Here is a 57,671-nt window from a genome sequence, read left to right as displayed (position 1 = left end):
AGGGTTAATCGCTAACGGGGCAGTTGCACTCAATACCAAGGTGTACCCATCTGGCGCTGCTTTGGCAACAAATGCAGAACCCATACTCCCACCTTGGCCCGCTTTGTTGTCAACAATAAAAGTCTTGCCAAATTTATTGGTAAATCTTTCTGCCAAAACACGAGCAACAGTATCGGTAGCAGTACCCGGGGGAAATCCAACTATGATAGTAACCGTTCTATCAGGATAATTTGCAATCGACTGCGCGGCAACATTACCACCAAACAAAAGAATGCAGCTGATTACTACAAAAGATTTTATTAGCCTCATATACGCCCCTTTTTTTAGGATTTTATTTACTTTCTACTATCGCCACAATTTGTCCTTCTGCAACCGTATCTTCCTCGGAAACCTTTAATTCAATTAATGTCCCTGGCTCTTCAGCAATCACTGGAATCTCCATTTTCATGGACTCAAGAATCATAATAATGTCACCCTCCAGAATTTCTTCTCCAACTTGTTTTTTTATTTTCCATACTGAACCAGTTACCTCAGAGCATAATTCATTTTTTTTCATCATATCCTCTTAATTGTTATTTTTAGCCATAATTTCAGATAGCGAGTTCGTGTGAATCTTTCCACACTTAAATTCACTAGAATTTAAGGCCTGCAATAAAGCAGGGATATTATTTTTAACACCCTCGATTTCAAATTCCTTTAAAGCCTCTTTTAGACTTAATATTGCTTGCTCTCTTGTATTTTCGTACGCAATGACCTTAGCAATCATCGGATCATAAAAAGGCGTTACATCTCGGCCTTGTGCATATCCAGTCTCTACACGGATATTTTTGCTTGTCGGGGGACGAAAAATAGTCAATTTACCAGGTGATGGGAAAAAACGTTTGGGGTCTTCCGCATAGACTCTTGCCTGTATTGCATGACCTTCAATAGAAATATCTTTTGGCAAAACTACGTCCAATCTTGCACCTGCAGCTAATAGGATTTGTGATTGCACTAAATCCACACCCGTGACCTCCTCTGTAACGCCATGCTCCACCTGAAGGCGAGTATTCATTTCCAGAAAGGCGAAAGATTTATCTTCGCCCATTAGCATTTCCACAGTACCAATGTTGTCATACTGCATCTCGCTCATCACTCGAGTCACATTATCAGCAACCGAATCAATTACTTCCCTATTTATTCCTGGGGCACCAGCCTCTTCTATTACCTTTTGATGCCTTCTCTGAATAGAGCAATCACGTTCATATAAGTGACGTACCGAACCGTATTGATCGCCTAATATTTGTATTTCTATATGCCTTGGGCGCTCCAGGAGCTTTTCTAAATACACTGCGGGGTTGGAAAAGCCTCTTTCAGCCATAGATCTCGCTCGCTCAACTGCCTCAAATAATTGAGCTTCATCATAAGCTGGAAGCATACCTATGCCGCCGCCGCCAGCAGCTGGCTTAACTAAAACGGGATATCCAATCTTGCGCGCTGCTGCTGCAACTTTCGCCTGGTCAGGGGGTAGAACCTCTGAACCTTGCCCTACTGGTAATCCATATTGTCGAGCCAATTCTCTTGCTTTTGTCTTATGCCCCATCGCCTCAATCCATTTTGGACTAGGCCCTATAAATACTTTATCTAAGGCGACTACACCTGAGGCAAACCCAAAATTCTCAGATAAGAATCCATAACCAGGATGAATCGCATCAGCATTTGATTCTTGTAAAACTTTTAATATCCGGTCCTGATTAAGATAACTCTCTTTTGCGGGTGAGGCTCCAATATAATAGCTTTCTGAAGCATAAGCCAAATAGGGCGCTCCAGCATCAGCTTCAGAATAGACGGCAACTGAGGGAATCGACATTTCATTCAATGCACGTAATACCCTAGCGGCAACCGCACCTCTATTAGCAACCAAGACCTTATTTAATATCATAAATTTAATATGCTGTAGGCCATGTGCGCATTAAATGCTCACCTACGCCATTACTCAAACGCATACGATGCACTTCAAGCATGCGAATAAGGTAATCGCGGGTTTCGCTCGGTAAGACTACGGATTGAACTGCATACATTGAGGCAATATCCCAAACATTACTCCCCTTAGCCATCTCAGTAACAGCTTCTTCATAGCCATCATCCCCTGGATTTAAGCCATGGACAATGCTAGTCGCAAAATTTGGATCCATAAAACTAATCTCAGCAGTTGGCCAGGCTGCAAATTCATCAGAATTTCTCCCGCCACCCATATTCAGATAAGCCTGTCCATAACTCTTACGCATAACTACTGTGATTTTTGGGACTGTTGTGAGTGATACTGCGCTCATAAAATTAATAATTTTTCCTGGCGCGCGTTTACGCTCCGCATCTAATCCAATAATGAATCCAGGTGTATCAACCAGCATAACAATTGGGATATTGAAGGAATCGCACATCACGATAAAATTTGTTGCCTTCTCGCAAGCTTCGGTATCCATCGCACCACCCTTCACCAAAGGATTATTAGCAATAATCCCAACTGAATACCCATTTAAGCGCGTTAGCGCTGTTACTAAGACCTTACCAAAACGAGGTTTCAATTCAAAATAACTGCCAGTATCAACAATTGTCAGGATTACTTTGCGAACGTCATATACCTGAGTTCTTTTTTCTGGCAACAAATCCAAAATATTAGTCATTTGACTACCAGAATCTTTCGGCACAGGATAAACAGGTGGAGCTTGTTTATGATGGGCTGGCATATAAGATAAGAATTCCTTGATTGCATCCAAAGCTTCCTCATCTGTTTCTGCAACTCTATCAATGAGTCCAGTCGTTTCGCTATGAAGCTTCCATCCACCAATTTCCTCTGGATCAACTTGCTCTTTAATTGCCAAAGAGACCAGCTGAGGACTAGATACGGCCATAATGGCGCCTTTGCGCATCACACTAAAGTCGGAATACCCCGTATACCAAGTAGAAGATCCGTAGCAATATCCCAACACAGCACTTGCCCAAGGTGTTTCGCGCATTCTTCGGTATTGTGTAGGGTCATTACCCAACATAGAGCCCATACCTTTTGAACCCATCGTATCTGGCATCCTTGCACCCGAGGATTCGCCGAGAAAAACAATTGGCAAACCTCTTTGGGTTGCCACTCGCTTCATTTGCCCAATCTTTTTGCCGTTTGTAGCACTACTTGAAGCACCCTTTACTGTAAAGTCATTTGAGACAACTGCAACATCTCGACCGTCAATTTTTGCGTATCCAGTGATCTTCCCATCTGCTGGGGTCTTTTCTCTATCGGACTCAACAGCTGATGATGTCCCAAAGAGTCCAGACTCTATAAAACTATCCTGATCTACCAAATAAGAGATTCTCTCTCTTGCATTTAGGATGCCATCGTTTTTTCTTTGCTCAAGCTTTGCAGCAGACCCCATGGCCAAGGCTTTTATTTTTTTCTCATTATATTCTTGCAAAATTTTTTCAAATGCCATTGCTTTAATCCTGTTCTACGTTAAATTTTCATGTGCATAAATAATATGGTTTGCTTGAAGGCGGCTTAATTCCTCTTTCGAAAAACCACCAACTCGAGCAAGCACGGAAAGAGTATCTTCACCAATACGCTTTCCTGTATGCCGTATTTCCCCAGGAGTTCTTGAAAGTCGCGGGACTGGTGCAGCCATAGCAACTGCCCCTAGCTCCTCATCACTCACTTTTGATATCGCGTCTCTATCCTTGTAGTGAGGATCCTGGAAGATATCCGCCATATCAAAAATACGAATTCCTGGGACACTTGTAGAGTTGAGTTTTTCTTCAACAGCGTCAACACTCAAACTACTGGTCCATTGATTGATTAGGCGATCCAATTCCAAATAATTTTTAGAGCGTTCTATTGCGCTATAAAAACGAGGGTCACTAACTAATTCTGGTTGCCTCATGCAATCTTCAGCTAATCTTTTAAATAAAGAATTTCCCATTGCCGTGATATGAACAAAGTGACCATCATTCGTTTCATATAAATTATTTGGAGTACTTCCTGGCAAACGAGAGCCTGTTCTATTAGCTATAACACCTAATTGGTCAAATGCTGAAATATGGGGCTCCATAAAACTAAAGGCGCACTCATATAACGCAGTATCTATAGTCTGCCCTTGCCCATCTTTAGCTCTTGCCAATAGTGACATCACTACGCCAAATGCTGCATAAAGCCCGGTGATGTAATCAGTCAAAGAGACTCCAACCCTTGTAGGAGGGCGATCAGGATCTCCTGTGATATGCCTTAATCCACTAAGCGCTTCACCAATCACACCGTATCCAGTCCGCTGGCTATATGGGCCCGTTTGACCAAATCCACTAATCCTTGCCATGATCAAGCTGGGATTAATAGTCTTTAGATCCTCATAGCCTAAACCCCACTTCTCTAGACCGCCAGGTCTAAAGTTTTCAACGATCACGTCGATCTTTGGAATCAGCTTTCGAATAACTTCTTGACCTTCAGATGTTCTAAGATCAACTGAGATAAGTGACTTATTTCTAAAAATACTAGATGCATATAGTGACTTATCTTTAACGTGATGTCCCATCGTACGAACTGCATCTCCTTCAAAGGGCTCAACCTTAATTACCTCAGCCCCAAAATCGGCCAATAATCTTCCACAAAAAGGGCCAGCAATAGTTGATCCCATTTCGAGAACTCTATATCCCGATAATGGTCCACAGGTTTGATCTAATTTATTCATATTTAGCCCTACAAGACGAAACTTTCGTATCGTCGTAATGCATCCTTAGCGCTGCGAATGTTTTGTCTTCTTAATTGTTCTGCAAGATCGGCATCACCACTTCGCATAGCTCCTAAAACAGCTTGGTGCTCCATTAGACCTATAGAAGCGCGTCCGGGTAAGATTAGAATTCTGCGGATAATTGCTTGGGTTTTTTCATAAACCATATCGAGCATATTGGTTAAAACCGGATTATTTGCAGCTAATAACATGCGTCTTCTAAATAGTCCATAGCCCGCTAAAAATGATTCGTAATCCTGATTCTCAATGTAGCGCATCATTTTGCCGTTAAAAAGATCCACGAGATCTTGCCATGAATCTGGAGAAGCATTTTGGGTTGCTAATCGAGCGCACAGTCCCTCTAAAACCTCTCGGGCGTCATAAATTTCGAATACTTGAGAAAGGTCTAGGCGAATTACAACTGCGCCACGGTTTGGAATACGCTCAATTAATCCGCGTTGCTCTAAGCCAATAAAAGCCTCGCGAATAATATTACGGGGCACTAGAAACTCTTCGGCTAACTCACTCTCTCCTAATTTAGCGCCAGGTGCAATCTCTTGCTTAGCGATGCGTTCACGCAAGATATTCTGAATATCCAAACTTCTTTTATTCGAAACAACAAGACCCAGAGCCGGCTTATCTTTACCCGCTCTGATATTGCTCTGCGTTCCTTTTTCTTTGGAAATGACCATTTGTTTACCTTTTAGCCACTTTAATATTTTGATAACAATATTGTCAACAATTTTGTTAATATTTTGAGAAAGATCAATTATCCACCATTATATTGATTTTTTACTTGCTAAGCTATTGTTTTTAATGAATTTATTATTTAGAGAAACATCTAGGTTCAGTTGATAATTTGTCGGTTTACCCGACAAAATAGTATCGATGCCACCTGACTCCAATATTCCGCTTTCTGATCCCAAAAGACCCGCTGTCTATGCCTCACCCAAGACCAGGCAGAAATAGGCCAATATCTTGCGTACTTTTTTAAAACAATTAGACATCTTTTAATCCGTTGGTCGTGGGATCGACTTTGAGCAAAGCGAAAAGCGGTGGACACTAACTTTGTGTAGCAAAATTATGTGAAAGCCAATCCCGCCCGACCCACCAGCATTACCGAAGCCTCACTTCTGCAGGGCTTTTATTGCTTACATCATCCCTCCAAATAGCTCTTTAAAGCCTGTTTTAGAGCTATTTTTTGGCTAGGAAATCAACCCCAAATCCATTAAAAAAATAGACATGCCGATCTGGAAGAAACTAAACAACGTTATGTCACGTTACGACGCGGATGACACTTACTACTACCTTGGTGCAGAAGTAATTCGAAATAATGCAGATTCTCTTTAACCATTACTTAAGTAACCTCAAGAATGAGGTTGCCCTCTGTGCTGCCTCGTCGTAACTTGGCCTGTAATTCAGTACATCAATTTCAGAAAACTGGGCTTTTAGCACTGCCGCCCTGCTAGCAATTTGGTTAATAAATTGCTCAGCATTCTTTCGCAAGAACTTAGCCGCTTTTACTAAGGCTTCAGGCTCGCGCTCAATAACTAAAGACAGATCAAATAAATCACGGGCAGTAGTCCTGTCACCTCGATGCCATAATTTCTTTGCCACAATCTCTGTAGCAGTTTCTACTCGAATAGGCTGCCCACTAATATTCCATATTTCAAATGGCGCTTCAGTTAAGTTTGGGGATACCACAAAGTCGATCTCCCCTTCTGGACGAATTAACTTAACGAAAGTGCTTTGATCTTCAACATAGTCCGTACTTACCGCTGCAGCGACATCGCTTAAGCGCGGAGTAACAAACCCTAGATACTGAGGGTCTGGCATAAAGATATCAATATCTTTGCTAAGGCGATGCTGATAGCGAATCATCAACACTGTGCCTCCGCCAAAAGTCCAGTATGGATCAGGAGTTCCGTGATTCTTGATATCTTCAATAATCGAAAGCGCATGGGGTAATAAATCTTTCCACACACCTTCAGGAAGCTCGCTCTCTATAAAATTACTCATAGATTAAGCCCAAGCCGATCTTGGTGAATGCATCTCATGCGCCCACCGATTAATATTTTTCCAGATGAACTTAGGCGCCACATGATTCATCGCTGCCGCCTCTTCAACTGCAGCCACAATAATTTCTAATGGCGCTTCATCCAATAAAGTTGCTACATGGGGGTAGATGCTCTCGGGTAACTCTCCACATGCCAACGAATGAGATAAGTTCCTGCTTTGCAACTTAGTCTTATAACTAACACTAGCCGTCTTACTGGCCATATCTAAGCCACGATGTTTTTTACTGTGCTCTTGAGTAATCACATCCAAACCCAGCAACGATAGCAAAGATAGCAACTTAGCTGCGCCCAAATCATTCAAACTACCCTTCTCCAGATGATGGATAGTCGATCTTGAAAGACCGCAAAGCTTTGCCAACCGGTCTTGGGATAAACCCAGATCAGTACGACGCTGCCCGACTTTGAGACCGATTTCGCGTAAGTTCATAAATGTACTATAGCATAAATTGTGTAATATATTACACATTATTTTAATGAGGTTGATCCAGCAATCACCAAGACTTTGAACTTTGCACCAATTTACAATCGCACACTCAATCGCACACTCATTTTTTGTCGTATAGAACATTGATTTATATAGGGTGTTGAATTGCACGCAAACTAATCCAATTAGCGCCCTAATTTGCTACCAATTTCAGCCCAGTATCCGCTCAATATAGGCTGCCACTCACAGATAACCTGATCATTTAGATGGATTAAAGTTAAATACAAATGCTAGATCAGCTTTGGACGCAAATTAACATATCGATGGGCACCGATTTAATAAAAACCATAGAATAGCGTTAATTTCTATTTTTTGAGAGTTTATTCATGAATCATTATCTAGATAGCTGCTTAATTACTTCACCTATTTTTAGCCGAGCAAAAGTATGGTTAAAGCTACGTGAAAGCGCCTTCCAATGAAAGCACCTGATAAGCGCTGCTGCGGATCGGGTGTTTGCATTATTAATGATCTGGGCGAGTGCTGGTGCGGCCAGGTATGGAATGGAGAGAAGATGGTCGCCCCTAGTTTAGGCATAGATACGATCAGCAAACAAACACAAGAATCAGATCCCAAGAAATTGACGTCCAAGTCTTAAATAACTGCACCCTATATTCAAATAAATTACGATTATGTATGTTAAAAAAGGAATGTCACTATCCTGAACTTGCTTTTGTTGATATTGAAACTACGGGATCTCATTTTGAGCGTGATCGGATTACAGAAATAGGGATCAAAACCTTAGCTAACGAAGAAATCAGCACGTGGGAGGCATTAGTCAACCCACAAATTTTTATTCCTCAGCATATTCAACGTCTTACCGGTATATCACCATTAATGGTGGCAGATCAACCTATTTTTGAGGAACTTGCTACAAAAATAAAAGAGGGGTTACAGGGTAAAGTCTTTGTGGCACATAACGCCCGTTTTGACTATGGATTTATCAAAGCCTCTTTCAAGCGAATAGGTATTGAATTTAAGCCTAAAGTTTTATGCACTGTAAAGCTTTCAAGGCTACTATTTCCTGATCAGCCTCGCCATAATTTGGATACCATCATCAACGTACATCAATTGAGCGTGAGCGCTAGACATCGTGCATTGGGAGATGCGGACTTACTTTTACAGTTTTGGCGAGTATGTGAGCAAGCAGTTGGAAAAGAGCGCCTTCTTGAGGCCTTAAATCAATTAATAGGTAACGCTAGTTTGCCATCAAATATAGATCAAGTATTAATTGACTCAATTCCAGATGGCCCAGGCTGCTATATCTTTTATGGCGAAAATAAGAATCCACTTTATATTGGGAAAAGCATTGCTATGCGAAGTAGGGTAATGGGACATTTTCAAAGCGCCTTAACACAACGTAAGGAAATGAAGCTTTCACTCCAAGTTAGAGACATAGATTGGATTGAAACTAGCGGAGAATTAAGCGCTCTAATTTTAGAGTCAAGATTAATCAAAGAACGTATGCCTAGCATGAATATAAAGTTACGTCGCTCTAAGGACCTATGCGCTTGGAGTTTAGAGAGGGATGCAATTGGAGTACTCAGGCCATCACTAATAACTCACCATAATTTATCTCCAGGACTGCAAGAAAACTTATATGGTTTGTTTTATAGCAAGAGGGATGCAAATGCTTATTTAAAGGCAATTTCGAAAAAGTATCGACTTTGCGAGGCATTACTTTGCCTAGAGAAGCAGATTGAAGGCAAGTCTTGTTTTGGATATCAAGTAAAACAATGTAGCGGAGCTTGTGTAGGTGTCGTACCAATCGAAATACATAACCTACAGTTAAAAACAGCTATGGATTTATATAAGGTTCAAATCTGGCCTTATTCTGGAGCGATAGCAATTCAAGAGGGCAATGAAATGATCGTAATTGATAAATGGTGCTACCTAGGTGTCGCTATTAATCAAGATGAGCTATACGAATTAGCCGCTTTTGGGGATGCCGAATTTGATCTTGATATTTATAAAATTATTAAGAAAGCTTTATCTGGGCGATATAAAAAACAAGTAATACTCTTAGATTTAAAGCAAAATAGCGACAACTAATACAAAGTAGTTAGTTTATTTTGAGACGAGCGCTTTTACGGGTTTTTTCATAAAAGTAATTAGGTTTAGATTTGACCCAACTAATAAATTTTTTAATTTCAGCTTGGTTCCTAAGGCTTGAGGCGTTATTTAATTCTTTTGCTAATTCAGTTTCTGTAAAGTGAGCATGAATTTGTTGGTGGCAAATACGGTGCAGGTATTCAGTCGTTTTGCCACCTTTAGATTTTGGAACCAAATGATGGGCATCTTTTTGTGAATCGGGAATAGGACGCTCACAAATTGGACAAATTAATTCGTATATCTGCTTATTAATGGGTGATGAATGCAAAATCATTTTCTGACGAATTTTCCCGATCATTTAGAATTTTTTTAATTAGGAATTGAAGGGTTTAGCAGTTTATGGGGGTTTTAGGCCATTTTTCTATACCGTACTAGTTTAGTAAATAAGTCTTAAACTTGCACGATGCCAAAATTTTGCGTTAATTGATGTATTTCTGGAAAAAATGAAAAATTTAAATAGGCTGATCTTAATTCTGGGCGATCAATTAGATCTTCAGGGGTCGGCGCTCAAAGACTTCAACGCAAAAAATGATGAAATCATCATGATTGAATCGATAAACGAGGCCCAGTATGTTTGGTCACATAAGGCTAAAATTGCATTATTTTTATCTGCCATGCGGCATTTTGCGCAGGCCCTAGAAGAGCGGCAATATCCCCTTACCTACATAAAGGAATCTACGCTACCCATTGTGGAGGTCTTGCGGCAGCAGCTTATTCATAAAAAAATTTCACGCCTAGTTTGCGTTCTGCCAGGGGAGTGGCGCTTAAAGGTTGCTATAACAGAGCTAGCACAGGACTTAAGCTTAGAACTTGAGATGCGGGAGGATGAACATTTCTTTTGTTCACGCCAAGATTTCGTCAACTGGACTGCTGGTAAAAAAGAATTAAGGCTCGAATACTTCTACCGTTTGATGCGTAAAACTCACGGCATCTTGGTCGATGCTGACGGCAATCCCGAGGGCGGGCAATGGAATTTTGACCAAGATAATCGTAAACCCTATCCTAAAAAGGGCCCTGGAATAATTGATCCTCCACCTACATTTGAGCCAGATCCACTCACTCGGAAGGTCTTGGCTTATGTAAATAAGAAATATAAAGATCATCCTGGAAATTTAGATCAATTTTATTGGCCCGTAACAAGAGATCAGGCCCTAAAGGCCTTAAATTATTTTGTTAAATATCGCTTGCAGAATTTTGGAACTTTTCAAGATGCCATGTGGACTGACACCCCGTTTGGTTGGCATTCACTGCTGTCTAGCGCACTGAATCTTAAGTTACTGAATCCGCGCGAGGTTATTGCGACCGTATTAATTGCTTGGAAAAAATATGGCTTAGATTTATCTACTGTTGAAGGTTTTATAAGGCAGATTTTGGGTTGGAGAGAATTTGTACGAGGCATGTATTACCTTGACATGCCACAAATGAGCCAAGCTAATTATTACAACCATCAGCGTCCTTTACCGAAGTGGTATTGGTCGGGTAAAACTAGTATGGCCTGCATGAAAGATACGATTAAACAAACACTTGAGTATGGCTATGCACACCATATTCAGCGTTTAATGGTTACTGGTAACTTTGCTTTGCTAGCCGAAATACTCCCAAGTGAAGTTAGTAATTGGTATTTAGCTATTTATGTTGATGCCATTGAGTGGGTTGAGCTTCCTAATACAGTTGGCATGGCTTTATTTGCTAATGGGGGAAGATTTACAAGTAAACCCTATATTGCGAGCGGTGCATATATTAAGCGAATGAGTAATTATTGTGGTTCATGCAAATATAAACCAGAGGTTCGTTTTGGTGAAACTGCTTGTCCAATAACAACGCTCTATTGGAATTTTCTGATCAAGCATCGCGCACAGTTTGATGCAAACCCTCGGACTAGATTAATGACGGCGAATTTAAAAAAGATTAGTGATCCCGATCAAAAGGCTATAAAAAAGCATGCCCAAGAATTATTAAGTCAGTTGGATGGGCTTTAATATAGCTACCAGCCAATTTAGTAAATAAGTTTTACACTTACTAATTAATGTCCTTAGTTATTAATTTATAGGAGTTATGGTGAGAATAGAAGATACCGATCCAGCCAGACATGCTGGTATTGAATACCCAATGGAAGTTGGTGCCCCAGTTTTTGCACCGATTAAAGTGGTTGAAGAGAAAGATAAAGCGGTTAATGTTGCACGACAAAATGCAAAGTTAGAGTATGACCGCATTATGGAGCAGGCTGAAGTTTTGATGAAGCAGGCCAGAGCTTTACAGGCAAGACTATATGCAACTGAAATGGTGCATTGTGCAAAGTTTAGCTTTAACCCAATTCATGGAAAAACTTATCATCTTTATTATGATGAACGTAATTCTGTGAATCTATTAATTCAGAATGGGCCTAAAGATTGGAGCTGTGGAATCCCTAATAAGTGGATTTATTCAATGGCTGTAAAAAAATTAGGCGATAGTACTTGGGCAATCGTTGAAGACGAGTAAATCCTATCTACTATTTTTTTAGGACGGCGTCAGCCACACACCGAAAGCCAATATAAACCACTGCTATATCACTTGGCTTTGATTCGACATCAGATTCTTGTTGCCGCTCAGGCCCGTACCACCAAGATGCACCGCGGGTAATATATCCACCATTATGCTCAGTAGCGGTCCACTCCCAGACGTTACCGCCCATGTCATATAAACCATTAACACCGGGTTTAGTTGTACCAACCTGAACATGACCTGTGCCACGATTGAGTGCGCCCGCTGGAGCTAAGCCCCTATAATCACCGCAGCCACTTAAGCAATGAGAAGTAGTCGGATTCACCCCTCCTGGATATGAATAGCGCTGCCCTTTGATATATCCAGTTGGCGGGTTAGCTCGCTGCTCTAAAAATGCCGCTGAAGTCCACTCTGCATCTGTTGGCAAGCGCTTGCCATAGAAACGGCAAATAGAGTCAGCCTCCTTTTGATTGAGATGTACTGCGGGCTCAGTTTCTTTTGCCGGTACCCCATAAGGCGTTTTCCAGATCCAGCCAGGTTTTTTTACAAATCCTCCTTCATAAGAAAGGCCACCTCCATTTTTCTCGGCAGCACTGACAAAATTAAAGCTAGATGCAAAACCTTTGACATCCCCAATAGTCATCTCGGTCTGATCCCAAATCAAATTACCAATTTGTACTGTAGGGATCAAAGAAATAGGCGCGCTTTGGCTAGGAGAAGAGCCAAGGAGGAAATACAAGGCACTGGCCATAAGAACAAAGCTAAAAAGAATATGGGTGTGATCGACTTTTTTCATAAAGAAATCATAGTGTTAAATTGCACGCTACATTGCAGCGAATTTCAGCTCACCATCTTTTTAATATAGGCGGCTTGCGAAAAAAAATCTCATCATGAGGGTGAATCATAATTTGCTGCAAATGATGGATTAATTTTGATTGCAAACCAACATTACGGCATCCTTGAGAGGATAAACCATTACTTTAGAAGCGCTTTAAAAGACAAACCCCACCAATTCTAGTGAGGGTTTGCTTTGCTGATGGGGCACTAGGTCTTGAACTTGGGACTAAATGGGATCTCTAGGGCTAACACCCCCTACAATGAGGAGATGTTGATACAAATCATAAACCTACTACTTCAAGTATTTGTAAGCATTGTCGCCGGAGCCTGTCTTTTGCGATGCTATATCCAATGGCTTGGATCTAATCTTGGGGCTGGTCAAATTAAATCCATTGGGTCTTATTTGTTCCCTCTCACCAATTGGATCATTCTGCCAATTCGCCGAATTATCCCTAGCCCAGGCCGATTCGACACTGCTAGTTTTCTTGCTGCCTATGTTCTAGTTTTAGGCAAAACAATTATCCTATCTTGGATATCTGGGCTAATACCTTTGACTGCATCTTCGCTGATTATTACCTCGATTGAGCTTTTAGACTTAACCATTTCAGGTCTCATTTGGCTAGTTTTTGCAAGCGTCATTCTCTCTTGGATCAGTGCTGGCTCTCCAATCCAATACCTTATATCTCTTTTAGTTGAACCACTTCTTAGGCCTATTCGACGAGCAATACCCAATCTAGGTTCACTTGATTTATCACCTCTCGTCTTATTATTAATTTTGCAAGTATTGCAGATTATTTTAAGTAATCTAAAGTAGAAAAAATAAATTGGCGTCACGCATAATGCATAAACTAGTTCGCCTTGGGTTTTTAATTCCCCCTGGCAACCCTAATGCTGAAGGTGAAGTGATTAAGATGGCGCGCCCAGCTAATTGAAACGCTAATTTGCCCCTAAGGAACATTTTTTATTCATTTGGGCACAAATTTTTAGTATCGATGCGGCTGCGGTTGAGGTACTTGATGCATCTCCATCAGCGGGGGCACTCGCTGAAATCATGATTTCAGCAGATTGGTCACTTAATGGAACAACTTTTAAGGTAATGCTTTTATTATTTTCTGACACTTTCAGTTTTAAAGTTGAAGCATCTTGAGAAACGATAGTGATTGCTTGGTTTTGCTTAGCTAGATTAATTGCTGTTGCATAAACTTTACTTGCTGGGGCATTTAAAACAACCGTAGCCATTTGAGCTGCAGGCTTTCCATTTTGATCATCTTGAGTTAGTTGGTTAATCCGACCTTCTATATGCTTAGCAGCAAAAATCCATTGGGCTGATACTGGTTCACTAACTAAAAATAATGAGCTAACAACTAACCCCACTGTTGCAATTCTTAACGCCGGATCTTTGATGGCCATGGCTTCCCCTAATTAGAGCTCCATTATGACACCTACTTGAATCGATACCAATTTCCTAGATAAGCCCAAATTTGAATTTGTTGTACATCTGCTCTCCTTAGGTTAAAAGATGAACCCCTATTTGTCTCATAGTTGCTGACGTTGGACACCAAACCCGTCGCCAAGTAGCCCCAAAATCTGTTGCACACTTGGTGATTTTTGCTTATTTTTTTAGAAAATTTTCTACAGATTTACGGTGCTCGACAGAAGAAAAACAGATGCCTAGAGCCATGTTACTTAGGGAAAATATTTCATCAAGTGTCGACTCAAAACTTTGATTTACGATACGCTTACCCAGTACAAAGGCGGGCTTAGCAGTGTCTTTGAATGAATTCGCCCATTTTTCAGCATTCAATAGTAAATCACTAGATGCTGAGTAACGATCTGCAATACCGATTTTCATTGCCTCTTCAGATTTGATTCTTCTCCCTGAAAAAATTAGATCTTTAGCCAAACTCATTCCTACCCGTCGAGGCAAAAAATACATTCCACCTCCATCTGGAATAACAGCTCTCTCAATATAAGACCAGCAAAATACTGCATTTTCACTAGCGATGATGAAATCGCATGCCAATGCTAAATCGGCCCCCAATCCAAAAGCTGGCCCATTTACTGCTGCAATCATTGGCTTTGGCATATTGTGAATTAGGGTAATTAATCTCTGAATTTCTTGATGCCGCTTCCAGCCTTTCATGGCTATTTCCCCGGGCGGTAACTCTAGTCTTTTAGCCATCACCTCAATATCACCGCCCGCACAAAAACTAGTCCCATTACCACTCAAAATAACGGCATGAATTTTTTCATCGATTGTTATTGACTCAAGGGCAATAAGAAGCTCATGCCTAATCTGGTCATTCAATGCATTATGCTTATTTGGTCGGTTCAGAAAAATAAGCGCTACACCATCCTTCATTTTTAAATCGATACATTCATCATTCATAGCTATGTCCTTATTTAGATAAATATTTAGTAATCAACTTAATATTTCCTACTGATAAAAATTCTTCCGCTATCTTTCTCAATATTATGTTTTGCTTCTAACAAGTGAGGAATGATAGTTTTATGTATCTTTAGTTCGGTCAACTTTGAGCCACTTAATGTGCAATTTAAAGCGACAGCCGGATCATCGCTACTTCCAACCCTCAGCGGCACAGCTACAGCATAAACTTTTGACTCCCAATCCCCAAGACTAAGGCAATAGGAATTATTTGCATAAAATATTTTATCTCGATGAAAGTGATGTAAATCTTTACGGTACTGTATTGGGTAAGTAATTTTTAATCTATTCAGAATAGCGAGTTGATCTTTTTCAGAAGATGAGAGCAATAGCGCACGTCCTATCGAAGTTGTTAAAAGGGGTCTACTACTACCAATGTCAGGCTTTAAAAAATTCCGTCGATCAAGACGCATTGCATCTATATACACAACCTCAAGACGCCCAAGCATCCCTAAATTAACCGTCCACTTAGTTTTAGATGCTAATTTCTCCATATGAGGGCGCGCCAAATGACGAATTTCCATTCCAGCTAACATGGGATAGCCCAGCATCAAAACCCCCGGACCAAGCCGATACTTTTGCAAGCGATCTACTTTTAGTAAGTATCCTAATTTTTCAAGCGTATAAGTTAAGCGTGAAACAGTTGCCTTGGGGAGCGAAGTTTTTTCACATAACTCTCGATTCCCTAATAATTGATCGGCCGGATTAAATGCCCTTAACACCTCTAGGCCCCTACTAAGGTTAATTGCAAACTGACGATCGATCATTTCTTTACCCCTCTTCAAGAACTTAGATCCTCTTTATGGTCATTGGGGATCACAATATATTCTAACAACTGTTTCGCTAGGCGAAACACACGGATAGCCCTAATTTTCTCTGATTCAATAGAATTGCTTACTAAAACGCACTTAAATCAATATGAACACGCCACAAATACATAGTAGTAATAAAGGTCCTTTATCTGGTGTTCGCATTCTGGATATGGCCACCGTTATTGCCGGTCCATTTGCAGCGACGCTGTGTGCCGACCTAGGCGCTGAAGTCACTAAATTAGAGTTGCCTGCGAGCAATGATCCCTTAAGAACTTTTGCCCCAATGAAGGATCATCATTCTTTATATTGGAAAGTCACTAATAGAGGTAAACAAGGCATTACTTTGGATGTGCGCAAACCTAAGGGACGAGAAATTTTTCTAAGGATGCTGCCCCTTTTTGATGTTCTAGTAGAAAATTTTAGAACTGGCACCCTCGATCAGTGGGGGCTTGATATCAAAACCTTACATCAAGCTAATCCGCAACTTATTATTCTTCGTCTCACTGGGTTTGGCCAAACTGGACCCTATGCCAGACGGCCAGGTTTTGCTCGAATATTTGAGGCGATGAGCGGCTTTACAAACCTAACGGGAATGGCAGAAGGCCCCCCTCAGCACATGAATTACCCATTAGGAGATGTAGTTTCTGGCCTATTTGGAGCCTTTTCTATTGCGGCCGCTTTAGTTGAAAGCTCTCAGTCGAAAAATAGAGTCGGTCGAGAAATCGACCTGTCAGCAACCGAAGCAATGATGCGCCTACTTGACCCTCTCGCAGCTGAATATGAACAATTAAATTACATTCGAGCGCGCACTGGATCACGGGCGACATATACGGCGCCTTCTAATATTTACAAAACATCAGATGATGTTTGGATTAGCGTCGTAGGCTCATCCGAACCAATATTTAAGCGGTTCTGCTCTGCAATGGGAGTGGATGAATTAGCAAACAATTCTAAATTTTCTAATAATCAGTCGCGCCTAAAAAACTTGGATGAATTAGACCAAATTATTTCTAACTGGTGTTCTTCTCAGACTTTTGAACACTTAGCAGTAATTCTTAACAAGAATGAGGTGCCCTTTACCAAAGTTTATGGGATTGATGATGTATTAAATGATCCCCACTTTAAAGAACGTAAAGCCATCATCCGACTTCCCGATGAAGATCTGGGCAGTATTCCAGCGCCTTGCATAGTGCCGCGCTTTTCTGGCGTTGCCGAATATATTCCCCATAGCGGCTCAAAAACTGGTGCGCACAATATTTCTTTTTATTCTGAACTTGGTTTGAGCAACGAAGAAATTTCCCAACTAAAAGCTGACAAGGTTATCTAAAAGGAATATTGCATGCATAAAATTAAACTTAACTCTCTTAATGAATTAAAAAATTGGGTTGGTAAACAACTTCCTCCTTCCGATTGGCAGACGATTACTCAAGAGCGTATTAATTTATTTGCTGAGGCTGGCGGAGACGATCAATGGATACACGTAGACCCAGTAAGAGCAGCAAAAGATTCTCCCTATGGAGTCACTATTGCTCATGGTTTTTTAACCCTCTCATTATTAAGTCGTTTTTTTACAGATACTGTTCTCATCGATGGCGTTACCCTATCTATTAATTATGGAACTAACAAAGTTAGATTTACGGATCCAGTTTTAGTTAATGCAAGGGTTCGCGCTCATTTCACCTTAATGTCTTTAGAGGCATTTAAAGGGGGCGTACAAATTATTTGGAATGTTTCTATGGAACAAGAAGGTAAAGAGCGGCCTTGTTTAATCGCAGAATGGGTAAGTCGACGGTATGGGGAATTTAGTAATGAAGCTTCGTAGTGCATTTCACTATTTTGATTAAGGAGGCACTATGATTCGCAACCCAAACGAATTCTCTTCTTTTTTAGATTCACTAAAAAAATATTGCAAAAATAAGCTTATTCCTCGAGAAGCAGAGGTTGCCTTACGCGATGAAGTACCCACTGATATCGTGAGCGATATGGCTGAGTTTGGACTATTTGGATTTTCAATCCCAGAGGCCTATGGTGGATTTGGCATGACTACAGAAGAACTAGTCTTAGCTGCAATAGAACTATCTCAATGCTCTGTTGCCTTTCGTGCGCGGGTGGGGACCAATACAGGAATTGGGTCGGAAGCATTAGTTGCTGATGGATCAGAATCACAAAAAGCATTATATTTGCCTAGATTGGCTAGCGGAGAAATTACTGGCTGCTTCGCTATTACCGAGCCTGACGCGGGTTCAGATGCAGCCTCTTTAAAAACTTCGGCACGTAAAGATGGGGGTGATTTCATCCTAAATGGTATTAAATGCTTTATTACTAATGCACCTATTTCCGATCTTTTTACGGTCATGGCAAGAACAGATCAAAATAAGCCTAAAGCTGATGGTGTCTCTGCTTTTTTAGTAGAAAAAAATACACCAGGCCTTACTGTTGGCAGTCCATACAAAAAAATGGGGCAAGCAGGATCCCCAGTTTCAGAAGTATATTTTGAAAACTGCCGCATTCCTGCTAGCAACCTTATTGGGGTAGAAGGCGCAGGCTTTAAAACCGCAATGAAAGTATTGAATAAGCAACGCATCCATTTGGCAGCACTTTGTATTGGTCCTGCTATTCGAATGTTAGATGAAATTGTGAAATATACATCCCTTAGAACACAATTTGGTAAGTCCATCGGCGCCTTTCAGTTGGTGCAAGCCATGATTGCAGATTGTCAAACCGAAATTTATGCCGCTAAAGCACTTGTTTTAGAAACCGCTCGCAAACGAGATGCAGGAGAAGATGTCACGATGGAGGCCTCCATTTGCAAATATTTTGCCTCTGAGATGTGTGGAAGAGTTGCCGATCGATGTGTGCAGATGTTGGGGGGTTATGGCTATATTGCTGATAATCCGATTGAAAGATTTTACCGAGATGTTCGTCTATTCCGCCTTTACGAAGGAACAAGCCAAATACATCAACTGAATATCGCCAGAAATACGTTTAAACATGCTGGACTTTCCCTGAACTAACACTCTTATTTTGGAAAAATTATGAAAATCAAATTTTATTCAACTATCGTCTTTTTACTCGGCTTAGTTAGTCCCATTACAACTTGGGGACAAACAGCTAACTACCCCAATCGCCCTATTAAAATCATTGTTCCTTATGCTGCTGGTGGTGGCACTGATTCTGCAGCAAGAGCAATTAGCCAAAAATTAGGGCAATTACTTGGCCAACCTATCATTGTTGAAAATAAACCTGGAGCTTCTACGCAAACTGGTACCCTTTCAGTCGTCAAAGCTCCTGCAGATGGCTATACCCTATTGATGGGAACAGCCAACTTAGCAACGAATGTGGCCTTGTTTGATAAATTGCCATACGATGCTCAAAAGGATTTAATACCGGTTAACCTCATAACTAAGGTACCTGTTTATATCTTCGTACCTGGTAATTCTAGTATTAAAAATGTTCCTGATTTAATCGCTCAATCGAAATTAACTCCTAATGGCTTATCTTATTCATCACCAGGAAATGGCAGTAGCGCACATTTGGCGGGTGAGCTTTTTAAAAGCGACTCAAAAAGCAATCTTCAGCATATCCCCTACAAAGGAAGTTCAGAGGCAACGACGGCCCTCATTGGGGGTCAAGTTCAGCTAAGCTTTGATAATTACGGCCCAGTAATGGCTCAAGTCAAGGCTGGAAATGCAATGCCAATAGCAATTGCTATGCCGGCAAGGTCTAGTTTTACGCCCAATGTACCCACTTTGAAAGAATTTGGTTATCCAATGGAAGCATATGCTTGGTGGGGAATTTTGGCGCCTGCCGGAACCCCAAATCCCATTATTGAGCGGCTAAATAATGCTATACAAACTGCTCTAAAGGATCCTGAAGTACGTGATAACCTCCAAAAACAGGGGGTCGAGATTATCGGTAGCACCCCAACTGAATTTGCTGACCACATTAAAGCAGAGACTATTAAGTGGTCACAGGTTACCAAGCAAGCCAATATTAAAGCTCAATAATATGCAAGGCATTTTTAAAGCTTTTCGCCTTCACTCCATTGACGGTGTGGTCACTAGAAAAATTGAGTCCATCCAATTGGATTCTTTGAGTCCTGGCAATGTGATTATCAAGGTGGCATTTTCTAGTATTAACTACAAGGATGCACTCGCTTCAAAAGGTCTTAACAATGTCGTACGTGAATGGCCAAGAATTAGTGGCATTGACCTAACTGGAATCGTTGTCGAGTCACATGATTTACGCTTTAGCCCAGGAGATGAAGTATTAGTAAATGGCTGCGGAATTGGGGTTGATCATGATGGTGGTCATGCAGAATACGCGCGAGTGAACGCAGATTGGGTTATGAAGTTGCCGTCAGGCCTCACTCTACTTGATGCTGCCACTATTGGTGTTGCTGGATACACGGCAGGGCTATCTTTAGACTTAATGGAACTAAATGGTCTAAATACCCAAGGCGGTCCAATCCTAGTAACCGGCGCAACAGGAGGTGTCGCTACTATTGCCATCGATATGTTGTCTCAAAGAGGTTACCAAGTTACCGCCATGAGTGGAAAGCCGAACGAGACGGCATATCTTAAAAACCTTGGTGCCTCAGAAGTCATTGGCCGCATTTCGCCAGAGAGCTCATTTAAACCCCTTGAAAAAGCCCAATGGGCTGGGGCGATCGATTCTGTCGGTGGATATACCCTATCTTGGCTTACTCGTGTCATGCAAACAAGCGGAATAATTGCTGCCTTTGGAAATGCTGGTGGAGCAGAACTAGATACTACTGTTGTACCCTTTATTCTTAGAGGAATACGTTTAATAGGCATTAATGCTAATTCTCCCATGAATATAAGAGAAAAAATCTGGAAGAAGATTGCCAACGAATATCGCCCTACCCATTTAAAAGAAATCGCCAGCATAATTGGCATAGAAAAGTTAGCGCATCACCTAGATCTCACCTTGGCAGGAAAATCAAAGGGCAGAATAGTAATTGATATGACTAAATAAGATTTGCAAATTAGAAAAAAGAAAGCTAGGAGCCAATATGAAGCGTCGAGAATTTCTCATTACTATCCCCAGCATTGGTCTTTACCCTTTAACATCTTATGCTGAAGCAGGTTTTCCAAGTAATTCGATCAAAATAGTTTGCCCCTACGCAGCAGGTGGTGGTCCTGATATTCAGTTGAGACAAGCAGCGCCTTATCTAGGAGAAGCTTTCAAACAAACAATCATTGTTGAGAATAAAGTTGGGGCTGGCGGAGTGCTTGCGACTCAATATGCGGCCCAGTCAGCGCCTGATGGCTATACACTTATGCTTGGATCAAACATACAATTAATTCAAAAAATCATTAAGCCAGAAATTTCAATTAATCCATTGGCGGATTTTGCACCCATTAGTAATATGTACTCTTTCCCAACAGTGATGATGGTTGCTGCAGATTCGCCTTACAAGCGAGCTGAGGATGTGATCGCTGCTGCCAAAGCTAACCCAGGTTCCATGAACTATGGATCAGGCGGTATTGGAACTTCAGCGCATATTGCAGGCGCCACCTTCGTCACACTGAACAATTTAAAGGTAACACATATCCCATTAAAAGGATCAGTAGAAATTGCTACATCTCTAATTCGAGGTGATACACAGTTTGCATTTCCTATAGCGGGAACAGCTGTTCCGTTGGTAAAGGGTGGAAAAGTCCGTGCACTAGCTGTGACGAGTAAAAATCGACTAGCTCAATTACCGGAAGTTCCAACCCTCAATGAGATTATGAAAAATGAACTGACAATTCAAGAATCATGGTTTGGAATGTGGGCTCCAGTCAAAACACCTCGAGATAAGATCGACACATTATTTCAAGGAATCACCAAAGTCCTGAATATCAAAGCCCTTAAAAATACCTATGAAGATGCTGGCAATTTAGTCACACCAAGTCAAAGTCCGCAAAGCTTTGCCCTATATATGATTAACGAAAATAAAAAATGGGCTGAAATTATTCGCCTTACTGGCATAACCGCTGAGTAACAGATTGACTAAACTAGTCACCTTGACACTTATAACCCATTGAATTAATAAGGGTTTAAAGTGGAACAACATTCTTTTAATTCGTTGGGTGCGTGGACAAGTAAAGTATGTGGTGATGAGTCAGCAGCAATATCAATATCTTCGCGAATGCGAGCTTGAAGCTGCACTAGCTGAATCTAAAAGTGACTTGGTACAAGGTCGCTTTGTTAAAGAAACAGTGGCTCAGCATATTAAACGCCTAAAGCAAATCAATAAATCTGCATAATGATTTGGCAGTTAATCTTTACTGAGCAGTACAACAGGCGGGCGGCTAAGTTCTTAAAGCGTCGCCCCGATGTAGAAAGTCAATACGCCAAAACATTAGAGTTATTAGAACTCAACCCACATCATCCTTCACTACGCCTGTATGGCTTGACTGGAAGACTAGAAGGGTTACAAAGTATTTCCATCAACTTGAAATACCGCATCACCATTGAAATGATTATTACTGAAAATGAAATTGTTCTGATCAATGTTGGCGATCACGATGCAGTGTATTGAGAGAAGTGTAAGGCAACTAGAAAATAAATTAATTTTTTCTATCTTGAAACCAGATGCTTAGACTGCCCTCAGTTAATCTTATTACGACACTTAGCAACCATTACTGCAGCTAGGCCATCATCAAACCGAAGTACTAAATCCTCATAAATGACGAGTGCCTCAACATAAGAGCCATTCATATAGAGATCAAATGCTTTCTTGGTAAAGATGCAAAGCTCTTTTTCAATCTCTGTTGGGGCGGTTTCAGCATCGCCATCCTGAATCCCCATTAATTCATAAATAATTAACTCGCCCTTACGGCCTTTGACGGTAATTTGGTCAATTGGCCTAACCCATAATCTTTCACCGGCCTCCTTAAAGAGGGAGTGGCTAATACATATGTCAGTATTAAATTCTTTATTGATACCCTCTAGGCGTGCTGCTATATTGACTCCATCGCCCATGACGGTATAGCTTAAGCGCTCAGCTGAGCCAATATTACCCACCAAAACCGCATCAGAATGAATACCAATGCGCACGACTAAGGGAGGCTTTTCTTCTGCAACTAGTTTTTCATTTAAGAAAACCATGCGTCTTTTGGTCTTAAAAGCAGCTACGCAGGCATGGTAGGCGTGATTTTGATCCAATAAAGGGGCGCCCCAAAAGGCCATGACTGAATCGCCAATAAATTTATCAATTGTTCCGCCCTCTTCCTTAATGGCATACGTCATTAACTCTAAATACGAGGAAACTCGTAATAGTAGCTCTCTGGAAGGGGTGATTTCAGATAGCGTGGAGAAGTCTTTTAAATCTGAGAATAAAACAGTGAGATAACGACTCTCACCACCTAGCTCAATAGCTTTGCCTGAACTTAACAGGTCATTGACAAGGTCCTTAGGTACATAAGAAGTAAAGGCAGCTATTGTCGACTTTAACCTTTTGATAGCATTAGATAATGTACTAATTTCATAAATACTAGAGGTAACCTGTGGATAATCATCACTTTTAAAAGTGAATATATTTTGAATTTCAGTTGTGAGGGATTCTAAAGGTTTAGATATCAGTTTCGAAAAATAGAATGTCAGAAATGCAATTAAGATAAATGCAAAGATACCAAAGATAATTAACCTTTGATTGATTATATTAAGCTCAGCCATAAAATCATCTAGAGGAACAACTGTCATGACGATCCAAGGCTTTATATAATTGGCAGGAAAAGAATTAAAATTTGCAAGATAGGGAACTTTATTTTCCCCAAAAGTAAATTCAATCTGTTTCGATCCAATTTGGTCATATATTTTTTTAGCTACCGAAGCAGGAGATGAATCTAGATCTACAATCTTCCTAGGTACTAAAGTATCTTTTTCTTTAATAAAACCTAAATTTACTTCAGGGTGAACAATTACATCGCCCTGTTCGTTAAAAATAATAGTCTGACTATTTTTGCTAATTTTATTTTTGAGTAAAAAATCAGCAAATGATGCAACTTTAACTTGAGCAGTGACGCTTCCTAATAGTTGATTACTGACTGTAATAGGATGGCTAATGCTAATAACAGCTTGTTTAGTGCTATTAGTAAAATATGGGTCCTCTATTAGAGGTATATCAAACTTTCCTTCTGAGAAATTTTTAGTTATGCCTTTATAAAAAGGTCTTTCTCGAGGATCATATTTGTTTGGGGATGTGAACTTTGCTATCACATCACCCCAGGACTTAAAAAAGGTATAGGTAGACTCTCCATTCTGATTTTTACTACGATCAATCACCCAACTCACATATTGTGATCCCTCCGGAGGAACACGTCCTGCAATGGGAATGGCCTGATTAGTCCTTTGTACCTGTCTAAATGAGCCATCTTTTGAAGATAAAAAATAGCTTACTACATTTAAATTATTTTCTAAATTAACAATACTATGCTCAGTAATCTTTTCTTGATTTATCAACTCAGGATTGGAGGCAACCATCTTTGAAGTCACTCTTACCGCATCCACTATTGGATCAAGAAATTCAATTAAACTATGAATTGATTCTTCGTTTGCCCTCACAACTAAATTAATTGCATTTTGCTTATAGATTAAATAGTTAGTGCGATAAGAATAAAAAATAAAAGTAATAAATGCAGGAATAATTAGCATTAGAAATATAACGCTTATGCTAATCCTTAGATTTATATTTTGTTTTATAAAATTTGGTAAAAACTTTTTATCTTTGCTCATAAGAAGAATATTTAATAAAGCCTATTTTAAGATCAGATTTTTGTAACTGAAATAGTGGTTTGATCTTCCCTTTTTTCACCAGCAATCAACTTAGGCATCATGCTACCAGCTTTTCCGTTCCTAGCGGTTATATTGAGGAGCTTGGCTGATGTTTTATGTAAATTCATGCATAAATTAGATCAGTTTTAGAGACAAATTAATAGAGTGTGCTCCAGAGCTTTACACACGCATTTTCATCTGCTCTGCTAATTGCTCCGCCTGCTTAGTAATGGCGCTCGCGGCTACGACATCGCCCAAACTGCCCATTGTGGCTGGACCAATTAGCCACAAGTTCTCCCATGCTTTTTGATTCGAGTCGAGCACTCGGAGATTGGTGTCTACTGCAATTGATTGCTGTAGATCGTCAGGTATGGCAAGTTGGCTAGTGATCAAATTGCTCAATAAAGGATCGACCCCAACACCCGTGCAATTAATTATTCTCTCACCTACTGCCTCGTAACCATTATCTAGTAGCACTTTAATATTAGGTTCAGCACAGCTAATTAGCTGTGCTCGACCCAAGATGAAATGAATCTGATTTTTTGCTCTTAATTGCTCATAGCTAGCAATGGTTTGAGGTGAGGCCCGAAAGCGGTATAAAGACCAGATCCAACCTACCCGTTTCAATAAAATAAGACGCTGTTTAGAAGAAAATTGCTGCCAAATCGTATTTAAATTAACCCTTAATTCTTCCCAAGAACATTGCCATTCTGAAGTAGCTGCATCAACAGAGGGAAGATACTCACGCATAAACCGGATAAAGCGTCGTGGGCTTAACTGCTTAGGCCATTTAGGCTCCTGCTGTCTTTGCCACGGCGCTTGAACTGGAGGAAAGATTTTTCGTGGGCTAATTACATAAATCATGCCGCGGTGACCCTGTTCTACAAGCGCGTTTATCGCATCAAGCGCCGTTAATCCGCCGCCGAGCAAAATAATATCTTCATGAGATCCTACTTCTTGCAGATACTCGCCGGCCCATGGATTTTCTACCAGATGAGTATGAATCCAAGTTGGGGAAGCAAGCTTTGTATTTACATTACAAGGCCAGCTAGGTGGCGCATTACCTGTTGCAATAATGAGCTGTTTAGCGATGAGCTGATCCTGATTACTTAGACTAAGAGTCCAATCATCTCCTCTACGAAGAATTTGCGTAACCTTGGTGGGGATACGTTTCAGTTGCCGCAAACCTAATTCATGCGACACTAGTTCAGAAATATAACGGCCAAAATCATGCCGCCTATAAAAATATCCAGCTGTCGTTTTTGCTTCTGGGTCATGAATATGGCTCTGTGCCCACCTTGCAAAATGCAAAGGATCATCTGAAAAAGTAATGAGTAGATCCTCGCGAACATTAAGCCGATACGATTGGCTCGCACAGGAATAGGCATTTCCGCGTCCGATTTCTCCTGGCCCAATAAGAGTAATAGATGAAGCAGGGACTCCCTTGCGTAAAAGATGGATAACCATGATGGCGGCAGCAAATCCGTCTCCTACAATTACAATTTCATTCGATTTATGCAATAGCTCTTCTTTTTCAATTTAATGTTAATAATATATTTCGCTTTTAATGTGATCAATTCTTAAACTGGGATATTCGAGAAGCAGTAATCATGCAAAATAAATTTCTTACGATTCTTCTAATAAAAAACCCCCACCATTTCTAGCGGGGGATTACTGATTTAGCCCTTGATAATTCTAAGACTTCTGAAACACTTAAAACTTATATCCTACGCCAACCAGGAAATTTAAAGTACTCATCCCATTGGTGCCAGAGGCTGTTAAGGTATCGATAGCCCCCGTACCTGTAGCGCCAGTATTTACTCTTGCACTAGTAGAAACAGTTTGGTTGCCGTAATTTGCATAATTTACTTCGCCAAAACCATAGAGACCGCCTGAAATGATTTGCTTATATCCAAGACCCAATGAATAGCCAGTGTAATTAGACGATAAGGATGTAAATTGCTTGTACTGCGCACCGCTATAACCAACCTTCAAATACGCTAAGCCATTCGTGCCAACCACCATGGCAGGAGAGAGAAAAATATTATAAGAATAGTTTTTTTGGTAATAATAATTTCCCGAACTATAAGTTGTACCTCGTATGCTCCCTGACTCCGTATAATTTTGCGCGCTACCTCCTAAGGTATATTCGGCGCCGACGCCTAATAAATACCCTTTAGCAATATCGGCGTAATAACCCACCGAACCTGTGCCAATTAAATAACTTGAATTTCCCATGGATGAGTTAGCGGGAATGGCGTATCCATTAAATGCGGCTGAGCTACTAACTGAACTTGGCGATGATTGCTCATATCCAATACCAAGCTGCCCAAATGCGCCATTAAAGCTTGAAGCTTGTGCATGCACTGCACCAGCGCTAAGTATTAGAACTGATCCTAAGATAGATTTATAAAAATACATTGTGCTCTCCTCTTGTTATTTTTTTACTTATTTTTACCCATAAGATATGGGAATTCTTAGTCTAACTGATAAAGCAATTTTTAGCTTAAGCCGTAAAACTCCTTCGCCCCCTTCAGCAGCAAATCAAACTCTTTAAGATTGGGCGTATTTGGATTGCCTCCCTCAATAAATGTGCCGCCTATAACCCCAATATCTTTGGGTGTTGAGTTAGCTAAGCGTTTAGGAAAAATATAGAACGAGCGTTTTACCTTTTGATTCGCCTCAGTCTTGCCTTCGCCAAAGTAAACCAAAATCATATAATTCATGTTTTGTGGTATTTGATTTTTTAGCATAATTAAATGCCCTTGAACTGGCACTACTTCGGCATCGTTTGCTAATTGATTTGATCCTAGGCCGCTACAGTTAAAAATAAATTTTTGCTGAACCTCTGCAAAAGAATTAATTTTCTTTTTAACAATTTTAATCTTGTTAGCCTTAATATATTGGTGCAATTCTCCCATCAGGGTAGCTGTATCCATATATATACCATCGTCATAAACCACCATGGGTCTGGTGGTGCCGTTTCCAAAATCCAATATCACCTCTTTTGCTGGCTGCATAACAACTCCAACATAGGGCTCTAATCCTGAGTCTTGGCGATTATTAAAATAAGTTGGCACAATTAATGCGCCCCCTTTAAAGTCTTTATTCTTATTTTTAGCAATGCCATCATAAAAGCGATAAGCTTCTACCCCGATTCGGTCGATGGTGACCTGCATCTCAGGTGAATTATCCATCGATACTGGCGCGAGTAGGCCGCCAGCATTATGAGAAGTTAATGAATCGACTCGATCAGCATAGATAGTAATATTGCTAAAACCCCGCTTGTTTAAATCATATGCCGTGAAAAGGCCAATTACGCCGGCGCCAATGATGGCGATAGGCGTAGCTTTATTAGCAAGGTCCATCGCATACTGAGAATTGATCAGTAGCTCGTTTACATAGTTTGCAGAACCGGGGCCTAAAGTCCAACCACTGCCCCCATGGCCATAATTATGGGCAATGATTTTATTTCCCTCTTTTACTACACTTAAATTAGGTGAGCCATGTCTCATGGGGCGGTAGCATAGAATTCGCTGGCCTAAATAAGCGTCATTAAAATTCGGTGGGGTAATTTTGCGAATGTCAGGAGTGCTCCCGAGTGCCGAGTTGCCAATTAAGGCAGCAACTCCAACTGCGGACGATTGTAAAAAGTAACGGCGAGATGAATGACTCATGCAGCGACCTTGATATAATTTAAAAAATATAGAATAAACTATTTTTATCAAATTAATTCTTTAAATTCCAATGAAAAAAGTCATTTGCAGTATTTACTTTCTAATTTCTAGCTTGTTTTTTCTACAGCTATTTAGCCCCTCGGCCTTAGCCGTAAACGTATCTGAGTTGAACAATAGTTCTAAAACAGCCCTCACTAATTTACTGAAAGAAAATGTTGAAGCGAGAAAGTTAAATGCATCGGCAATAGCTGTTCTCGTCTTTCCAGTAATTACTAAAGCAGGCTTTATGATTGGTGGCCACTATGGTGAAGGTGTGTTGTGGAAAAAAAATAAGCCGACTGCTTACTACAATACTGCTGGCGGCTCATTTGGATTACAAGCTGGAGCTCAACAATATGGCTATGTGCTATTTTTTATGAAAGAAAGTGCGCTTGACGCGCTTGATTCGACTCAAGGCTTTGAAATTGGTACTGGTCCGAGCATTGTCGTCGTCGATCAAGGATTTGCGACATCAATGACTTCTATCAACACACAAGTTGATATTTACGCATTTATCTTTAGTCAAAAAGGATTGATGGCTGGCATAGGCATTCAAGGCAACAAAATTACCAAGCTTGACCAATAAAAGAACGGAACAAGACCCCAGTGGAGCTGGTTTTAACTCTGTAACAATAATGAATTTTGGGCATTGACTGACAGTACTTATCTCTGCAGCTTAGCCTGTGTTTACCAGTATTCCGCTGGAGGGGATTTCCCCCGATCTCACCAGTTTGTCTCTGGCGGTTAACTACGTATTACTTTTGAGAGGCCGGGCATCCTTGACAATAGCCTATTGGTTCTAGCTCCGACCTCTTGGTCAGAACGAGTCCTGACCAGAACCTACACTGTATCTGAATCATTGCTAATTGTCAAGTATTTGCAGAATTGAAGACATTCAGTAAGGCCTTAAACATGTCCATATTTTTTTAACGCTTCTGCAAGACTAAGTCCGCTGGCAATTTCAGTGCGAATATTTTTCTCGATCACAGTTAAACGCTCTGCCTCGATTAAGACACTTTCTACTATCTCGACCGGAATCACAATGCCTCCATCTTCATCTGCCAAAATGAAATCGCCAGGGCGTACGGTTACATTGCTACCATCATGGCCACGAAGATAAACTGGTATCTGCCAAGCATTCACCTTCCATCTTCCTATTGATTGGACTGAGGTTTTATAGCGTGCAAATACAGGAAATTGATGCTCTCCAAGCCAACGCACATCACGAATGCCCCCATCAAGTAATGCGCCTACACACCCTCTTTCCTTCATGCCGAGCGCAATTAACTCGCCAAAATAACAAATGCCTTCGCCATTGCCGCTCCACACGCTAATCTCGCCCGGAGACAAGCCTTGACATGCTGCCATCTTATCGTCATCACCACCTTGAGCATAAGGAGTCATTTGCCCTCGAATGGTATAGGCCCACCCTGCCAAGCGCTTGCAAGTTTCAGGGTAAGGTCTAAAGTCAGCCGCTAATCCTTGCTGCAATAAATTCAGATTATCTAAAACATCAGCAACATTTGATGTGTCCACCTCTAAATACCGTAAGCGAATCGATTCTTTTTGTTCCACAGTTAAATTCATTTGAAGCCTTTATGAAACCTATTAATAGGCATGATTTTAAAATCGCTTAAGTTCCCACCTGAAAGTGGGAGGTGAGCTTTCTTAGCATTGCAACTACACTCTGTGCCACGATACGTCCAGTGCGTGGATTTTCAGAGGGAATATTTTCCATCGTCATACTAAATTTTGCTGAATCTGAATCAACCGTAATGGTATGAGTATTGTGCGTCACCGTCGGATCAGCCCAAATTTCTAAAAATGTATTATCTGGTCCGATACCAGCTAATGCTAGTGCCACAACCACGTTCAGATTAGCTGGAAATCCCTTAGCTGCTTCTTTGGCATTCCCGGTAAATACTTTTAGAGGCTCTGTTAAGCCCTCTACAGAAATACGATTCTCAATTAAATAAGGTGCGCCCTCAAGACCCTTAGGTGGTTTACGGGTAATCATTCGCACAGAATGAATTTTGCCTTCGGCAGCGGCAACCATGGCATCTAAGCCAATTAAGGCGCCAGTAGGTACCATAATTACTCCACCAGTTTGCTTAGCCAATTCAACTAAATCAGGTCTAAACAAAATTGCGCCAACCGATAATACTATTGCTTTCTTTTGTTGCCTTAGAAATGGGCCAATAATATCGCCCAAGAATTCAGCTGGTGCGCACTCCACTATCACATCTGCGTGTGGTTCTAGTTCGTCGATACGCAATACCTTCACGGGGTGCGCCAAAGTCTTCACAAAGGCTTGCGCTTTATCGTGATTCTTAGCCGAAACTGCAGTGAGCTCAACTCCTGGAACGACTCCTGCTGCTAATTTAGTCGCCAGTGATTTTCCAATTGCCCCAAGCCCAGCAATAGCTACGCGGATTTTTTTAGGTGTACTAGTCATCTTGCTATTCATTCAAAAATAATTCATTAACAGAGCCGCGCAAATCCATCTCAAACTCCAAGCCCGCGACAGGTGGTCTTGCAAAATGCCAACAAAGTCCATTCGGTATTAAATCAGGCTTAGATAGTAACTCTCTCACTAAATCAGCAATATTATGAATCGAATAAGCTTGTACTTTAGTAACATCCTGCCATGTCAAATCCAGTGCCGTTAATCGAGAATTCATTTCTGCAATAACGAAAGCCATTTTTTGTCTGAGGCCAGCCTGCGAGATATCGCCATAAGCAATGATCCGATCCCTATAAGGTTCAGCGCCCTTTCTCGCGTCACCGCCGCCGGATAAAACAAAACTAGTTTTGGACAGAGGATCTGGCACGGTATAGGTAAAAGCCAACATGGAAACGACTTGTGGACCATGATGTTCTGGGCATACATTGGTTCGGGCAACAGGATTAATAGCGCTCTTCCCATCTACTGGGGCTTGATAAATTCCCCAGGCCGCCAATTGTTTAACATACTCCTGATTAAATGCAATAAAACCTTGATCATCGAATTGCTGAGGTGAGCGCAGTTCACAATGAGCAAAAGCAGTCATTGGGCGTCCTATCTGACGCAAATGTTTTTCGATTGCGCTAAAGCCATCCTGCAAGGGTATGGCGCGCTCAAAGCGAATTTGCTCAAGGCGATATGTAGGAAGCGCGGCTACTCCTGCAGAATATTGAAAAACACTAGGCAGGTAGCGATAATTGCCTGCTGTAAATTCGATTGCTGAGTTCATGTTCTGCGCTAATCAATCGTCATACTAGAAGCTTTAACAATTTGAGCATACTTAGCAATTTCAGCCTGAATATGCTCGCCAAATTTTGCCGGTGTACCGCCAATAATTTCTATACCGCGCTCGGAAAAACTCTTTTTAATAGCGGGATCTTGTAAAGCACGATTAATTGCACTATTGACTTTATCTACGGCATCCCTTGAAAGGCCTACGGGAGCAACAATACCGTACCAAGAATCGGTCTCAAATTTTGGAAAACCTTGCTCGGCAATAGTTGGAATCTCAGGGGCTAGTGGTGCAGGAGTTAAATAGGTAGTACCAATCGCCTTGAGCTTTCCTGATTTAATATGCGGCAAGAAATCGGGTAGATTGCCGAACATCATATCGATATTACCCGCCAACAAATCGGTTAGGGCTGGACCTTGGCCCCGATAAGGAATATGCACAACATAAATTCCGGCTTGGGACTTCAGCATCTCACCGGCGAAGTGTGCTGTAGTGCCATTACCAAAAGAACCATAAGATAGCTTTCCTGGATTCTTTTTGGCATAAGCAATAAGTTCTTTTAAATTATTCACCGGCAAACCTGGGCGCACAGCCAACACGTTTGCAGTTTTAGCCATCAAAATAACCGGCTGTAAATCCTTATTTAAGTTATAAGGTAAATTCTTCACCAAACTCTGATTTACCGTAAAGCTATTAGCAACGCCACCAACAGTATGGCCATCAGTTGCTTTGGCAGTAGCATCTACTCCAATTACCGTTCCCGCTCCAGGTTTGTTATCAACAATGATAGATACACCCAAAACCTTTCCCATATCTGGTGAAATGGCGCGAACCACCGAATCTAATGTACTCGCGCCACCTGGAAAAGGCACAATAATGCGAACGGCTTGCCCATTTGGCCAAGTGCTAGTCGTTTGCGCATGACTAAGACCAAAATAAAAAGTACAGAAAAAAGTTAATAAACTAGTAAGGCCGATACTAAAGTTTTTAATCTTCATGTTTTCTCCGCTTTGATTAGCCTATAGTTTAGCTTCTCAATTGAGACTATGCGCTGACTTGAATTGATTTAGGCTTTATCAGTATCTACAAAAGGGAAACGCGCTTTCGCTTTGGTTGCATGCTCGCCATGCTTCAGCCCCCCGCCCCGCACATAACGGATGTCATCATTTGCCTGCGCCTTCCAATTCCAGCGATAAGGGTCTGCCCATGCTTCATCCGCTGCACGAATGAATAGACGTCGTGCTTGACTTTGGCAAACTTGCTGGTGAATTTTTTCAGCATCATAATCCTTGGCCATCATCGCTAGCAATTCATTTAAGATTTTTTGTGAGCCAGTGTCGTTAGATAAATCATTTAATTCATCGGGATCAGCGAGCAAATCAAATAGCATCGGAGGATGACCGCCAGTATGAATTAGTTTCCAGCGTCCATACTTCAACATTCGTAAAGGCCCTGGAACGCCTCCAGCCGTGAAGTCAGCGACCGCAATATCTGGCCACTGAGGATCATGGCCTACTTCAAGTATCTTTCGTAAAGAATGCCCCGCAAGATTTTCAACAGGGGAAATATGTTCTTCTGCATATTCTCCACATATATCTAGTAAAGTTGGCAACAAATCTACTAGGGAAACATTCGAGTCGATGCGCCGTGGGATAAAGTGGTTTGGCCAGGAAATCATTAATGGGACTCTAACTGACCATTCATACATACACATTTTGAACCACATCCCGCGCTCACCTAACATCTCACCATGATCAGAAGTAAAAATAACAATCGTATTTTCATCCAGCCCTGCGCTTCTCAGCGTTTGCAATAGCTCGCCTATTTGCCGATCAATCCAACTTATCATGGCATAGTAAGCCCGCCTCGCTCTAATAACCTGCTCTTGCGAAACTGGCATTTGATTACGTCGGTGATTGTAATAAAGGCCTAAACTCGCCGGATCCAATTTTTCTGGAGGTAGCTCTGCCACTTGAGGCAAATTAATTTCAATGCCTTCATACAGATCCCAAAACTCTTGCTGCGCATCAAAAGGTGGATGAGGATGCGTATAAGAAACAGTTAAAAAAAAGGGTTTATCATCGCTCCGATTTCGAGCGTGATCCCAAAGCCATTGTTTAGCTTGATATTGCACCTCTTCGTCATAGTCAATTTGCAAATTTCTTAAACATGGGCCTGCCTCTAAAACTGGTCTCATACTCACTCCAGCCGGATTTGGATCTGTAGGGGGTCTACTCCAATTAGCAGTCCAACTAAAGTCCGCTGGATAAATGTCGGTAGTTAATCTAGCTTGATAGCCATGCAGTTGATCAGGGCCAATAAAGTGCATCTTTCCAGCTAGGGTCGCGCTGTACCCCAATTTTCTTAAATAGTGTGCAATTGTTGGTAGCTCAGAGTTTAATTCCGCACCGTTATCCCAGGCACCGATAGCAGTTGGTAAACGCCCAGTAAGTAAGGACGCTCGAGCAGGGGCACATAACGGCGAATTTGTATAAGCAGAATTAAATATCACGCTTTTCTCAGCTAATGCCGAAATATTAGGAGCCTTTACAACCTCATTGCCATAGCTTGGCAAGGCCTGAGGAGCTAACTCGTCAACCATAATGAGTAAAACATTAGGTGCTTCTTTTGATTTAGGCATCTAGATTTCTTTAAGAGAATGAATTTTAGTCGTCGGCTAATGCTGCGTAATACTCTTTTAAAAAGTCAATTTCCTGATCGTCCTCGACCTTAACAATAATCTTTTTTAAATTTCCATTGAAGGTATTGGGGCAGGAGTAACTCTCGCTAACGGGGCTGCCATCATCGCGTCCACAGTGTATTCCTGTGGCATTAGGCAATAAAGGCCACATTCTTTCCATTGCCAAACTAGCTACCTCAATACCATCGCATGACAATGTACCGCTGCCTGCTAAAGAACCGGTTTTTTTAAAGCCGAAGGAAACATGATGCTTACCTGCAGAAAGTTTTGATGGTGACTTTAAGATTAATCGTCGCTCATCACCGCAGTTATATTCATGAATTAATTGATTGTCCTTAATAAAAAGTACGTATCCGCCAAAGCGTCCGCCTGCGGCAAATAAAACTCCATTAGTCCCATGCTCATCAATCTCAATCTCAGCCTCAATTTGGTATGACCGATTGGCAACATTGGGAGCAGATAATCTATCTACGCGTGCCATACCTGGATAATAAGTATATATTTTTCTACTAGTAGCTTTTAAGCTTGCTGCAGTTCTTTCGCGGTCGCGATCATCGAGTGGAAGCACCGAATACTTCTCCGCTTCAGACCACCATAAATCTATTAACATCTTCAATTTTTCTGGAAACTGTGACGCTAAATTATTACTTTCAGAAAAATCATATTCAACGTGATAAAGCTCCCATATATCAGCCTCAAAATCGGTCCCTTTTTTATGCCGAGTTACCGCCTTCCATCCCTCGTGCCAAATGCCTCGATCGCCTAACATTTCAAAATACTGGGTTTTTTTCTGCGTGGGTGCTTGAGCATTATCAAACGCATAAACCATACTTTTCCCATGGATGGGAAGCTGCTCGATTCCCTGATGATTTTGAGGGGCATCAATATTTAATAACTCAAGTACGGTAGGGACAAAATCCACGCAATGGTGATATTGTCGTCTAATACCGCCTTGATCTTTGATTTTATTGGGCCAATGAATAATTAACGGATCTCTAATGCCTCCACCAAAGGTATCCATCTTGAACCATTTAAGTGGAGTATTGCCAGCAAAACCCCAACCTTTCGGGTAATGATTATAGGTATATTCACTGCCTAACTTATCAATATTGGCAATTAATTCTTCAATTGGCTCGTCAACAAATGCATAGTGTTTGCGAATATTAATATTTCCATGATCGCCACCTTCATCACTTGCTCCGTTATCTGAGAGGACAACAAATAAGGTGTTGTCTAATAAATTCATCGACTCTAAATAATCAACTAATCTACCCACCTGCTCATCGGTGTGCTCTAAAAAACCAGCAAATACCTCTTGCATGCGAGCGCAAACCCTTTGTTCATCGCTAGATAAGGAATCCCATGCTATGACCTCATTATTTCTTTCAGTTAAGACGGTATCTGGCGGAATAATGCCTAATTCAATCTGCCTCTTAAACCATTTTTTACGAATCTCATCCCATCCACAGTCATACTTCCCTTTGTAGCGCTCAATATATTTAGGTTCTACATGATGAGGGGAGTGGCAGGCGCCCAATGCAACATAACTAAAGAAAGGCTTTCCAGGTGCTGAGCATTGCTGGTCACGAATTAATTCAATCGACTTGTCAATTAAATCCTCGGTTAAATGATAACCAGGCTTAACCGGTCGAGAAATTGGATGATTGTCGCAAAACAGCTCTGGATTCCAATGGTCTGTCAATGAGCTTAAAAAACCATAATACCGATCAAAACCCCTAGCTAATGGCCAGTAGTCAAAAGGGCCTGCTGCTGTGGCATCCGTCATACGCATGAGATGCCACTTCCCCAACGCATGCGTGTTATATCCATGGGGCCTAAGCATATCTGCTAGTGTCGCGGCTCGCTTAGTAACTTGACCCTGATAACCTGGATACCCTGTACACCACTCAACAATTGTCCCCATGCCAGCAGCATGGTGCTGTCGCCCAGTGAGTAAAGCTGCTCTGGTGGGCGAACACATCGCAGTGGTATGAAAATTCGTAAACCTTAAACCCTTGGCTGCAAGCGCATCGATCCTGGGGGTATTAATATCCGAGCCATAGCAACCCAAATGCGAAAAACCTACGTCATCTAAAACTAATAAAACAATATTTGGATGATCTGGTGAAGCTTTTTTTGCTTCTGCCCAATGTGGCTTGGAATCACGGTATGTCTTACCAATCGATCCTGCGAATTTTTCAGCAGGCAAAATTTCTTCCATTGAACTATTCTCTTGAATTAAGGTGGGTCATTAATCCGCTTTTTTTATAGCAGCATTACGAATAACCGCTTCCCACTTTGTAGTCTCATTTCGGATCATGAGGTCCATTTCTTCTGGGCTTGAAGGAGTTACGGGCATCCCTCGATTACGCATTGTGGTTTGGTATGCAGGATCTGCAGAGCTCCGCTGAACCGACTCGTTAATTTTTTTAATAACTTCTTTAGGCGTGCCTGCAGGCGCCGACAGCGCCATCCATGTTAAAGCCTCAAATCCAGGAAGTCCTGATTCTTGAAAAGTGGGGACTGATGGAGTAATTTCAGAGCGTTTTTTCTGGGCAATAGCCAAGCCAATCACTTCGCCATTCGCTAACGTTTGCACGTGGCTTGGCAGAATATCCATTAACAATGGGACTCTTCCACCTCGTAAATCAATCATTGCCGGAGAAGATCCGTTATAAGGAATATGAATGACATCTATCTTAGCAGTCGTTTTTAGTAACTCAATTGCCAGATGCGAAGGTGTGCCATGGCCAAATGAGGCAATTGCTAATTCACCGGGCTTGGCCTTGGCTTTAGCAATTAAATCACTAAGACTGGTGATACCAGAAGATTTAGATGCTACTAAGATCAAAGGATTGGTACTCACCGTTGAAATGGGGATAAAATCTTTGCTGGGATTAAAAGGTGGATTTTGCATTAATAAAGGGCTAGTCACCATATTAGCTACTACAGAGGCTAGAAGTGTGTAGCCGTCTGGTTTAGCACGCGAAACATATTGCGCCCCCAGCATGGCCCCGCCGCCCGGTTTATTTTCTATAACTACGGACTGACCCAAATCCTGAGACATGCCTCTAGCCAAATCTCTAAATGTCGCATCAGTTGGGCCTCCAGCAATATAAGGCATCACAATGGTAATTGTTCGAGAAGGATAATTTTGCGCAAATGCCACAGAAACACAAATACAGGTAAAAAAAATAATGGAAAAGGTCTTTACCCGCTGATGCCATAGCGCTGTGAAGATAGCTGATGTATTAGTCATATAAACCTTTTTTGGGTTAATTATTAAAATTGCCCCTCTAAACAATCTAGCTCGATATTTGCCTATGAACAATCCTTTGTCCAAATTTATCTATCTTAGCAATTATTGTCAATCAAAACTTCATATGACCATACTTTTAACACCCTAGTAAAAACACTTAGATCAAATAAATTGACTTATAAATTAAATTTAGTTAGATTTAGAACAATCGTTTGTTCAATTTAGGCTTGTTTTTTATATAAGGGCTGTTTTCATGGCTATTAGCACTGCTGTAAAGGCGCCAAAAATAAGCGCTAAAGACATCCCCATATCTGCAGAATTATCAAAGAAATTACAGGCAATTATTGGGGACAATAAGCTTTTATTGGGCAAGGCTGATCGTTATGCCTATTCTAGGGATAGGCTGCCGCATGGGCTTTATCGAATTCGAGCTGGTGCCTTACCTGGCACCCTACCTAGCGCAGTAATACTGCCAGAGTCGACTGAAGATTTAATTAGCATTACTCAATTTTGCTTGGCCAATCAAATTGCTTTAATTCCCTTTGGCGCCGGATCCGGAGTTTTAGGTGGAACTATCCCATTAAATGGTGAAATGATTATTGACTTAAAGAAAATGAACCGCATTCTCGACATCAACGAAATCAACGGCACTGTAACAGTTCAAGCTGGAATGAATGGAATGCAATTTGAGGAGGCGTTAAATAAGCGTGGCTTTACCGCTGGGCATTATCCCCAATCTATTGCAATGTCAACGGTGGGCGGCTGGGCTGCTTGTCGGGGGGCTGGTCAAGCCTCCTCAAGATTTGGAAAAATTGAAGACATGGTTTTAGGGCTGAAAGCAGTGCTGCCAAATGGCAAATTGTTAGACGTTCGGCCAGTTGCTAGAAGATCCGTAGGTCCAAGTATTAAAGATATCCTAGTGGGTTCAGAAGGGGTATTTGGGTTCATTACAGAAATTACCTTAAGGATTTGGAAAAAATCGCTTCTTAGTGAAGGTTGTGTCCTAGCTTTCCCCTCTCTTCAGGTTGGCTTCAATGCACTACGAGAAATTATGCAAAGTGAATTAAGGCCGGAAGTGATTCGTTTATACGACGTAGAAGAAAGCCATCAGCGGACTGAAAATATAGCTGAATTTAAGGAAAAGCCAATTTTATGCATTATGAAATTTTCTGGCTTGCCAGAGCTATTAGCTGTAGAGAAAAAACTCTCAATTGAGATTGCGCAAAAATATGGCGCATCCTTAGCTAGTCTCGCTCCTTATGAGCATTGGCAAAAAACGCGCTATCAATCCTACTCAACTCAATGGCAGACGGATGATTACTATATGGATACGGTTGAGGTGACGGCAAGTTGGAGTGAAGTTGAGGCAATGTACAAAACCATCGCTAAAGAGGTCAAGGTCATCTATCCAGAACTGCATTTTGGAGCGCATTGGTCACATATTTATCCTGAGGGTCTCTGTCAATATATGACTATTAGGCTACCCCCAATGGATAATTTACAAGCGCATCAATTGCATCTACAGTTGTGGGACAAAATTGAATCCATTTGCCTTCAATTTGGTGGTTCAATCGCCCATCACCATGGCGTTGGCTTGCTTCGAGGTAGATGGATGAAAGATGAATTAAATGAGGGCATGCATCTTCTTGAGGCTCTCAAGCTTTCGCTTGACCCAGGGAATTTATTTAACCCTGGAAAACTAGGTCTGCCCCTAGCAAATGGGGCTCATGGGCTTACAACCAATAACTAATTTAATAACTTTGATAGATGGATTATAAAAATGGGTGAAGCAATTAAATCTCTCAAAATCTGTGCTTTTTGCCCCAATACTTGTCGCTCCAGTTATGCGGCCACTGAAGCGTTGCAAATTGAGTCACAAACCCCATCGGCACTGTCTTTCATTTGTCTAGCTGTGCATCAGGGAAACCTCGAATGGGATCAAGAGACAAAAGATGTCCTAATTAGACGCAATGCCGTTAAAGCCAGCGTTGGTCATTGCACATATGGACTAAATATGACTCAAGTTCTAGATGCTGCAGTGCAATCCTTTAACTCCCAAACTTAAGTGTTACTGGAATCCCTCATTAGCAGAACAAAAGATGGTTACAGAAAATAATAATCCTTCACCCAAAACGTGCTTGATGGGCATCGATATTGGTGCAGGTAGCCTAAAGACAATGATTATTGATCTCCATGGTCACGTCTTAGGGACGGCAAGTAAAGACCTGAAGACCCATTCTCCCCACCCAAGATGGAGTGAACAAAACCCGCATGATTGGTGGGATGCAGTGAAAGAAACTGTACCCAAAGCAATCAAGCAGGCAAACATCACCGCAAGTGAAATCGCCGCCATTTCATTCAGCGCGGGTGCCCATACTCCTGTTTTAGAGGATAAAAATGGCGCCCTTCTTAGGCCAGCAATTTTATGGAATGATCAACGTAGCGGCAAAGAAACACAGGAGTTAAAAGATAAGCACTGGGACCGAATTCTTGAATTAGGATTTAACTCCCCAGCCCCCACTTGGACCTTACCCCAATTTTTATGGCTCAGCAGAAATGAACCCGAAGTTCTGCAAAAAACCAAGCGTATTTATGTCGCCAAAGATTGGCTCAGGTCAAGATTAACCGGAACCTGGGAAATGGATGCAACAGAGGCGGTAGGAACGCTCCTATTTGACGCCAGAAAAGGCGCATGGTCGAAGGAGTTATGCGATCTGGCAGGATGTCCAATTGAAGCGCTTCCCCCAATTGTAAAACCCATTGATATCGTTGGTGTTGTGACCAGTAGGGCAGCAAAAGAAACTGGTTTGATGGAAGGTACGCCAGTAGTATGTGGTACATCAGATACTTCAATTGAAACTTTTGGAGCAGGCTCAATTCATGCTGGCGATGGAACGGTCAAACTAGCAACCGCTGGCACTGTAAGTGTGGTCAGCAAAAAGCCCAATCTTCATAAAACCTTGATTAATTATCCATTTGTTATTCCAGATCATTGGTATACGATTTCAGGAACAAATAGTTGCGCATCAGCACACCGCTGGTTAAGAGACACTTTCTTTAGCTCTCATGATGGTATTAATGGGTTTGATCTGATGGATCAATTGGCAAGTGAAATTCAACCAGGTGCTGAAGGCTTATTGTTTCATCCCTACTTACAGGGCGAAAGAGCCCCGTATTGGGATCCCTTACTTCGGGCTGATTTCGTAGGCATCACCTTCCGCCATAATCGCGCTCATTTTGCGCGGGCCTTGTACGAAGGAATTGCTTTTTCCCTAAAGGATGTACTTGAGCAATTTAAGGATCAGGGAATTGAAATTCGGTCAGCTCGCATAATTGGCGGAGGGGCTAAAAGTGCAACCTGGAGACAAATTGTGGCCGATATACTGGGTATCGAAATAGTTTTATCTGAGACAACAGATGCCTCTTTTGGTGCGGCCCTAATTGCAGGTGTTGGGGTAGGAATTTTTAGTGATGAACTTTCAGCTGCTAATAAATGTATTAGGGTGGCAGAAAAAATTCAGCCCGACCCAACTCGGGTTGCTTTTTATGATCGCCTTTTTGTTATGTATAAAGCTGCTCAGGCTGGTCTAAAAGATGTTAATCATGAATTATCAGCATTGATTGGTTAAAGAAATATGGCTTCAATTATCTTAAAGAATGTCAATAAAAATTTTGGTAATACTGTAGTAGTCGTCGATTTAAATCTCGAGATAACTGATGGCGAATTTATTGTCTTGGTAGGTCCATCTGGCTGCGGTAAATCTACGACCTTACGAATGATTGCTGGGCTTGAAGAAGTAAGCTCGGGAAATATTTTTATTGGTCAAAAAGATGTTACTCATTTAGAGCCAAGCGAACGGAATATTGCGATGGTTTTCCAAAACTATGCCTTATATCCACATAAAACCGTTTATGAAAATCTCGCTTTTGGCTTAAAAATGCGCAAGGTGCCCGCAGATGAAATTAAGAAAAAAATTAAATGGGCTGCGGAGATATTGCGCATTGAAAATCTATTAGAGCGGAAACCCAAGCAGCTTTCCGGCGGGCAGATGCAGCGGGTTTCCCTAGGTAGAGCGCTTGTTAGGTCGCCTGAAGTTTTTCTATTGGACGAGCCATTATCAAATTTAGATGCCAAGTTGCGAATCAGAATGCGGGAAGAAATTGGTCAGCTCCATCAACGTATTGGGATTAATATGGTTTACGTTACCCATGACCAAGTGGAGGCCATGACATTAGGGGATCGTATCGTCGTAATGAACCAAGGCAAAGTTCAGCAAATTGGAACCCCACTAGAGGTTTATGATCATCCAGTGAATTTATTTGTTGCAGGATTTATTGGCGCACCTGAAATGAATTTAATTGAAGGATCTATTTCTGAAGATAAAGGACAGTATCTATTTAAAAGTAACGGATTAGATATTATGCTGGGTAAAAATTTAAAATTGGATTTAAAGCAGGCAGATAAAATTGTTTTGGGAATAAGACCAGAACACTTTGAAATATTAAGCGTATTAAATTCACAAGAGCCAAGTCAAAATCAAAGTATTTTTACAGCTAAAATTTCAATGATTGAGCAAATGGGGGCGCATACTCTTTTTGTTTGTGAGTTGCCTAGTAATCAAAAAATTCGAATTTTAAGTGGTCGCGAGGACAGATGTAAAGTTGGAGATGATTTAAATATAGCGTTAAAAGAATCTAAATGGCATATTTTTAATGGTTTATCAGGGGAAAGTCTTATTTAATGTAGTTCTTCAAATGGAGATAAAAATGAAAAAAAATAATGAATTAATCAATGACACTAGCAAGCCCACTCAAAGCATCAACCAGGGGAAAATTCAACGTCGCGAAATTTTAAAAGCTGCAGTTGCTGGTGCCGCCTTATTTGCTGGCGGCGCACCGGCTATTCATGCACAACAAAAAACCATTCGCTTCCTGAATGCTGAGCCCTCTAGGGATTCTGTTAAGGCCTTGCGTGTAGCCGCCGCGGAATATGAGCGAATCTCAAAAGTAAAGGTTGTAATAGATACCGTAGTGCCTGACGAAGCTTACAATAAATTACAAGCTTCTATTGCAGCAGGAACACCATATGATATTGGTACTCTAGCTTTTGCTGGACATGTCTTCATTCTTGCCGACGCAGGAAAATTGGTACCACTTAATACGCTGGTCAATAAACACAAATGGGGGCCTCGAATTCTATTTCCAATAAAAGGCCAAAATTACTGGTATCCGTATGATTATAATTTTTGTTGGATGTACTACCGCAAAGATTTATACCAGCAAAAAGGCTTAAAAGTTCCAACCACCTGGGAACAAATGGCTGAAAATGCTAAAGCTTTAACTGCTGATGGCAAATTTGGGGTTGCGCAACCGCTTGGTAATAATGCCGCCGCCCAATGGATGTCTTTGGGATATATGTGGGCTGATGGCGTCAGAATGTTAGACGATAACTTTGCATTAGTGCTAGATAACCCGACAAATAAGCCTAAGGTAATGGCTTACTTCGAGTTTATGAAAAAAATGTCTCCGAGTATGCCGCAAGGAATGACTCAGGCTTTGTTTGGCACAGTCTTAGGGCAATACTCAGGAGGTCAGGTTGCTCATGCCCCCTATGCTGGAAGATTGATGGAAGTGATTGAAGATAAGGCCCCCGATCTAGTCTCTAAAACAGGGTTTTTTATGTACCCAGATAGCGCTGGTAAAGGTCAGGCGGTTAATCATGGCTATGACGGCTGGGTTGTCTTAAATACACCCATGAAAGAGGAATCTCTGAAATTTATGGAGTGGTTTACAGAAAATCAATATATTAATTTCTTACACTCAGCGCCACTACACTTTCAACCAGCTAGACTAGATGTCTATGACGATGCTCGCTGGAGAGCCCATCCTTTAGTAGAAAAACATGCCGATTTAGTTGAGTTTATGAAAGGCTTACTAACACGCAAAGACGTCATTATTAGATCTGTTGATACTGAAGGTCCGCGTATTGATTCGCGCCCTGGAAAAATGTTTGAAACTTTTGCAATTACCGAGGGATTGCAAAATGTGATTTATAACGGCATGCCCGCATCAGAGGCTGTTGATGTAATGTCAAAAAAATATCGAACAGTTTTGTAGTTCTTAAATGCAAGGATTCAGAACCCCTAGCGATAAAGTCCTTAAATGGGCTTTTATCGCTTCGGTTTCTGTTGTTTTATTACTTATCCTGCTGCCTGTTCTGCATGCAATTCAGTTAAGTTTTTATCATTCGGAATCTTTTGTTTCTAATAAAAATTGGGTTGGAATTGGAAACTATGTCCGCATTCTGAACGAAATCATATTTTGGAAGGCGCTCTCAGTTGGCCTTATTTTTGGTTGTTTAACGATCATCCTGCAAGTTTGTCTCGGCATTGCCTTTGCATTATTCTTAGACCGAAATTTTCCAGGCATCCCCATTATTAGGGGTCTAGTAATTTTGCCCTACCTACTTCCAACCGTCGTAGTGGCTTTGGCATTTCAATGGATACTGGATGGAACCTTAGGCTTATTTACACTCTGGTCAGAGCAATTAGGCATGGGCAGGCCAAGCTGGTTTGAAAATCCCTATCTTGCAATGGCGGTTGTAATAGTTGCTAGTGTATGGACTTGGACTCCATTTGTAACAGTTTCTTTTTTGGCGGCCCTACAAACTATTCCAAAATCGCTCTATGAATCTGCAAAAGTAGATGGCGCTGGAATGTGGGCAAGATTCTGGCACGTCACTATTCCCATGCTTTTACCCATGCTAATGGTAATTATTTTGCTAAGAAGTATTTGGATGTTTAATAAATTTGACATTATTTGGTTATTAACTAAAGGTGGTCCTTCTTCTGCCACAGAGCATCTACCGATATTGGCTTATCGACGCGCATTTTTGCAGTATGACGTCGGCGGAGGAGCCGCGGTTGCAACATTATCTTTTTTGCTTCTCTCGCTCTTGATTTTGGTTTATTTTTACTATTACCCACTGGAAGAGAAAGGGGGCTCTCATTGAAAGTAAAGGCTGGTCCAGCGCTATTTACACTAGTGTGCTTGGTGCTACTGGGTATCTGGTCATTTTTCCCCATATATTGGATGATCATCTCGAGTCTCCGTCCAGAAAAAGAGTTATTTGATATACCCACTTTAATTCCAAAAACAATCGACTGGCAATTCACCTCATATAGAAACCTTCTAGAATTAACAGACTACCCCCTGCAGTTCATGAATAGTATTATTGTGGCGCTGGCAGTTGTGGTTATCACTTTAATTATTTCGATCATCATTGCCTATGTCGTAACACGCTATCGCGTGCCAGGTAAAACAATGATTGTGGGTAGCATGTTATATGCGTATATGTTTCCACCCTTAATGTTAGCCATTCCTTTACTATCAATTTTTGCGACTCTTGGCCTTGCTGATAGTTTAATTGCTGTTGTTTTAGCTCATTGCACCTTAACAATTCCACTGGGTGTGTGGATGCTTTGGGGGTTTTTTAAAGTGATGCCTTTTGATTTAGAGGAAGCTGCAATGGTCGATGGCTGTTCTCGTGCTGGCGCATTCTTCCGGGTTGTGCTCCCCCTATCGCTCCCAGGAATTATTACCGTTTCTATTTTTTCATTTCTATTGTCTTGGACAGATTATGTATTTGCATTTGTACTAGTGAGTAGCGATCTCAATAAAACCTTACCAGTGGGTCTGGCCTCCTTAATCGGCTCATTTGATGCGCGCTGGGGTGAATTAATGGCTGGCGCAACTTTAATTGCCATTCCTTTATTTCTAATATTTGTATTTTTAGGGCGTTATTTCATTAAAGGCTTGGCAGCTGGTGCAATTAAAGGATAAAGATGAATTTTGGCTTAACTAATAAAGTCTGCGTTATTACGGGTGGTGCTAAAGGCATTGGCTTAGCAGATGCTTTTACATTGGGCGCAGAGGGTTGCAAGATCATCCTAATTGATATTGATAAAGCAGCTGGTCAAGCAGCCATTAAGGAATTAAAAGCCAAAGATATTTCTGCATTTTTTTATTTGGCTGATGCTTCTAATGAAAATCAAGTTAAAGAAGTAGTAAAGGAAATTGAGAATATCTTTCAACGGTGTGATGTACTTGTTAATAATGCGGGTATAGGAGTTAAGCCGACCTATTTACTGCGAGACATGCCTGTGAGTGCATGGGATCAAATGATTAATGCACACCTCAAAAGTACTTTTTTATGGTCTCGAGCTATGATTCCTTTAATGGAAAAGAATCATTTTGGCAGGATTATTAATATGTCTTCTATGAATTTTACTGGCGGAGGTAGAGCTGGTATATCTCATTATTCCGCTGCGAAAGCAGCAATTGCTGGGCTTACAAAAACTCTAGCGAAAGAAGTTGGCGGGTTAGGCATAACCGTCAATGCGATTGCTCCTGGATATGTTGAAACTGAGTTAATTGCCCAATTCACCCCTGAAATGAGGGAAATTTTGCAAAAACAAAATCCCGTCGGCCGCACTTGCCTGCCCGAGGAGGTTGCTGCGCTAGTTACCTTTTTAAGCTCAATACAGGCAGCCTTTATTAATGGCGAATTAATTTGCATGGATGGTGGACGCAGAGATTTCTATTGGGGCAATTGAATTCATGACAATAAAAACCATGGGGTTTCCTGGTAGATATATTCAAGGCCCAGGGGCGCTAAAAGAAATTCCTGAGTTACTAAAAAGCTTTAATGTAATTAACGTTGTTGTTATTCTGGATGAAGTAGTCAATAAAATGAATGGGGAATGCCTGCAAAATACGCTTTCCCAAAAGGGCTTTACTGCTAATTTCGTTTTATTTCCTGGCGAGATAACGCCTGAAGTTGTCTCTCAACTCGCGGCCCAAGTTAGCGACTTGAATGCCGATATCGTGTTGGGATTTGGTGGCGGGAAAACCATTGATTGTGCTAAGTGGATTGCCTTTAACTGCAAATTACCTCTTTTCATTCTGCCTACGATCGCCTCTAACGATTCCCCTACAAGTAGATTAATTGTTTTATACGATGAGCACCATCGGATTGCCCGTGTTGACTATATGGCTCGAAATCCAGATGTCGTTATTGTTGACACCAATATTATTTCTCATGCCCCATTAAGGTTTTTTGTTGCAGGACTTGGTGATGCGTTGAGTAAAAAATTTGAGGCAGAACAATGCTTTTTTAACCAAGGGAAAAACTTTTTTGGCACCCCATCACTAGCTACTGCTCGTCTACTGGCAGATAAATGCTACGAAACTATTCTGGAATATGGTGAAGAAGCCGTAAAGCAAATAAAACAATATCAATCACCTAATGAAGCAGTTGAGAGAGCAACTGAGGCATCAGTTCTTCTCAGTGGTTTAGGCTTTGAAAGTGCAGGACTTTCGCTGGCACATGCCCTCACAAGGGGCTTTACAGCGCATCCCATCATGACTAAATTTCTGCATGGAGAAATTGTTGCCTTTGGTTCTATTGTGCAACTGATAGCTGAAAATCGTTCTTCAACTGAAATTAAGACTCATGCAAAATTTTGTCAGTCCTTAGGTCTGCCTGTTAGCTTTAAGGATTTTGGTGTAGAAGGATTGAATCCCTTGGAATTAGAAGATATTGCCTCTAAGACCATGATGGCGCCTTATATTAATAACCTATCCCCAAAAGCAACTGATGCCAGAATTATTGAGTCGCTAATAAGGGCCAATGAAATTGGCATGTCGCTATAAAAGTCTTATTTATTTTTTGATATATTTTTTACTGATTCTCTAATAATTAACTCCCCTGGTAGAAGCTCTACCAAGACTTTATTTTGATTTTTTTCAATTAAGTTAATTAGCCCTATTGCACCTTCATAACCCATTTTTTGGGAAGGCATTTGTACGGTAGTCAAAGGGGGATGAAGTGCACTAGCAATTGGGCCATCATGAATGGCTACTATAGACATATCTTTAGGAACGCTAAACCCGTTTTTTTGTAAAGCCATCATCGCCCCTACAGCAACATTCAGTGTTAAGGCAAATATAGCGGTAGGTTTTGCCTTTGGGTTGACTAAAAGCTTCTCTGTGGCCTGCGAACCCCCCAAAATTGAATAGCCACTTACCTCTACTAAATTAGGGTTAAACGGAATCATTGCCTGTTCTAACGCCTCTTTATACCCATAAAATCGGCCTACTCCTGATGATGAATTAACTTGACCAGATAAATGTGCAATATGCTTATGGCCCTGTGATATTAAATACTCAGTGGCAATTTTTGCGGCTCGCGAACTATTAAAATAGACTGAGTTTATTAATCCTGGAACTTTGCGATTGAGAACTACTACTGGTACGGTTGATTTTTTTGCCGCCCGAAGAATTGCACTATTTTTATTTAAAGTAGTTACTAAAAGACCATCAACCCGATTAGATTGAATTAATTTTTTATATGGCTCGCCCTTAGATGGGCCATCCTCTAGATAAGAAATAACCAGGCTATAGCCTTTTTCACTCGCGCCTCTTTCGGCGCCCTTGATAATTTCTGAAAAAACAGGGTTATCAAGCTGTGGTACCACTATTCCAATCGAAAAAGTTTTAGACACCCTGAGACTACGTGCACTAATATTAGGCTGATAATCTAAACCCTTCGCAACCTCTAAAATTTTCTTTTTTGTTTTGCTGGAGACCCTTTGATTAGGATTTTGTGACAACACTCTTGAAACTGTTGATGGATCTACCTTTGCCTTAAGAGCAATATTTTTTAATGTTGCTCTAGCGCTTGGTTTAGCTTTATTTTGTTTCATAGGTTGAGGTTATTGTAACTATAGTAACTCCACACTGCCACTAAAATCTCATTTATACCCCACCCGATCTAGCAATCTTTGTGCGGCAATTTGGTTCTTACCAATTGCCGCAATTGAAATATTTTCGGCCTTAAATGACCCGAGCATTTTAAGTCCTTCATTTTCTAACTTTACTGACTTAACGACTGGCCACTCATTATTTCCATTAGCAAAATACTCTTGCGCAGAGTCACTTGCCAAGTAGTCTAGAAATTGAATTGCTGCTTGAGAATGCGGCGCATTCTTCGCTACCCCGCCCCCAGCAATATTAATGTGTACGCCAGAGGTCTGTTGATTGGGCCAGACAAAGCCAATTTTAGAAACAATGGCCTGATCCTCTGGATTTTTAGAGCGCAATAATCTCACTAAATAATAAGAATTAGTTAGGGCCACACCACACTCACCCGCAGCAACGGCCTTAATTTGATCGGTATCACCGCCTCTTGGGGGTCGTGCCATATTGGCTACCATTCCTTTGGCCCAAGCTTCGGTTGCCTCTTCTCCGCGACGCTCGATCATCGCCCCAATGAGCGACAACATATAAGGATGTGCACCTGAGCGGGTGCAAACCTTGCCTTTATTAAGGGGTTCTGCTAATTTTTCGTAGGTATCCACATCCTGAGGCTTCACTGTAGATTTGTTATATACAACTAAACGCGCTCGAGTCGAAAAACCAAACCAGGTCGTGCCTTGTGCATCAGGCTTCGCGCGTAAATTTGCTGGAATTCGGCTTTCCAAATAGGGCGATTGAATGGGTTTAAAGAAACCATCAATTTGTGCCCGCCAAAGACGCGCTGCATCAACCATCAAAATAACATCGGCTGGACTTTTGTTGCCTTCGCTCTTTAATCTTTCAGCTAAGGCATTGTCATCTGCTTCAATCCGATTAATTTTAATTCCCGTCTTCTTAGTAAAGCCGCTGTAGAGAGCCTCATCGGTTTGATAGTGTCGAGCGGAATATAAATTAAGCTCTTTTGTTTCATTCGCTGTTTGTGCAATAACAGGATTAGTAGCCCAAAAACTGATGAGTAATAAAGCAATAATTAATGTGCTCACACTTAAGGCGAGCGGAATCTTTTGCGTCAAATTTTGATTTCTCATTTCTATTACGAATGCCCTATTCTCAAGCTAGATTTAATTAGATTTGAACTAATATATCACAAATAAGAATGATTATCAATTAAGAATTAGGGCTTAGACATGAGCCGAGATAGCACCAAGACCGGCAAAAGACCAGCCAGCACAATAGTTAGCGATGGTAATGCTAGCTCTGCCAAGCGCTCATCAGCCGCTAATTGGTAGGTGGCTACGGCTAAGGTATCAAAATTAAATGGGCGTAGCAGTAAGGTGGCAGGTAATTCTTTCATCACGTCAACAAAAACAAATAATCCAGCGGTAAGCAGACTCCGCTGGAGTAACGGTACGTGCACCCTTCGTAAAATCTGTAACTGAGATAAGCCAAATAATGCTGCCGAGCCATCCATTGAGGGGGTAATCCGCGCTAAACCTGCTTCAACAGTTTGCAAGCTAGAGGATAAAAATCGTACTAGATATGCGTAAATCAAAATAAGTATGCTGGCAGAAACCCACCAAGCAATCTGAAAAATTTCTAAAAAAGAAAGTACCCCAATGGCCAAAACTGCGCCTGGTAAGGCATACCCAAAGCTCAATAAACGATTAACCCAAGCCAAGCGTGCATGTAATCTCACAGCATAGGCAAAAAATAAGGCTAATAAGACTGAGGTGAAGGCAGTGATGAAAGACACCGATAAGGAGTTACCAAGCCATGCAAAATATCGTATGTCGAGATTAAAGCCTTGTTTGTAAAGCAGTTGCAGTAGTGCAAATGCGGGCAATAGAAAACCGCAGGTGATGGTTAGACCGCAAAATAAAAACGCTAGTAATGCACGTCTACCATGTAAGGTCTTAGCCAAAGACTTACTTTGGAAAGAGGATGAATAGCGCAGTTGAGAACGACTACGCTGTTCAATAAAAAAGATGAATAAAACAAAACCGAGTAAACCCAGTGCCAGCTCTATTGCGGCCATACGATCACCAAAAGATAGCCAAGCTTTAAAAATGCCAGTGGCAAAAGTTTGCACCCCAAAGTAAGAGACTGCACCAAAGTCAGCCAAAACTTCCATGAGGGCCAACGCCATTCCCGCAAAGATTGCGGGCCTAGCCATCGGTAAGATCAATTTCCATAAGGCCTGCATCTCACTGTAACCTAAAGTTTCAGAAACTTCGATCAAACGACTGCTTCGCTCTAAAAAAGCGGTGCGAGTAATTAAATAAACATACGGATATAAGCAAAAAGAAAAAGACCATATTGCGCCACTTAATGATCTTGGGTCAGGAAAAAACCATAAAGAATCTAATCCCCATAAAGATCGAATTGCGCTTTGCACGGGCCCTGAAAATTGCAATAGATCGACAAAAAGATACGCCATTACGTAAGTCGGTACAGCCAAAGGCAAAATTAATGCCCATGCAAAAAATTTCTTGCCAGGAAATTGATAGCTTGCAATTATCCAAGCGTTCCCAACTCCAAGAATAAATACGCCAATTCCCACCCCGAAAATTAATGCCAATGTCGATACGAGGTAATCCCCAAGGACAAAATGCCATAAATGAGCTAGCGTGCTAGTCACTAGCGTGTTACTTGCACTATCAGCGTTGCCGCTGAATTCTGGCAATAAAAATGGGAGTGCCAAGCCAAACAGGGGCAAAAACAATAAGAGTGCCAGCGGTACGACGATTCGACTCATCAAATCCACAATCCGTTTAGACTTTAGTTATGTATTAAACCATTTACATTAATGAGAAAATTATAGGGATGAACGTGAATTGCCCCCTGCTTTCAATAAAACACCTTGAAATTACCTATCCTAATCACACTGGGCAGGGGCAGGTTATGGCTGTTAATGATCTAGATCTAGAGCTGCAGCAAGGTGAGATTGGCTGTTTATTAGGCTCCTCGGGCTGCGGTAAATCTTCTGTGCTCAGGGCCATTTGCGGCTTTGAACCCGTGCAAAAAGGCGAAATTCTGCTTCGTAATAGCGTTGTTAGCTCGCCTACCACTCATATCGCGCCAAGCCAAAGACGGGTTGGTATGGTGTTTCAAGATTTTGCTCTCTTCCCACATCTGACAGTTTTAGAAAATGTCGCTTTTGGTTTGCAACATTTTCCCGGCGCTCAAAGAAAATCCCTAGCTATAGAGTGGTTAAAGCGGGTCTCATTGGCAGATAAAGCCAATGTCTTTCCTCATGAGCTTAGTGGCGGGCAACAACAACGTGTAGCCCTAGCTAGAGCAATGGCCCCCGAACCCGACCTCATTTTGCTTGATGAACCATTCTCTAGTCTAGACATTGAATTAAGAGAGCGCCTTGCAGGGGAAATGCGCGCCATTCTCAAGGCCAATAAGATAACCGCTCTATTGGTCACTCACGATCAATTCGAAGCGTTTGCAATTGCCGATCAAATTGGGGTGATGGTTGATGGCAAAGTGATGCAATGGGATTCCCCTTATGAGCTGTATCACAAACCGATTAATCGTTATATCGCCGACTTTATTGGTCGCGGCGTATTTGTCAAAGGAGTGGTTCAAGCTAGTGGAAAAGTAAATATCGAGCTGGGCGAATTAGATTTAGATCCCGGCCACAGTAACGCAGTTGGCGAAGAAATTGATGTACTACTTCGTGCTGACGATATTCAACATGATGATGCCAGCCCAACGCAAGCTGAGGTAGTGAGAAAAACGTTTCGAGGTGCCGATTTTCTCTATACTCTAAAGCTTGCATCAGGTACTGAAATTTTTGCCTTTGTTCCCAGTCATCATGATCATGCCATTGGTGAAAAAATTGGTATTCACTTAGTTGCCGATCATGTCGTCACATTTAATCAAGAAGCAGATTAAGCTAAATCATAACGGTCTAGGTTCATCACTTTATTCCAAGCTGCGGCAAAATCATTGATAAACTTAGTTTGCGCATCAGCACAAGCATAAACCTCTGCTAGCGCGCGTAACTGTGAATTAGAACCAAAAACAAGATCGACCAGCGTTCCAGACCACTTCAGCTTTCCTGTGGCTCGATCCATGCCTTCAAGCACGCCAGTAGCTGCATCTCTTTGCTGCCACTTAGTATTCATATCCAGTAAATTAACAAAAAAATCATTCGTTAAGGTCTCGGGGCGCTGCGTGAAAACACCATATGCTGACTGATCAAAATTGGCATTGAGAACCCGCATGCCGCCAATCAATACCGTCATTTCAGGTGCTGTCAGGGTCAACTGATTGGCGCGGTCAATTAAGCGTTCGGCGGCTGCAGCCACATTGCCATCACCCATGTAGTTACGAAACCCATCGGCACGTGGCTCCAGTACAGCAAAAGAATGTATGTCAGTTTGCTCTTGCGCTGCATCAGTCCGACCAGGAAAAAATGGTAGCGTTAGCGCTTGATCTGCTTTCTGGGCTGCCGATTCAATCGCTGCATTCCCGCCTAGAACAATTAAATCAGCCAGTGAAACTTTTTTTCCAGAAGTCTGTGAAGCATTGAATTCTGTTTGGATAGCCTCTAGTATTTGCAAACTAGTGGCCAACTCGGCGGGCTGGTTGACTGGCCAATCTTTTTGCGGCGCCAAACGTAAACGAGCGCCATTAGCTCCACCACGTTTATCGCCTCCCCGAAATGTGCTTGCTGATGCCCAAGCCGTTTTTACTAACTGTGCAATTGAGAGCGGTGATGCTAATATTTTTTGCTTTAAGTTAGTTATATCTTCTACATCGATCAAGGGGTGAGTGACTGGAGGAATCGGGTCTTGCCACAATTGCTGCTGCTTTGGTACAAGGGGACCAAGATAACGTGAGATAGGTCCCATATCACGGTGGGTTAATTTGTACCAAGCCTTAGAAAAAACGTCCGCCAATTCTTCTGGATGGGCATGAAACCGCTCCGAAATAATGCGGTAACTTGGATCCATCTTCAAGGCCAGATCGGTTGTAAACATCATCGGTGCATGTTTCTTAGCAGGATCATGTGCATCAGGTACGGTGCCGGCTGCCGATGCCTCTTTTGGCGTCCATTGATGAGCACCTGCGGGGCTCTTTGTTAACTCCCACTCATAACCGAATAGATGATCAAAATAGTTGTTATCCCACTGGATAGGATTTGTTGTCCATGCGCCTTCTAAGCCGCTAGTAATAGCATCATCCCCAGAGCCAGTTCCAAAAGTATTTTTCCAACCAAAGGCTTGTTCTGCAATCGGTGCAGCTTCGGGCTCTGGGCCAACATACTTTGCTGGATCAGCAGCACCATGGGCTTTACCAAAGGTATGTCCGCCAGCAATGAGAGCGACCGTCTCAGTATCGTCCATCGCCATACGGGCAAAGGTCTCCCGTATATCGCGCGCAGCAGCTAGTGGATCAGGGTTACCATCAGGACCCTCAGGATTTACATAGATCAAGCCCATTTGTACTGCAGCGAGTGGCTTTTCTAATTCTCGGTCACCGCTATAACGCTTATCGGCTAGCCACTGTCCTTCTGAACCCCAATAAATGTCTTCACCTTCCCAGACATCTTCGCGCCCACCGGCAAAACCAACAATCTTTAAGCCCATTGACTGCAGCGCAATCGTACCGGCAAGCACCATGAGGTCAGCCCAAGAAATTTTACGACCATACTTTTGCTTAATAGGCCAAATCAATCTGCGTGCCTTATCGAGATTGCCATTATCAGGCCAGCTATTTAGTGGCGCAAAACGTTGTGTGCCAGAACCTGCGCCTCCACGACCATCGCCAATGCGATAAGTGCCTGCACTATGCCATGCCATGCGAATAAAGAATGGGCCGTAGTGCCCATAGTCAGCGGGCCACCATGCTTGTGAGTTTGTCATCAAAGCATTGAGATCTTTGATAACAGCATGTAAATCTAGGCTTTGAAATTCTTTGGCGTAATTAAAATCCTTAGGCATCGGATTAATTAGCGGTGAGTGTTGATTTAAAAGCTTGAGATCCAATTGATTGGGCCACCAGTCGGCATTCGTGGTGTGTCTGGCTAAGGCACGATCATCCGCGCTATCAGAAAACGGGCAAGTGGCTGCAGGTGACATGAAGCTTTCCTAAAATAAATGATTTAAAAATTGATTGAATGAATGCGCAGTTAAATGCTACCTAAATAATCGCGTTTACCAATCTCAACGCCGTTATGACGCAAAATATTGTACGCAGTGGTGACATGAAAATAGACATTAGGTAAGGCATGCCCTAATAAAAACTGGAGGCCTTTGTAATGGGTCTCTTTATCGCCTCGCTTGGTAATAATATCTTTATCTTCGGTGCCATCAATCTGCTCAGGTTTAATGCCTTCGATGAAAGCAATTGTTTTAGCAATACGTAACTTCAAATCTGCAATAGATTGCTCATTATCTTCATACACCGGAATTTCCACGCCAGCTAATCGGGCAACTACGCCCTTTGCAGTATCAGCAGCAATTTGAATTTGCCGCGTGAGGTTAAGCATATCGGGAAATAAACGAAACAAAGTAAAGGCGGTGACATCTAATTTTTTAGCCTCGATATGGGCTTGAGTCTTATCTAAAATAGCCGATAGATTCTTTAAAACATGAATTAATCGTGGTGCGCTAGCTTGGTACATTGAAATCGTCATCATTAGCCTTTAGGAAGAGAAAAATAGTAATAAGGATTCTGATGTTACTCTTGTAATATTAGTTTTGCAGAACTACCAGCGGCCATTTAGATCGGCTATATTTAGGGGTCTAAAATAAGATAATTACACTAATTAGACTTACAGGGAGAATTAGCATGAAGCGCATTATATTTAGCTTGCTAGTGTTGATGTCATACGCTGTTTTTGCCCAAACTGCATGCAAAAGCAGTGGGGATCTTGACCCCCAATATTGCGACCAAAATGGCGATATGGTTGCCGATACCCCAACCGACCCTAAATTACTTAAAACGCCATCTACGATTGTTTTCACCTATACCCCCGTTGAAGACCCGGCGGTATATGAAAAGGTGTTCAAACCCTTTACCGACCATTTAGCCCAATGCACCAGTAAAAAAGTCATTTTTTACCAAGTGCAGTCGAATGCTGCAGAAATCGAAGCTATGCGCTCAGGCCGCTTACATGTGGGCGGGTTTTCAACAGGCCCAACCGCCTTTGCTGTCAATATTGCCGGCGCTGTTCCTTTTGCTGTTAAAGGTACCGAAAAAGAATTTCAGGGATATAACTTGCTAGTGGTTGTTAAAAAATCTAGCCCTTATCAAAAGCTGGCCGATTTGAAAGGCAAAAAATTTGCCCATACATCCCCATCCTCAAACTCTGGCCACATGGCACCAATGGCTTTATTTCCAAAAGAGGGTCTTGCGCCAGGAACCGACTACAACATTCTCTTTTCTGGTAAACATGATCAATCAATTTTAGGGGTTCGCTCAGGTGATTATGATGGTGCAGCAGTTGCCTCAGATGTATTTCATCGCATGGCAGTAAGAGGTCAAATAAATGAAGATGACTTCCGCATTATTTATAAAAGCCCTAAATTTCCAACTTCCTCTTTTGCATATGCTTATAACTTAGAGCCAAAGTTTAGAGATCAACTACTTAAGTGCTTCTTCGATTACCGTTTTACGGATGATATGAAAAAAGCCTTTGATGGTGCCGATCGTTTTTTCCCGATAACTTATAAAAAAGATTGGGCCATAGTACGCCAAGTTGCTGAAAATGGCGGGGAGAAATTTAATCGCTCTGCTTACGATAAAGAGACTTCCCGCGAAGAAGAGGCTCGCAAAAAAGCTGCTGCTAAAAATTAAATGAGTTTAAGTGTCACCACGCTAAAGATTGAAAATCTTTATAAGGAGTATGTCCCAGGTAAATTGGTATTATCAAATATCAATATTTTTGTGCAGGGAAGTGGGCTCATAGCCATCATTGGCCCTTCTGGTACAGGTAAGTCAACCCTGATTCGCTGCATTAATCGTCTGGTTGAGCCCACTCGAGGAATAATTAATTTTTGTGGTGAGAATTTAGTCACACTTAACTCTAGCTCGCTTAGAAAGGCACGGCGTCAAATTGGGATGGTTTTCCAGGAATTTAATTTAGTAGAGCGTCTGACCGTAATGGAAAATATTCTCTCTGGACGCCTCGGCTATATTTCAGCATTAAAAGCCTGGCTCAGAATTTACCCGCCGACCGATATTGAGCAAGCCTATCAATTATTAGATTTGATTGGCTTACGGGGTTTTGAAAATCAACGGGCTGATTCTCTATCTGGGGGTCAGCGCCAACGGGTTGGTATTGCTAGATCAATTATGCAAAGCCCAAGATTATTATTAGCCGATGAGCCTACATCTTCTTTGGATCCAAAAACTTCTGTAGAGATAATGAAATTGATGCAAGAGTTAGGTAATAAGCTCAATATTCCAGTAATAGTCAACATGCATGATGTTGAATTAGCAAAACGATTTGCTACCAGAATCATTGGCATGTCTGAAGGCAAAATCATTTATGACGGCTCGCCAGAACAATTGAATGATTCGGTTTTAAGGTCTATATATGGTGGCAAGGATTGGCTTCAGTAGCATTCTCCCCATCCTATAAAACAAAAATCATGTGGGCGATTTTTTTTGCTTATGTGATTTACGCTATGTCTAGGCTTGACTTTACTTGGGATCGCTTTGTCCTCGGCATCCATAATGGTGCACAATTTTTAAGTCGGATGTTTCCCCCACATGTAATGCAACCAGAGTCGATGTTTAAAGGCTTACAAGAAAGTCTGGAAATTGCTATATTGGCTTCCTTTTTCGGGGTGATTCTTTCATTACCACTTAGCATTCTAGCAGCGCGCAACTTAATGCCCAAATGGGTAACGTGGATTGCGCGTACCGTGATTGCCCTTTGTCGCAGTTTTCATCCTTTAATCGTTGCTATTCTCTTTGTTAAAGCAGTTGGCTTTGGTGCATTAGCAGGCATCTTGACCCTAATTGTGGCTTCAATTGGATTTATTGCCAAACTCTTTGCTGAAGCAATTGAAGAAATATCGCCAAAACAAGTTGAAGCCATTAAAGCAACAGGTGCGCCATTTTTAAGCGTGCTAGATTATGGCGTCTTCCCCCAAGTGATGTCCCGCTTTATTGGCTTTGTTACTTACCAAATCGATT

Annotated in this window: 55 protein-coding genes (2 of these 55 running past the window's edge); 26 read left to right on the top strand and 29 right to left on the bottom strand. The window is 41.6% G+C overall.

Translation table 11 applies throughout. From position 1 onward, the window contains the following. From LZG75_RS04650 to LZG75_RS04615, 8 genes are all read right to left on the bottom strand, one after another. A protein-coding gene (locus LZG75_RS04650; protein ID WP_233925163.1) for a tripartite tricarboxylate transporter substrate binding protein crosses the window boundary here: on the bottom strand, nucleotides 1–309 show its 5' end (the start). It extends 672 nt beyond the left edge of the window; the window shows 309 of its 981 coding nt (coding positions 1–309); its start codon is at nucleotides 307–309; its stop codon lies off the left edge, out of view. 22 nt (nucleotides 310–331) lie between these two features. Next, nucleotides 332–556: a biotin/lipoyl-binding carrier protein gene (locus tag LZG75_RS04645; RefSeq protein ID WP_233925164.1), complete on the bottom strand. Its 225-nt coding sequence runs from the start codon at nucleotides 554–556 to the stop codon at nucleotides 332–334. A 9-nt stretch (nucleotides 557–565) separates the two neighbouring features. Continuing rightward, a complete protein-coding gene (locus LZG75_RS04640; RefSeq protein WP_233935693.1) occupies nucleotides 566–1,921 on the bottom strand; it encodes an acetyl/propionyl/methylcrotonyl-CoA carboxylase subunit alpha in 1,356 nt (451 codons plus the stop codon). Nucleotides 1,922–1,925: 4 nt separating this feature from the next. Continuing rightward, nucleotides 1,926–3,461, bottom strand: a complete 1,536-nt coding sequence (locus LZG75_RS04635; protein ID WP_233925166.1) for an acyl-CoA carboxylase subunit beta — start codon at nucleotides 3,459–3,461, stop codon at nucleotides 1,926–1,928. A 15-nt stretch (nucleotides 3,462–3,476) separates the two neighbouring features. Next, nucleotides 3,477–4,706, bottom strand: a complete 1,230-nt coding sequence (locus LZG75_RS04630; protein ID WP_233935691.1) for a CaiB/BaiF CoA-transferase family protein — start codon at nucleotides 4,704–4,706, stop codon at nucleotides 3,477–3,479. Nucleotides 4,707–4,714: 8 nt separating this feature from the next. After that, the gene (locus tag LZG75_RS04625) at nucleotides 4,715–5,437 is read right to left on the bottom strand and encodes a GntR family transcriptional regulator (protein ID WP_233925168.1); all 723 of its coding nucleotides are present in this window, start codon (nucleotides 5,435–5,437) and stop codon (nucleotides 4,715–4,717) included. Between the two features lie 661 nt (nucleotides 5,438–6,098). After that, on the bottom strand, nucleotides 6,099–6,764 hold the full coding sequence (locus LZG75_RS04620) for a nucleotidyl transferase AbiEii/AbiGii toxin family protein (RefSeq protein ID WP_233925169.1): 666 nt from the start codon (nucleotides 6,762–6,764) through the stop codon (nucleotides 6,099–6,101). A gap of 3 nt (nucleotides 6,765–6,767) precedes the next feature. After that, complete coding sequence (locus LZG75_RS04615; protein WP_233925170.1) at nucleotides 6,768–7,250, bottom strand: helix-turn-helix transcriptional regulator; 483 nt, start codon at nucleotides 7,248–7,250, stop codon at nucleotides 6,768–6,770. Between the two features lie 690 nt (nucleotides 7,251–7,940). On the opposite strand from LZG75_RS04615, the gene LZG75_RS04610 reads away from it, so the two are divergent. Beyond that, entirely contained in the window at nucleotides 7,941–9,356 is a 1,416-nt protein-coding gene (locus tag LZG75_RS04610) for an exonuclease domain-containing protein (protein ID WP_233925171.1), read from the top strand. A gap of 10 nt (nucleotides 9,357–9,366) precedes the next feature. Here LZG75_RS04610 and LZG75_RS04605 read toward each other — a convergent pair whose 3' ends face one another. Next, entirely contained in the window at nucleotides 9,367–9,714 is a 348-nt protein-coding gene (locus LZG75_RS04605) for an HNH endonuclease (protein WP_233925172.1), read from the bottom strand. Nucleotides 9,715–9,859: 145 nt separating this feature from the next. On the opposite strand from LZG75_RS04605, the gene LZG75_RS04600 reads away from it, so the two are divergent. Continuing rightward, the gene (locus tag LZG75_RS04600; protein ID WP_233935688.1) at nucleotides 9,860–11,395 is read left to right on the top strand and encodes a cryptochrome/photolyase family protein; all 1,536 of its coding nucleotides are present in this window, start codon (nucleotides 9,860–9,862) and stop codon (nucleotides 11,393–11,395) included. Nucleotides 11,396–11,471: 76 nt separating this feature from the next. Beyond that, complete coding sequence (locus LZG75_RS04595) at nucleotides 11,472–11,897, top strand: DUF2452 domain-containing protein (protein ID WP_233935686.1); 426 nt, start codon at nucleotides 11,472–11,474, stop codon at nucleotides 11,895–11,897. A gap of 10 nt (nucleotides 11,898–11,907) precedes the next feature. Here the strand turns inward: LZG75_RS04595 and LZG75_RS04590 are convergent, their stop codons facing one another. Then, nucleotides 11,908–12,696: a formylglycine-generating enzyme family protein gene (locus LZG75_RS04590; RefSeq protein WP_233935684.1), complete on the bottom strand. Its 789-nt coding sequence runs from the start codon at nucleotides 12,694–12,696 to the stop codon at nucleotides 11,908–11,910. 309 nt (nucleotides 12,697–13,005) lie between these two features. Here LZG75_RS04590 and LZG75_RS12315 point away from each other — a divergent pair, with 309 nt between their 5' ends. Then, nucleotides 13,006–13,551: a YggT family protein gene (locus LZG75_RS12315; protein WP_233925178.1), complete on the top strand. Its 546-nt coding sequence runs from the start codon at nucleotides 13,006–13,008 to the stop codon at nucleotides 13,549–13,551. Between the two features lie 122 nt (nucleotides 13,552–13,673). Here the strand turns inward: LZG75_RS12315 and LZG75_RS04580 are convergent, their stop codons facing one another. The 3 genes from LZG75_RS04580 to LZG75_RS04570 form a co-directional block, all read right to left on the bottom strand. Beyond that, entirely contained in the window at nucleotides 13,674–14,147 is a 474-nt protein-coding gene (locus tag LZG75_RS04580; RefSeq protein ID WP_233935679.1) for a hypothetical protein, read from the bottom strand. 202 nt (nucleotides 14,148–14,349) lie between these two features. Then, nucleotides 14,350–15,126 (bottom strand): enoyl-CoA hydratase/isomerase family protein, encoded by a 777-nt coding sequence (locus tag LZG75_RS04575; protein ID WP_233925182.1) that lies wholly within the window; start codon nucleotides 15,124–15,126, stop codon nucleotides 14,350–14,352. Between the two features lie 38 nt (nucleotides 15,127–15,164). Beyond that, a complete protein-coding gene (locus LZG75_RS04570; RefSeq protein ID WP_233935673.1) occupies nucleotides 15,165–15,950 on the bottom strand; it encodes an IclR family transcriptional regulator in 786 nt (261 codons plus the stop codon). 151 nt (nucleotides 15,951–16,101) lie between these two features. Between LZG75_RS04570 and LZG75_RS04565 the strand changes: the two genes are divergently transcribed. The 8 genes from LZG75_RS04565 (at nucleotide 16,102) to LZG75_RS04530 (ending at nucleotide 22,545) form a co-directional block, all read left to right on the top strand. Further along, nucleotides 16,102–17,322 (top strand): CaiB/BaiF CoA-transferase family protein, encoded by a 1,221-nt coding sequence (locus LZG75_RS04565; protein ID WP_233935671.1) that lies wholly within the window; start codon nucleotides 16,102–16,104, stop codon nucleotides 17,320–17,322. A 12-nt stretch (nucleotides 17,323–17,334) separates the two neighbouring features. Then, on the top strand, nucleotides 17,335–17,817 hold the full coding sequence (locus LZG75_RS04560; RefSeq protein WP_233925185.1) for a MaoC family dehydratase: 483 nt from the start codon (nucleotides 17,335–17,337) through the stop codon (nucleotides 17,815–17,817). A gap of 31 nt (nucleotides 17,818–17,848) precedes the next feature. Then, nucleotides 17,849–19,009, top strand: coding sequence for an acyl-CoA dehydrogenase family protein (locus LZG75_RS04555; protein ID WP_233925186.1), 1,161 nt, complete (start codon nucleotides 17,849–17,851; stop codon nucleotides 19,007–19,009). Nucleotides 19,010–19,030: 21 nt separating this feature from the next. Continuing rightward, nucleotides 19,031–20,002: a tripartite tricarboxylate transporter substrate binding protein gene (locus tag LZG75_RS04550; RefSeq protein WP_233925187.1), complete on the top strand. Its 972-nt coding sequence runs from the start codon at nucleotides 19,031–19,033 to the stop codon at nucleotides 20,000–20,002. Between the two features lies 1 nt (nucleotide 20,003). Then, nucleotides 20,004–20,993 (top strand): acryloyl-CoA reductase, encoded by a 990-nt coding sequence (locus LZG75_RS04545; RefSeq protein WP_233935670.1) that lies wholly within the window; start codon nucleotides 20,004–20,006, stop codon nucleotides 20,991–20,993. Between the two features lie 37 nt (nucleotides 20,994–21,030). Next, nucleotides 21,031–22,005, top strand: coding sequence for a tripartite tricarboxylate transporter substrate binding protein (locus tag LZG75_RS04540; RefSeq protein WP_233925189.1), 975 nt, complete (start codon nucleotides 21,031–21,033; stop codon nucleotides 22,003–22,005). Between the two features lie 115 nt (nucleotides 22,006–22,120). Continuing rightward, nucleotides 22,121–22,270 (top strand): hypothetical protein, encoded by a 150-nt coding sequence (locus LZG75_RS04535; protein WP_233935669.1) that lies wholly within the window; start codon nucleotides 22,121–22,123, stop codon nucleotides 22,268–22,270. Beyond that, nucleotides 22,270–22,545, top strand: a complete 276-nt coding sequence (locus LZG75_RS04530; protein ID WP_233935668.1) for a hypothetical protein — start codon at nucleotides 22,270–22,272, stop codon at nucleotides 22,543–22,545. Before LZG75_RS04535 ends, LZG75_RS04530 begins: the two co-directional genes overlap by 1 nt. A 68-nt stretch (nucleotides 22,546–22,613) precedes the next feature. On the opposite strand, the gene LZG75_RS04525 is transcribed toward LZG75_RS04530, so the two are convergent. From LZG75_RS04525 to LZG75_RS04510, 4 genes are all read right to left on the bottom strand, one after another. Then, a complete protein-coding gene (locus LZG75_RS04525; protein WP_233935667.1) occupies nucleotides 22,614–24,740 on the bottom strand; it encodes an adenylate/guanylate cyclase domain-containing protein in 2,127 nt (708 codons plus the stop codon). A 219-nt stretch (nucleotides 24,741–24,959) separates the two neighbouring features. Next, complete coding sequence (locus tag LZG75_RS04520) at nucleotides 24,960–26,300, bottom strand: FAD/NAD(P)-binding protein (protein ID WP_233935666.1); 1,341 nt, start codon at nucleotides 26,298–26,300, stop codon at nucleotides 24,960–24,962. Between the two features lie 192 nt (nucleotides 26,301–26,492). Continuing rightward, on the bottom strand, nucleotides 26,493–27,200 hold the full coding sequence (locus LZG75_RS04515) for an outer membrane beta-barrel protein (RefSeq protein ID WP_233935665.1): 708 nt from the start codon (nucleotides 27,198–27,200) through the stop codon (nucleotides 26,493–26,495). 80 nt (nucleotides 27,201–27,280) lie between these two features. Further along, the gene (locus LZG75_RS04510) at nucleotides 27,281–28,456 is read right to left on the bottom strand and encodes an FAD-dependent oxidoreductase (protein ID WP_233935664.1); all 1,176 of its coding nucleotides are present in this window, start codon (nucleotides 28,454–28,456) and stop codon (nucleotides 27,281–27,283) included. A 70-nt stretch (nucleotides 28,457–28,526) separates the two neighbouring features. Here LZG75_RS04510 and LZG75_RS04505 point away from each other — a divergent pair, with 70 nt between their 5' ends. After that, entirely contained in the window at nucleotides 28,527–29,081 is a 555-nt protein-coding gene (locus tag LZG75_RS04505) for a YSC84-related protein (protein ID WP_233935663.1), read from the top strand. A gap of 320 nt (nucleotides 29,082–29,401) precedes the next feature. Here the strand turns inward: LZG75_RS04505 and LZG75_RS04500 are convergent, their stop codons facing one another. The 7 genes from LZG75_RS04500 to LZG75_RS04470 all read right to left on the bottom strand — a co-directional run bounded on the left by LZG75_RS04500 (nucleotide 29,402) and on the right by LZG75_RS04470 (nucleotide 37,691). After that, the gene (locus tag LZG75_RS04500; RefSeq protein ID WP_233935662.1) at nucleotides 29,402–30,082 is read right to left on the bottom strand and encodes an RraA family protein; all 681 of its coding nucleotides are present in this window, start codon (nucleotides 30,080–30,082) and stop codon (nucleotides 29,402–29,404) included. Between the two features lie 46 nt (nucleotides 30,083–30,128). Then, nucleotides 30,129–30,950, bottom strand: a complete 822-nt coding sequence (locus LZG75_RS04495; protein ID WP_233925201.1) for an aspartate dehydrogenase — start codon at nucleotides 30,948–30,950, stop codon at nucleotides 30,129–30,131. Between the two features lie 4 nt (nucleotides 30,951–30,954). Further along, the gene (locus LZG75_RS04490; protein WP_233935661.1) at nucleotides 30,955–31,728 is read right to left on the bottom strand and encodes a hypothetical protein; all 774 of its coding nucleotides are present in this window, start codon (nucleotides 31,726–31,728) and stop codon (nucleotides 30,955–30,957) included. An 8-nt stretch (nucleotides 31,729–31,736) separates the two neighbouring features. Next, a complete protein-coding gene (locus LZG75_RS04485) occupies nucleotides 31,737–32,729 on the bottom strand; it encodes a tripartite tricarboxylate transporter substrate binding protein (protein ID WP_233935659.1) in 993 nt (330 codons plus the stop codon). A 68-nt stretch (nucleotides 32,730–32,797) separates the two neighbouring features. Further along, nucleotides 32,798–34,372: a choline-sulfatase gene (betC, locus tag LZG75_RS04480; RefSeq protein ID WP_233925204.1), complete on the bottom strand. Its 1,575-nt coding sequence runs from the start codon at nucleotides 34,370–34,372 to the stop codon at nucleotides 32,798–32,800. Nucleotides 34,373–34,397: 25 nt separating this feature from the next. Then, complete coding sequence (locus LZG75_RS04475; protein ID WP_233935657.1) at nucleotides 34,398–36,653, bottom strand: arylsulfatase; 2,256 nt, start codon at nucleotides 36,651–36,653, stop codon at nucleotides 34,398–34,400. A gap of 30 nt (nucleotides 36,654–36,683) precedes the next feature. Next, nucleotides 36,684–37,691 (bottom strand): tripartite tricarboxylate transporter substrate binding protein, encoded by a 1,008-nt coding sequence (locus LZG75_RS04470; RefSeq protein WP_233925206.1) that lies wholly within the window; start codon nucleotides 37,689–37,691, stop codon nucleotides 36,684–36,686. 253 nt (nucleotides 37,692–37,944) lie between these two features. On the opposite strand from LZG75_RS04470, the gene LZG75_RS04465 reads away from it, so the two are divergent. The 9 genes from LZG75_RS04465 to LZG75_RS04425 all read left to right on the top strand — a co-directional run bounded on the left by LZG75_RS04465 (nucleotide 37,945) and on the right by LZG75_RS04425 (nucleotide 47,405). Then, complete coding sequence (locus LZG75_RS04465; RefSeq protein ID WP_233925207.1) at nucleotides 37,945–39,441, top strand: FAD-binding oxidoreductase; 1,497 nt, start codon at nucleotides 37,945–37,947, stop codon at nucleotides 39,439–39,441. A gap of 30 nt (nucleotides 39,442–39,471) precedes the next feature. Beyond that, nucleotides 39,472–39,756, top strand: coding sequence for a hypothetical protein (locus LZG75_RS04460; RefSeq protein WP_233925208.1), 285 nt, complete (start codon nucleotides 39,472–39,474; stop codon nucleotides 39,754–39,756). A 34-nt stretch (nucleotides 39,757–39,790) separates the two neighbouring features. Then, nucleotides 39,791–41,320 carry a xylulokinase gene (gene xylB / locus LZG75_RS04455; RefSeq protein WP_233935655.1) on the top strand — a complete coding sequence of 510 codons (1,530 nt, stop codon included), beginning with the start codon at nucleotides 39,791–39,793 and terminating at the stop codon, nucleotides 41,318–41,320. Nucleotides 41,321–41,326: 6 nt separating this feature from the next. Then, nucleotides 41,327–42,433: an ABC transporter ATP-binding protein gene (locus LZG75_RS04450; protein WP_233925211.1), complete on the top strand. Its 1,107-nt coding sequence runs from the start codon at nucleotides 41,327–41,329 to the stop codon at nucleotides 42,431–42,433. Nucleotides 42,434–42,458: 25 nt separating this feature from the next. After that, nucleotides 42,459–43,808: an ABC transporter substrate-binding protein gene (locus LZG75_RS04445; RefSeq protein ID WP_233925212.1), complete on the top strand. Its 1,350-nt coding sequence runs from the start codon at nucleotides 42,459–42,461 to the stop codon at nucleotides 43,806–43,808. A gap of 7 nt (nucleotides 43,809–43,815) precedes the next feature. After that, a complete protein-coding gene (locus LZG75_RS04440; protein ID WP_233935653.1) occupies nucleotides 43,816–44,703 on the top strand; it encodes a carbohydrate ABC transporter permease in 888 nt (295 codons plus the stop codon). Nucleotides 44,704–44,912: 209 nt separating this feature from the next. Continuing rightward, the gene (locus LZG75_RS04435; protein WP_233925214.1) at nucleotides 44,913–45,533 is read left to right on the top strand and encodes a carbohydrate ABC transporter permease; all 621 of its coding nucleotides are present in this window, start codon (nucleotides 44,913–44,915) and stop codon (nucleotides 45,531–45,533) included. Between the two features lie 2 nt (nucleotides 45,534–45,535). Then, entirely contained in the window at nucleotides 45,536–46,306 is a 771-nt protein-coding gene (locus LZG75_RS04430; protein ID WP_233925215.1) for an SDR family NAD(P)-dependent oxidoreductase, read from the top strand. Between the two features lie 4 nt (nucleotides 46,307–46,310). Further along, a complete protein-coding gene (locus tag LZG75_RS04425; RefSeq protein ID WP_233925216.1) occupies nucleotides 46,311–47,405 on the top strand; it encodes a glycerol dehydrogenase in 1,095 nt (364 codons plus the stop codon). Between the two features lie 5 nt (nucleotides 47,406–47,410). On the opposite strand, the gene LZG75_RS04420 is transcribed toward LZG75_RS04425, so the two are convergent. The 3 genes from LZG75_RS04420 to LZG75_RS04410 all read right to left on the bottom strand — a co-directional run bounded on the left by LZG75_RS04420 (nucleotide 47,411) and on the right by LZG75_RS04410 (nucleotide 51,264). Continuing rightward, nucleotides 47,411–48,457, bottom strand: coding sequence for a LacI family DNA-binding transcriptional regulator (locus LZG75_RS04420; protein ID WP_233925217.1), 1,047 nt, complete (start codon nucleotides 48,455–48,457; stop codon nucleotides 47,411–47,413). A 48-nt stretch (nucleotides 48,458–48,505) separates the two neighbouring features. Then, nucleotides 48,506–49,597, bottom strand: a complete 1,092-nt coding sequence (locus tag LZG75_RS04415; protein WP_233935651.1) for an extracellular solute-binding protein — start codon at nucleotides 49,595–49,597, stop codon at nucleotides 48,506–48,508. 86 nt (nucleotides 49,598–49,683) lie between these two features. Then, nucleotides 49,684–51,264, bottom strand: coding sequence for an iron ABC transporter permease (locus tag LZG75_RS04410; protein ID WP_233935649.1), 1,581 nt, complete (start codon nucleotides 51,262–51,264; stop codon nucleotides 49,684–49,686). A 146-nt stretch (nucleotides 51,265–51,410) separates the two neighbouring features. On the opposite strand from LZG75_RS04410, the gene LZG75_RS04405 reads away from it, so the two are divergent. Then, complete coding sequence (locus LZG75_RS04405; RefSeq protein WP_233935647.1) at nucleotides 51,411–52,412, top strand: ABC transporter ATP-binding protein; 1,002 nt, start codon at nucleotides 51,411–51,413, stop codon at nucleotides 52,410–52,412. Here the strand turns inward: LZG75_RS04405 and katG are convergent. Together katG and LZG75_RS04395 are read right to left on the bottom strand one after the other, a co-directional pair. Further along, nucleotides 52,409–54,604 (bottom strand): catalase/peroxidase HPI, encoded by a 2,196-nt coding sequence (gene katG, locus LZG75_RS04400; RefSeq protein WP_233935645.1) that lies wholly within the window; start codon nucleotides 54,602–54,604, stop codon nucleotides 52,409–52,411. The genes LZG75_RS04405 and katG overlap by 4 nt on opposite strands. A 50-nt stretch (nucleotides 54,605–54,654) precedes the next feature. Beyond that, entirely contained in the window at nucleotides 54,655–55,161 is a 507-nt protein-coding gene (locus LZG75_RS04395) for a DUF1993 family protein (protein ID WP_233935634.1), read from the bottom strand. A 155-nt stretch (nucleotides 55,162–55,316) separates the two neighbouring features. Between LZG75_RS04395 and phnD the strand changes: the two genes are divergently transcribed. The 3 genes in view from phnD to phnE are tightly spaced (at most 29 nt apart) and all read left to right on the top strand, a layout consistent with a single transcriptional unit that may run on beyond the window. After that, the gene (phnD, locus tag LZG75_RS04390; RefSeq protein ID WP_255696516.1) at nucleotides 55,317–56,324 is read left to right on the top strand and encodes a phosphate/phosphite/phosphonate ABC transporter substrate-binding protein; all 1,008 of its coding nucleotides are present in this window, start codon (nucleotides 55,317–55,319) and stop codon (nucleotides 56,322–56,324) included. Next, nucleotides 56,325–57,092, top strand: coding sequence for a phosphonate ABC transporter ATP-binding protein (gene phnC / locus LZG75_RS04385; protein ID WP_233925223.1), 768 nt, complete (start codon nucleotides 56,325–56,327; stop codon nucleotides 57,090–57,092). 29 nt (nucleotides 57,093–57,121) lie between these two features. Then, nucleotides 57,122–57,671: the 5' portion of a phosphonate ABC transporter, permease protein PhnE gene (phnE, locus tag LZG75_RS04380; protein ID WP_233925224.1), read on the top strand. 209 nt of this gene lie beyond the right edge of the window; 550 of the gene's 759 nt are visible here — the first part of the coding sequence; the start codon lies at nucleotides 57,122–57,124; the stop codon falls past the right edge of the window.

Source organism: Polynucleobacter sp. IMCC30063, assembly GCF_021395235.1.
GTDB lineage: Bacteria > Pseudomonadota > Gammaproteobacteria > Burkholderiales > Burkholderiaceae > Polynucleobacter.
This window is presented reverse-complemented; position numbering and strand designations above follow the sequence as displayed.

Excerpts from the sequence above, each read along its gene's own strand:
- LZG75_RS04415 (WP_233935651.1), bottom strand. The coding sequence starts at position 49,597 with ATGAGAAATCAAAATTTGACGCAAAAGATTCCGCTCGCCTTAAGTGTG.
- LZG75_RS04470 (WP_233925206.1), bottom strand. The coding sequence starts at position 37,691 with ATGACTAATACATCAGCTATCTTCACAGCGCTATGGCATCAGCGGGTA.
- LZG75_RS04500 (WP_233935662.1), bottom strand. The coding sequence starts at position 30,082 with ATGAATTTAACTGTGGAACAAAAAGAATCGATTCGCTTACGGTATTTA.
- LZG75_RS04565 (WP_233935671.1), top strand. The coding sequence starts at position 16,102 with ATGAACACGCCACAAATACATAGTAGTAATAAAGGTCCTTTATCTGGT.
- LZG75_RS04430 (WP_233925215.1), top strand. The coding sequence starts at position 45,536 with ATGAATTTTGGCTTAACTAATAAAGTCTGCGTTATTACGGGTGGTGCT.
- LZG75_RS04420 (WP_233925217.1), bottom strand. The coding sequence starts at position 48,457 with ATGAAACAAAATAAAGCTAAACCAAGCGCTAGAGCAACATTAAAAAAT.
- LZG75_RS04600 (WP_233935688.1), top strand. The coding sequence starts at position 9,860 with ATGAAAAATTTAAATAGGCTGATCTTAATTCTGGGCGATCAATTAGAT.
- LZG75_RS04615 (WP_233925170.1), bottom strand. The coding sequence starts at position 7,250 with ATGAACTTACGCGAAATCGGTCTCAAAGTCGGGCAGCGTCGTACTGAT.
- xylB (WP_233935655.1), top strand. The coding sequence starts at position 39,791 with ATGGTTACAGAAAATAATAATCCTTCACCCAAAACGTGCTTGATGGGC.
- LZG75_RS04645 (WP_233925164.1), bottom strand. The coding sequence starts at position 556 with ATGAAAAAAAATGAATTATGCTCTGAGGTAACTGGTTCAGTATGGAAA.
- LZG75_RS04395 (WP_233935634.1), bottom strand. The coding sequence starts at position 55,161 with ATGACGATTTCAATGTACCAAGCTAGCGCACCACGATTAATTCATGTT.
- LZG75_RS04475 (WP_233935657.1), bottom strand. The coding sequence starts at position 36,653 with ATGGAAGAAATTTTGCCTGCTGAAAAATTCGCAGGATCGATTGGTAAG.
- phnC (WP_233925223.1), top strand. The coding sequence starts at position 56,325 with ATGAGTTTAAGTGTCACCACGCTAAAGATTGAAAATCTTTATAAGGAG.
- LZG75_RS04525 (WP_233935667.1), bottom strand. The coding sequence starts at position 24,740 with ATGAGCAAAGATAAAAAGTTTTTACCAAATTTTATAAAACAAAATATA.
- LZG75_RS04495 (WP_233925201.1), bottom strand. The coding sequence starts at position 30,950 with ATGACTAGTACACCTAAAAAAATCCGCGTAGCTATTGCTGGGCTTGGG.
- LZG75_RS04610 (WP_233925171.1), top strand. The coding sequence starts at position 7,941 with ATGTTAAAAAAGGAATGTCACTATCCTGAACTTGCTTTTGTTGATATT.
- LZG75_RS04450 (WP_233925211.1), top strand. The coding sequence starts at position 41,327 with ATGGCTTCAATTATCTTAAAGAATGTCAATAAAAATTTTGGTAATACT.
- katG (WP_233935645.1), bottom strand. The coding sequence starts at position 54,604 with ATGTCACCTGCAGCCACTTGCCCGTTTTCTGATAGCGCGGATGATCGT.
- LZG75_RS04630 (WP_233935691.1), bottom strand. The coding sequence starts at position 4,706 with ATGAATAAATTAGATCAAACCTGTGGACCATTATCGGGATATAGAGTT.
- LZG75_RS04435 (WP_233925214.1), top strand. The coding sequence starts at position 44,913 with ATGAATAGTATTATTGTGGCGCTGGCAGTTGTGGTTATCACTTTAATT.
- LZG75_RS04535 (WP_233935669.1), top strand. The coding sequence starts at position 22,121 with ATGAGTCAGCAGCAATATCAATATCTTCGCGAATGCGAGCTTGAAGCT.
- LZG75_RS04410 (WP_233935649.1), bottom strand. The coding sequence starts at position 51,264 with ATGAGTCGAATCGTCGTACCGCTGGCACTCTTATTGTTTTTGCCCCTG.
- LZG75_RS04490 (WP_233935661.1), bottom strand. The coding sequence starts at position 31,728 with ATGAACTCAGCAATCGAATTTACAGCAGGCAATTATCGCTACCTGCCT.
- LZG75_RS04605 (WP_233925172.1), bottom strand. The coding sequence starts at position 9,714 with ATGATCGGGAAAATTCGTCAGAAAATGATTTTGCATTCATCACCCATT.
- LZG75_RS04620 (WP_233925169.1), bottom strand. The coding sequence starts at position 6,764 with ATGAGTAATTTTATAGAGAGCGAGCTTCCTGAAGGTGTGTGGAAAGAT.
- LZG75_RS04540 (WP_233925189.1), top strand. The coding sequence starts at position 21,031 with ATGAAGCGTCGAGAATTTCTCATTACTATCCCCAGCATTGGTCTTTAC.
- LZG75_RS04440 (WP_233935653.1), top strand. The coding sequence starts at position 43,816 with ATGCAAGGATTCAGAACCCCTAGCGATAAAGTCCTTAAATGGGCTTTT.
- LZG75_RS04555 (WP_233925186.1), top strand. The coding sequence starts at position 17,849 with ATGATTCGCAACCCAAACGAATTCTCTTCTTTTTTAGATTCACTAAAA.
- LZG75_RS04485 (WP_233935659.1), bottom strand. The coding sequence starts at position 32,729 with ATGAAGATTAAAAACTTTAGTATCGGCCTTACTAGTTTATTAACTTTT.
- LZG75_RS04515 (WP_233935665.1), bottom strand. The coding sequence starts at position 27,200 with ATGTATTTTTATAAATCTATCTTAGGATCAGTTCTAATACTTAGCGCT.
- LZG75_RS12315 (WP_233925178.1), top strand. The coding sequence starts at position 13,006 with ATGTTGATACAAATCATAAACCTACTACTTCAAGTATTTGTAAGCATT.
- LZG75_RS04465 (WP_233925207.1), top strand. The coding sequence starts at position 37,945 with ATGGCTATTAGCACTGCTGTAAAGGCGCCAAAAATAAGCGCTAAAGAC.
- LZG75_RS04505 (WP_233935663.1), top strand. The coding sequence starts at position 28,527 with ATGAAAAAAGTCATTTGCAGTATTTACTTTCTAATTTCTAGCTTGTTT.
- LZG75_RS04640 (WP_233935693.1), bottom strand. The coding sequence starts at position 1,921 with ATGATATTAAATAAGGTCTTGGTTGCTAATAGAGGTGCGGTTGCCGCT.
- LZG75_RS04425 (WP_233925216.1), top strand. The coding sequence starts at position 46,311 with ATGACAATAAAAACCATGGGGTTTCCTGGTAGATATATTCAAGGCCCA.
- LZG75_RS04575 (WP_233925182.1), bottom strand. The coding sequence starts at position 15,126 with ATGAATGATGAATGTATCGATTTAAAAATGAAGGATGGTGTAGCGCTT.
- LZG75_RS04560 (WP_233925185.1), top strand. The coding sequence starts at position 17,335 with ATGCATAAAATTAAACTTAACTCTCTTAATGAATTAAAAAATTGGGTT.
- LZG75_RS04460 (WP_233925208.1), top strand. The coding sequence starts at position 39,472 with ATGGGTGAAGCAATTAAATCTCTCAAAATCTGTGCTTTTTGCCCCAAT.
- LZG75_RS04635 (WP_233925166.1), bottom strand. The coding sequence starts at position 3,461 with ATGGCATTTGAAAAAATTTTGCAAGAATATAATGAGAAAAAAATAAAA.
- LZG75_RS04595 (WP_233935686.1), top strand. The coding sequence starts at position 11,472 with ATGGTGAGAATAGAAGATACCGATCCAGCCAGACATGCTGGTATTGAA.
- LZG75_RS04580 (WP_233935679.1), bottom strand. The coding sequence starts at position 14,147 with ATGGCCATCAAAGATCCGGCGTTAAGAATTGCAACAGTGGGGTTAGTT.
- LZG75_RS04405 (WP_233935647.1), top strand. The coding sequence starts at position 51,411 with ATGGCTGTTAATGATCTAGATCTAGAGCTGCAGCAAGGTGAGATTGGC.
- LZG75_RS04550 (WP_233925187.1), top strand. The coding sequence starts at position 19,031 with ATGAAAATCAAATTTTATTCAACTATCGTCTTTTTACTCGGCTTAGTT.
- LZG75_RS04625 (WP_233925168.1), bottom strand. The coding sequence starts at position 5,437 with ATGGTCATTTCCAAAGAAAAAGGAACGCAGAGCAATATCAGAGCGGGT.
- betC (WP_233925204.1), bottom strand. The coding sequence starts at position 34,372 with ATGCCTAAATCAAAAGAAGCACCTAATGTTTTACTCATTATGGTTGAC.
- LZG75_RS04510 (WP_233935664.1), bottom strand. The coding sequence starts at position 28,456 with ATGAGTCATTCATCTCGCCGTTACTTTTTACAATCGTCCGCAGTTGGA.
- phnD (WP_255696516.1), top strand. The coding sequence starts at position 55,317 with ATGAAGCGCATTATATTTAGCTTGCTAGTGTTGATGTCATACGCTGTT.
- LZG75_RS04545 (WP_233935670.1), top strand. The coding sequence starts at position 20,004 with ATGCAAGGCATTTTTAAAGCTTTTCGCCTTCACTCCATTGACGGTGTG.
- LZG75_RS04530 (WP_233935668.1), top strand. The coding sequence starts at position 22,270 with ATGATTTGGCAGTTAATCTTTACTGAGCAGTACAACAGGCGGGCGGCT.
- LZG75_RS04590 (WP_233935684.1), bottom strand. The coding sequence starts at position 12,696 with ATGAAAAAAGTCGATCACACCCATATTCTTTTTAGCTTTGTTCTTATG.
- LZG75_RS04445 (WP_233925212.1), top strand. The coding sequence starts at position 42,459 with ATGAAAAAAAATAATGAATTAATCAATGACACTAGCAAGCCCACTCAA.
- LZG75_RS04570 (WP_233935673.1), bottom strand. The coding sequence starts at position 15,950 with ATGATCGATCGTCAGTTTGCAATTAACCTTAGTAGGGGCCTAGAGGTG.